A 51,046-nucleotide genomic window follows, 5' to 3' on the forward strand; every position below is an offset into this window, starting at 1 on the left:
TGTCGAACTCCCTCGCGGAAGCCCGGCCGGTAATGGCGATGGCGCGGCCGCACACCCGGCCGTCCCATCAAAACCTCTGAACACTCTGGATAGAGGTGATCACCCCGTTGCTCTCGGCGGCGATCCTATCGAGTGGCGCAAGGTCTACCTAGTGTGATCGTCGGCTCTTGCACGATTCGCTGTCACATTCTGCTAAATCCGGCCGTTCGCCCCAAAGGGCGGACTCTCACCTGGTGGGCAACCCGGTGCCCGGCGGCGTACGTCCATCGGGTGGCGGGTGAAAATTCCGGAGGGAGCAGAGGATGAAATTTCGTGCGGCCGCGGCGTGCGTCGCGGGGGTGGCGATCTTGTCCACCTTGGCCGGTGCTGGGCAGGCGAACGCGACCAGACCGTCGAGCCTCGTCTTGAGCCCGAACTCCGTCGTCGCAGGTGGGACGGTCACCGCGGATATCTATTGCCTGCGCCCGTCGGGGGCGGGCGGGCTCGCGACGACCCTCGTCGCGGACGGTCTCGCCGCGCCGATCCCCTTGCGGGTGGTGGGGGACGGCGGCACCGGCGGCATCGGTGTCGCGTTGCGCGGCGACGGTCCGGCCGGGACGGTGCCGGGGCGGTACACGGCGTCGTACGACTGCTGGGGCTGGATCGTCCGGGCGGAGTTCACTGTCACGAACTGACAGCGCGACGGCCGGTTTCGGAGGCGAATTGCCACCCGGAGCCGGCCTTCGCCGGCACATCTCACGGAGATGTTCCGGGCGGTAATTTCTGTCAATCGACAGAATTGGCCGGGAGGGGCGCGGGTGCCGCTGTGAAAACCGGAAGAATTGTTCGCGGAGTTCCGAAATATCGACGAAACAAAAGCGGAAAGGATGGCCGTAAATTCCTTGCCGACCCGGTCTGTCCAGGCGCTTTCCGTATTTTGTGAAGCCGGGCGCGATTCCGCGGGCGACCGGAAAGGGCCGGAACAAAGCGCCGGGCGGACCGACCTTCGGCCTTGATCGATCAGGTCCCGCCAGGTGACGAGCAGGTGACGGCTTGCGGTCCAGCGGCTACACACAGATGATCGGGCAGGGGTGGCGGGTGTCACCGTTCAGTGGGTTTCGCCGCCGCCGTCTAGGCAATACCGTCGGCGGCAAAGCCGAAGTCATGGGCCCCGATCGGGTACGGAGGTTTGGCGGATGATGCCGGAGATCAAAGAGGGCGCTGCCGAGAACGGCGACGCCGTCGTTCGCCTGCCCGGGATGAGGGTGGCCTACGAAGGGGCCGCCTTCGAAGAGTCCGCACTGGCGGAGACATGGACCGCCCAGCTGCAGGACTGGCTGAACCAGGCCGTCTCCGCCGGGATCCCCGAGCCGAACGCGATGGTGCTCGCCACCGCCGACCCGGAGGGCAGGCCGTCCTCCCGGACCGTGCTGTGCAAGGGCCTCGACGAGCGCGGTGTCGTCTTCTACACGAACTACACCTCGACCAAGAGCCACGACCTCACCGCGACGCGCTACGCGTCGATCACCTTCCCGTGGTACGCCCTGCAGCGTCAGGTCCACGTGCGCGGCGAGGTGGAGAAGGTCAACGTCGCCGAGACCGCCGAGTACTGGGCGTCCCGCCCGCGGGGTTCGCAGCTCGGGGCCTGGGCGTCGCCGCAGTCCCGCGTCGTCGACGGCCGCCGCGCCCTCGAGAACGCGCTCCACGGCATCGAGCGCCGGTTCGCCGACGTCGAGAACATCCCGTTCCCGCCGCACTGGGGCGGGTGGCGAATCCGGCCCGACGTCGTCGAGTTCTGGCAGGGCCGCGAGGACCGCATGCACGACCGGCTCCGCTACGTCCGCACGGACGACGGCTGGCAGATCGAGCGCGTCGCGCCCTGATCCCACGCGCGTGAAGGCCCCCTTCCCTCGGCCCAGCCGAGGGAAGGGGGCCTTCACGCGCGGCCGGTGACATAAATCGCGCGCGGTTGGTTAGTTAGCGCGGCTAAGCTGTCTGGTTGTGAGTGACGACGTGGGCGGCCGGTGACATAAATCGCGCGCGGTTGGTTAGTTAGCGCGGCTAAGCTGTCTGGTTGTGAGTGACGACGTGGGGGTTGACCAGCGCAAAGGTGTCCGCAAGCTGTTCGGCTCGATCGTCGTCGACACCCGGCCGCTCAAGATCCCCGCGTTCCGCCGTCTCTGGCTGTCGACCGCCGTCACCGCCGTCGGCAGCCAGCTCACCGCCGTCGCGGTCCCCAAACAGGTCTTCGACCTCACCGGCTCGTCGGCGTACGTCGGCCTGACCGGCCTGGTCGCGCTGGTCCCGTTGCTCGTCTTCGGTCTCTGGGGCGGCGCCATCGCGGACGCCGTCGATCGCCGCAAGCTCCTGCTCGTCACCAACGTCGGGGTCACCGTCACCTCGGCGGTCCTGTGGCTCCAGGCGTTCCTGAACATCGGCTCGGTCTGGCTCGTACTGGGCCTGCTCGCGGTCAACCAGGCGTTCTTCGCGATCAACATGCCGACCCGCGGCGCCGTCGTCGCCCGGCTGGTCCCCGACAACCTGATCGCGCCCGCGACCGCGCTGAGCAGCACGATGTCCACCTTCGGCGCGGTCTTCGGCCCGCTGCTCGCCGGTTCGCTGATCCCGATCCTCGGCCTCTCGACGCTCTATCTGATCGACGTCATCGCACTGACCTTGACCCTCATCGCGGTCTACAAACTCCCTCCGATCCCGCCGCTCGGCGAGATCGCGCGGCGGGCCGGCCTCCGCGACATCATCGACGGCTTCAAATACCTGGCGACACAGAAGATCCTGCTGGCGTCGTTCCTCGTCGACATCATCGCGATGGTCGCGGGCATGCCGCGCGCGCTGATCCCGGAGATGGCCGAACGCACCTTCGGCGACCCGCCCGGCGGCGGCCCGGCGCTGGGCTGGCTGTACGCCGCGCTCCCCGCCGGCGCGATGCTGATCGGCCTCTTTTCCGGCTGGCTGACCAGGATCCGCAAACAAGGTGTGGGCGTGATCGTCTCGATCTGCGTCTGGGGCGCCGCCGTCGCCGGTTTCGGGCTCGCGAACTCGCTGTGGCTCGCGGTGTTCTTCATGGCGCTCGCCGGGGCCGCCGACATGGTCAGCGCGATCTACCGCATGTCCATCCTGCAGCTCGCCACCACCGACGAGATGCGCGGACGGCTGCAGGGCGTGTTCACCGTCGTCGTCGCGGGCGGCCCGCGGATCGCCGACCTCACCCACGGCTGGGCCGCCGCCGGCGTCGGCACGGCCGCCGCGGCCTCCGGCGGTGGAGTGCTGGTCATCGTGCTCGTCATCGGCGCGGCGCTGCTCATCCCGTCGTTCTGGCGGTACCGGGCCCCGGCAGGCTAGGCCGTTCGGTCTATCGTCGGACCCATGCGTATTTCACGGGCGATCATCCTGTTCGCCGCTGTCATCGCGACCCTTTCCGCCTGTTCGTCCGGGGACGAGAAGACGGACAACGCGGCCAAGCCGTCGAGCCAGGCCCCCGCTCCTTCCGCCGCGCCGAGTTCCTCGCCCGCGCCCGCCGGTGGCGCCGGTTCGAAGGAGCCGTGCGCGCTGCTGCCCGCCGAGGCCGTGGGCAAGGCGGTCTCGATCCAGGGCGTGACGTCGGCGCCGGGTCCGGTGCAGGACAACGCCGCCAACGGAGGCAAAGCGAAGAGCTGCGTCTACTCGGCCGCCGGCAAGCAGATCGGCGCGCTCGCGGTGACCCGCTTCGAGGGCAAGAAACTCAAGCCCGCCGAGATGGTCGCGTCGCTGAAGAAGGCCAAGGCGAACGCGAAGGACGTCACCGGTGTCGGCGAAGGCGCCATCTACTACAACACCGACGAGAACAAGACCGCGACGCTGGCGGCGGCCGAACTCGTGGACGGCGTGCCGGTCCTGGTCAACTACACCGGGCCGGTCAAGATGACGCAGGAGATGATGCTCCCGCTGGTGAAGACCGCGGTCGACGCCGACTGAGCGGATTACCCAACGGCGGGCTTCGTCAACCCGTGACGAAGAACTGACCAAACCGGACTGTCGGCCCCAGACGTGATACGGCACACTCTTGCCGCATGGCGGACACGACGACAACAGAACAGACCGGTCCGGCCGGTCAACCGAGCCTCAAGCGGGTGATGGGTTCCAAACTCCTGCTGTTCTTCGTGGTGGGGGACATCATCGGGACGGGCGTCTACGCGCTCACCGGGCAGGTGGCGGGCCGGGTGGGCGGCGCGCTGTGGCTTCCGTTCCTGATCGCGTTCGTGGTCGCGATCATGACCGCGTTCAGCTACCTGGAACTGGTCGGCAAGTACCCGCAGGCGGCGGGGGCGGCGCTCTACACGCACAAGGCGTTCAAGCTCCGCTTCCTCACCTTCATGGTGGCGTTCGCGGTGATGTGCTCGGGGATCACGTCGGCCTCGTCGGCGGCGAAGGCCTTCGGTGACACCTACCTCAAGGAATTCATCACGGCGCCGATGCCGCTGGTGGCGATCCTGTTCGTGATCGGGCTCGCGCTGATCAACTTCCGCGGGGTCTCCGAATCGGTGAAGACCAACGTGGTGCTGACCTGCATCGAGATCGGCGGTCTGCTGATCATCATCGGGGTCGGCGTGTGGGCGGTGCTCAACGGCAACGGGGACGCGTCGCGGCTGGTCGAGTTCGACACCGAGAACCAGACGATGCTGGTGGCGATCACCTCGGCGACGTCGCTGGCGTTCTTCGCGATGGTCGGTTTCGAGGACTCGGTGAACATGGCCGAGGAGTGCAAGGACCCGATCCGGATCTTCCCGAAGGCGATGCTGTGGGGCATGGTCATCGCCGCGACCATCTACATCCTGGTCTCCGTGACCTCATCGCTGCTGGTGCCCGCCGATGAACTGGAGGCCGCAAAGAGCAGCGCGCTGCTGAAGGTGCTCGACGTCGGGGCCCCCGGGTTCCCGCGCGAGATCTTCTCCGCGATCGGTCTCTTCGCGGTCGTCAACTCGGCGCTGATCAACATGCTGATGGCCAGCCGGCTGCTCTACGGCATGGCGAACCAGCGGATCATCCCGAAGCAGCTGGGCACCGTGCACCCGTTCCGCCGCAGCCCGTGGGTGGCGATCGTGTTCACCAGCCTGATCGCGATCGGCCTCGTGTCCTTTGTGGACATCAGCGTGCTCGGCGGTACGACGGCGTTGCTGCTGCTGGCGGTGTTCGCCATCGTCAACGTCGCGGTCCTGGTGCTGCGCAAGGAGAAGGCGGCGCACAAGCATTTCCGGGCACCGACGATCATCCCGGTGCTGGCCGCGATCTTCTGCCTCTACCTGGTGACGCCGCTGTCCGGACGGCCCGCGCGCGACTACAAGGTCGCCGCGATCCTGCTCGGCGTCGGCATCGTGCTCTGGGGGATCAACTGGCTCGTCATGCGGGCCACGCACAAGGAAGAGGACCGGCAGCCCGTCGAGCCGCCGGTCGGCTGACCCCGATCGGGCGGTTTCGTTTGTCGTGAAGGGGACTTTCGCCGCATCGGATGCGGGGAAAGTCCCCTTCACACTTGGCGCCGCCGCCTCACCGGACTAGAGCGCCGGTGTCGCGAAAGCCACTTTCGGGACATCAGACGTCGCGAAAGTGGCTTTCGCGACATGCTCACCAGGCCTCGTGAGTGGCTAGGACGATTCCAACTGTCCTGACCACTCACGAGGGCTTGGTGCGGCGGCTGCTCCGCACCAGAGTCATGTCCTTCNTTCGGGACATCAGACGTCGCGAAAGTGGCTTTCGCGACACGTCACCGAACTCGATCAGCCCCGGCTGAGCGCCTGGTACTCCACCGGGCTGTGGGCCGAGAACACGGTGACCTCGTCGGTGTGTTCCCGGCTCAGCTCCCGCAGCCGCTCGACGTTCTCCAGCCGCGGTTTGCGCAGGGTCTGCACCATGTTCTGGAACGCGGTCATCCCCGGCGGGCAGTGCGGCTTCACCGGATCCATCTGGCCGTGGAAGAAGTACGCGTCGCCGGCGTGCAGCAGCCAGCCGTCGCCGGTGTCGACGGCCACCCCGGTGTGCCCCTTGGTGTGCCCCGCGAGCGGCACCAGCAGGATCTCCGGCGGCAGGCCCTTCAGCTCGCGGACGGCCTGGAAGCCGAACCAGTCGTCCCCGGCCTCGTCGTACATGCTCCACAGTGGACGGTGGGCGAACTGGTTGGCGCGGAACCGCAGCTTCTCGCTCTGGTTGGCCGGTGATGTCGCCGCGTCGTGCTCCGCGGTGCGGACGTGCACGACGGCGTTCGGGAAGTCGGCGAGCCCGCCCGCGTGGTCGACGTCGAGGTGGGTGCAGATGATGTGCCGGACGTCTTCGAGCTGGTGGCCCAGCGCCTCGACGTGGTGCGCCGCGGTCTCCGTCTCGACCGGCTTGGCGCCGACCATGAGCGTGAACGGCGTGCCGAGCCAGGCGCCGGGATTCTCGACGCCCTTGCGGCCGAAGCCGGTGTCCACCAGCACGAGCCCGTCGCCGGTCTCGATGAGCAGGCAGTGCGCCACCAGTTCCGAGCGGCGTAGCAGGCCGGGCTGGCCGTCGAGCAGCTTCCCGCCCGGTGCGCGCATCGTGCCGCAGTTCAGGTGGTGCACCTTCATAGCCTGCTCCTCTGGCTGAGCCGTTCGAATGCGGTGGCGTCGTGCGCGGCGAAGACCGTCACCTCGGCACCGTTGTCACTGACAAGTTCGCGCAGCCGGCGCTGGTTGTCCAGTCGTGCGGTCTTCTCCGTCTGCATGTACGACTCGAAGAAGCCCAAGGCCAGAGGGATGTGCGGCTTTCGCTCCAGCTCGCCGCCGTGGAAGACGGCGTCACCGGCGTTGAGGAGCCAGCCGTCGCCGGTGTCGACCGCGACGCCGGCGTGCCCGCGGGTGTGCCCGGCGAGCGGGATGATCAGCACGTCCGGGACCCCTTCGAGCTCGCGGACGGCGTCGAAACCGAACCACGGCTCGCCGTCGGCGCGGTACGACCTCCACAGTGGACCGTGGCTGAACTGGACCTTCCGGTAGCGGCTCGCCTCCTTGCGGTCGATCGGCTTCTCCAGTGCCTGGAGTTCGCGATCGTGGACGTGGACCCGCGCCTGGGGGAAGTCGACGAGCCCGCCCGCGTGGTCGAGGTCGAGGTGGGTGAGCACGATGTCGCGCACGTCGGCCGGGTCGAAGCCGAGCTTGCGGATCTGGGTGGTGGCGCTCAGGTCGTCGTCGCTGTCGGGGTGCACCAGCCGGACGAAACCGGCGCCGAGCCATTCGGCCGGGCGGGTGACCGTCGGCGTTCCGACACCGGTCTCGACGAGCACGAGCCCGGTGTCGGTCTCCAGCAGGAGGCAGTGGCAGATCAGCTCGGCGCGGCGGAACAGGCCGGGCCTGCCGTCGACGAGCTTGCCGCCGACCGGACGCATGGTTCCGCAGTTCAGGTGATGGACGCGCATCAGGACAGCTCCCGTTCGAGGGTGGTACGGAGGTGAGGGGCGATCGCGCGCAGCGGCGCGGTGTCGTGCAACGTCTTGGCCAGCAGCAGACCGCCCTCGATGGCGGCGAGGACGACCGTGGCCAGGTGATCCGCCTTGTCGGTGTCGAGCGCTTCGGCGATGACGGTGTGCCAGGAGGTGTAGCCGTCGGCGCAGGCCTGGCGGATCACCTCGCTGTCACCCGACGCGTCGAGCGCGACCGTCGCGAGCGGGCAGCCGCGCTGGAAATCCGACTCCTCCAGCGAAGTCGCCAGCGCGTCGACCACGTTCTCGATACCGGTGACGATGTCGGGCGCGTTCGCGGCGATCGTGCGCAGCTGGTCGCAGAGCCGGTCGGCGGACTGGCGGATGGCCTCGGCGGCCAGCTGCTCCTTGCCGCCGGGGAAGTGGAAGTAGAGCGAGCCCTTGGGCGCGCCGACGGCGGTGACGAGCTGGTTGAGCCCGGTGGCGTGATAACCCTGCTGGTGGAAGAGCTCGGCGGCGGAATCGAGCATGCGCTGCCGGGTGTCGGTGCGACGGACCATGCGGCCGACTGTAGCCCAAACTATGACGACCGGTCTAGTAAGCTCGGGTGCGCCAACTCGGATCTCGCGTGATCAGGCACGTAACTCGCGTGATCAGACGCGGCACTCATGAGTTCGCCGTCCGAACACGCGAGTTACGCCTCCAATCACGTGAGTTACGTGCCTGATCACGCGAGTCGCGCCTTGCGCTCACGAAGCCAGGTAACGTCCGGCCCGTGTACACGCCCTACGCCGAACTCGACCAAGTCCTCACCGACCTGGTCGCGTCAGCCCGCGAGATCCTCGGTGACACGTACGTCGGCGCGTACGTCCAAGGCTCCTTCGCGCTCGGCGCCGGCGACCTCCACAGCGACTGCGACTTCATCATCGCGACCACAGAACCGCCCAGCGGCACGATCGAAGCGGGTCTCCGCGTGCTCCACGACGAACTCCCCGCCAGAGAAGGCTTCTGGTGCAAGGAAATCGAGGGCTCGTACGCGGACACAGCGTCGCTGAAAACCAGCCAGGGCCTCGGCACGCCGTGGCTGTACTGCGACCACGGAAATCGCGTCCTGATCTGGGACACCCACTGCAACAGCCTCCACACGCGCTGGATCCTGCGTCACAAAGGCATCGTGCTCGACGGTCCGCCGATCGCGAGCCTGGTCGACGAACCGCCTCCGGAGCTGATGCGTGCGGCGATGCGCGAAGAGTTGCACGGCCTGGTCGACGGCGTCCGCGTGTGGGCGCCCTTCGACATCGCGTGGACCCAGCGCTACATCGTGTCGACTTGTTGCCGCGTGCTCTACACGCTGCGCACGGCCGAGGTCGAGTCGAAGCGCGGCGCGCTCCTTTGGGCGCGTGAGAACCTCGATCCGCGCTGGCGGCCGTTGCTCACGCAGGTGCTTCAGGACCGCGAACTCGGCTGGGATCCGGAGGATCCGCCGCGTCCGGGCAGCCTCGAAGCGGCCTGCGAGTTCGCCGCGTACGCCGAAACCCTAGACACCGATCGCGGACGCTGAACCGCCGAACTGTTGCCGCAGCTCGCGTTTGAGCAGTTTCCCGGACGCGTTCTTCGGCAGTTCGCCGACGAAATGCACCGACTTCGGCACCTTGTGCGCCGCCAGCGACTTCTTGGCGAACTCGATCAGTTCCGCTTCCTCGACGGGTTCCTTCACCACGACCATCGCGGCGATCGCTTCGATCCAGCGCTCGTGCGGCAGGCCGACGACGGCGACCTCGGCGACGGCGGGATGCGCGTACAGCGCGTCCTCCACCTCGCGTGAAGCGACCAGGACGCCACCGGTGTTGACGACGTCCTTGATCCGGTCGACGACGAACAGATAACCCTCTTCGTCCTGCCGCACCAGGTCGCCGGAGTGGAACCAGCCGCCCGCGAAAGCCTCCACCGACTCCTCGGGCTTGCCCCAGTAACCGGTGCACAGCTGGGGAGAGCGGTACACGACCTCGCCGAGTTCGCCCGGCGGGAGGTCGTTCATCTCGGCGTCCACCACCCGCGTCTCGACGAAGAGGACCGGCCGCCCGACGGAATCCGGCCGCGCGTCGTGCTCTTCCGGCCGCAGCACTGTCGCGAGTGGACCGATCTCCGACTGGCCGAAGCAGTTGTAGAAACCGACTCCTTCGAGCCGCGCGCGCAGCGCGTTCAACACCGGCACGGGCATGATCGACGCGCCGTAGTAGGCCTTGGTGAGACAGCTCAGATCCGCGTCCGCGAGACCGGGATGGTTCGCGAGCCCGACCCAGACGGTCGGCGGGAAGAACAGCGAAGTGATGCCCTGACGCGGAATCCGCGCGAGGATGTCGCCGAGATCGGGCGCCTCGACGAGGTGGTTCGTCGCGCCGACGGCCAGCCCGGGCATGAGGAACACGTGCATCTGCGCCGAGTGGTACAGCGGCAGCGCGTGCAGCGGTACGTCACGATCGCTCAGGTCGAGCGCCGCGATACAGGACGAGTACTCGTGCACCAGCGCGCGGTGGGTGAGCATCGCGCCCTTCGGCCGCGAGGTCGTGCCGGACGTGTAGAGCAGCTGGACGAGGTCGTCGTCGGCGACCCCGGACTCGTCGTGCGGGGCGACGGCCTCGTCCAGCGCCCACTCCAGAACGTCCAGTGTGGACACCTGATCGACATCGACGTACCCGGCCAGCGAGGGGTCGACGAAGGCGACGGCCGGTTCGGACTGCGTGAGCAGGTACTCGAGTTCTTCACCGCGCGCGTTGAAGTTCACCGGCACGTGCACCAGCCCGGCGCGGGCGCAACCGAGGTACAGCAACAGGTACGCGTCGGAGTTCTTGCCGAAGGCCGCGACGCGGTCACCGTGGGCGAGCCCGCGGCCGAGCAGTTTCGCCGCCACCCGGCCCGCGGCGCGGTCCAGCTCCGCGTACGTCCACACGCGATCGGCGAACGTGAGGGCGACCCGGTCCGGGACGCGGCGCGCGCTGCGTTCCAGGACGCGGCCGACGGTGCTGGGGTAGCCGGGAACGGTCATCGCGGCGGTCTCCTTCGTCCGGGCGTGGCGCTCCCACACTACTTCGGACAAGGCCGCCGGTAACCTCGTCGGCATGGCCAATCCCACCGGAGAGCAGTTCGAGATCACCCGCGGCAACGCGCGCGCCGTCGTCACCGAGATCGGTGCCGGGCTGCGCGCGTTCGAGGTCGGCGGAGTGCCCTACGTCGAGGCGTTCGCCGAGGACGAGAAGCCGCCGAAGGGCGCCGGGCAGGTGCTGCTGCCCTGGCCGAACCGCACCAAGGGCGGCCAGTGGGTGTACCAGGGTGAGAAGCAGCAGCTCCCGATCACCGAGGAGGCGCGCGGCAACGCGATCCACGGCCTGACCCGGCACGAGGAGTGGGAGCTCCTCGAACACGCGGAGTCGTCGATCACGCTGGCCATCGACGTCCCGGCGCAGGAGGGCTGGCCGGTGCCGCTGCGCGCGACCATCACCTACGAGATCTCGCCGCGCGAGCTGGTCGTGACGCACGAGATCCGCAACGAGGGCGAGAGCCCGATCGGCGTCGGGCTCGGCACGCACCCCTACTTCCGCATCGGCGACGTGCCCACCGACGAGCTGACGCTGACGCTGCCCGCGAGCCGGGTCCGCCCGTATCTCGGCGACGAGCAGATGCCGTACGCCGACGAGCAGGACGTCGAGGGGACCGAATACGACTTCCGGTCCGGCAAGGTGCTCGAAGGCGTCGACCTCGACACGGCGTTCGGGGGGCTGAGCGTCGCCGAGGACGGCAACCACCACCACGTCCTCTCGCACGGGGAGCAGGAGCTGCTGGTCTGGGCCGGGCCGGACTTCCGCTGGGCGCAGGTGTTCACGCCGGGCGACCTGGTCGGCCGCGGACGGGCGGTGGCGATCGAGCCGATGACCTGCCCCGCCGACGCGCTCAACACCGGCACCGACCTGATCGACCTGGAGCCCGCGTCGTCGTGGACCGGGAGCTGGGGAATCCGGGTGCGCTGATGGAGGCACCTCTCCGGCTGGGCCCCGCCGACGCGGGTGAGGTGCTCACGCTGCAGCGCGCGGCGTACGTCCCGGAGGCAAGGGAGCACGAGAACCTCGACCTCCCGCCGCTGCTGGAGACCTTCGAGCAGGCCAAGGAGGCCCTGGGCGATCCCGCGTGTTTCGCCTGGGGCATCAGGGAATCCGGACGGCTGGTGGCAAGCGTCCGGATCGTCGTGGACGGCGAGGCCGGTCTCGTCGGCAGACTCATCGTGGCCCCGGACAGGCAGGGACACGGCCTCGGCAGCTCGTTGCTGCTCGCCGCCGAGGCGGCCGCGCCGCCCTCGGTGACCGTGTTCCGCCTGTTCACCGGGGAGCGGAGCGCGGGCCCGCTGCGGATGTACCGGAAGCTCGGCTACGTCGAAACGCACCGCACGCCCGAGGCGCACTACGAACTGGTCCATTTCGAAAAGCCCCGCGTGCGGACCGGTGGCCCAGTTCGTTAGCGTGTCAAAGTATGTCTGACAAAGCACAGGTCAAGGCCATCGTCGGTGGTTACGTCGTCCCGGTCGACGGTGATCCCATCGACGGCGGCACGGTCCTCATCGAGAACGGGAAGATCGCCGCGGTCGGCACGGACGCCGACGTCGACGTCCCCGACGACGCCGAACTGATCGACGCCGCGGGCAGCTGGGTGCTGCCCGGGTTCATCGACGCGCACGCCCACCTCGGCGTTCACGAGGACGGCGAAGGCTGGTCCGGGAACGACACCAACGAGATGACCGACCCCAACGGCGCGCGGTTCCGCGCGATCGACGGGATCGACCCGTACGAGCCCGGCTTCGACGACGCGCTCGCGGGCGGCGTCACCAGCGTCGTCATCAAACCCGGCTCCGGGAACCCCATCGGCGGGCAGACGATCGGCGTCAAGACCTGGGGCCGGACCGTGCTCGACATGATCTTCGCCGAGGGCGTCAGCGTGAAGAGCGCGCTCGGCGAAAACCCGAAGCGGGTCTATGGCGAGAAGAAGCAGACGCCGTCGACCAGGCTCGGCGTCGCGTCGACCATCCGCGACGCGTTCACCGCCGCGCGCAACTACGCCGCCCAGCGCGAGCACGCCGCCGGTGAGGGCAAGCCGTTCGACGTCGACCTGACCAAGGAGACGCTGGCCAAGGTCCTCGACGGCGAGCTGTACTGGGACCAGCACGTCCACCGCGCCGACGACATGGTGACCGCGATCCGGCTGGCCGACGAGTTCGGCTACAAGCTGGTGATCAACCACGGCACCGAAGGGCACCTGATCGCGGACCTGCTCGCCGAGCGGGACGTGCCGGTGATCCTCGGCCCGCTGTTCACCACGAAGTCCAAAGTGGAGCTGCGCAACCGCACCCTGCGCGCGCCCGGCATCCTCGCCAGGGCGGGCGTGCGGATCGCGATCACCACGGACCACCCCGTCGTGCCGATCAACTTCCTGGTGTACCAGGCCGCGCTGTCGGTGAAGGACGGTCTCGACCCGGAGACGGCGCTGAAGGCGCTGACCGTCAACCCCGCCGCGATGCTGGACCTCGACGACCAGGTCGGCTCGCTGAAGCCCGGCCTCGACGCCGACGTGGTCATCTGGTCGGGTGACCCGCTGGACGTGATGAACCGGGCCATGCGCGTGTTCGTACGCGGGCGCGAGGTCTACCACTTCGACGAGGCGACCGGCGTCGGCGTCACCGAGGAGCGGCGCTACCGCGAAGGCTGACCCCGGCCTTGTCAGCGTGACCGGCCTGTGCTCTCATGTGTTACACACTGGGGAGGATGTGTAACACATGAAGCGCTGGGTCTTCGTTCTCGTCGTCGGTCTCGGTTTCCTGGTCGTCACCTTGCTGTTCGCCCGCGAGGACCCGGACGTCATCAAATGCGGTGGCCGGATCATGGGCCCCGGCGACGTCTGCGAAAGCACCAAGGGTGGCCGCACCGTCGACGAGGACACCTACGACCAGATGAAGGCCGCCGCCGAGTCCAGGGCCGAGACGTTCCGCGACCACGGGCTCTGGATGGCCGGGGTCGGGGTGGCGCTGACCGGCTTGGGGGCGACGATGCTGATCCGCGGGAAGCGGCGCAAGGCCCGGCAGGGCGGACAGTGGGCGGCGCAGCCGGGCTTGCCGCAGCAGCAGGGTTTCCCGCAATCGCCGGGGTTCCCGCAGCAGGGTCACGGCGCTCAGTTCCCGCCACCGCAGCCCCAGTGGCAGCCGCCTCATCAGCCGCACGCTGGATGGCAGCAGCAGGCCGGTCCGCCGCCACAGCAGTTCGGCCCGCCGGGGCACGGAGGCTCGTGAGGTACCTGCTGGCTTCGGGCCGCTGTTGACCCCGGGGCCGGTCGGGGAAGGCCGGGAGCGTCGCGAAAGCCACTTTCGGGACATCAGACGTCTCGAAAGTGGCTTTCGCGGCATGACCACCAGGACGACGCCGCGCCCAGCGCCCAGCGGAATCCCGGTACCGAGTGGGTCTGGTCTAGCCGTCGCGCGGCTCAGTCCAGGNTCGCGAAAGCCACTTTCGGGACATCAGACGTCTCGAAAGTGGCTTTCGCGACATGCTCGCCAGGACGGTGCCGTGCCCGGCCACGACCGATGTTGCGAAAGCCACTTTCGCAACGTTGAAGGTTGCGAAAGTGGCTTTCGCAACCCCCTGCCAAGCCCGGCACCCAACAGCACAGGCGAGCTCCGGAAACGCAACCCGTCCCCCGCGGTAGGTGCACAAGACACCCTTCGCCCTAACCGTCCTTGCCACTCACGAGAGCAGCCCTGCCGAGATCCAGCTGCGCCGGAAACGGCTCGTCGGCACGGAATTCGCCGGTCATGGCAGCGTCCAACGATCACTACTGGTGATCGTATCGGCGCGGAGTGTCAGCCTTTCCGTAGTTCCCGCGCGATCACCATGCGCTGGATCTGGTTGGTGCCCTCGAAGATCTGCGGCACCTTCGCCTCCCGCATGTACCGCTCCACCGGGAAGTCCTTCGTGTACCCGGCGCCGCCGAGCACCTGCACGGCGTCGGTGGTCACCTTCATCGCGCCGTCGGTCGCGACGAGTTTCGCGATCGACGCCTGCCGCTGGAACGGCAGCCCGCGGTCGCGGCGGCGGGCGGCGTCGAGGTACATCGCGCGCGAGGTCTCGACGGTCGCGGCCATGTCGGCCAGCAGGAATTCCAGGCCCTGGAACTCGATGATCGGCCGCCCGAACTGCGTGCGGCCCTTCGCGTACTCGAGTGCCTCGTCCAGCGCGGCCTGCGCGAGCCCGACGGCGCAAGCGGCGATGCCCAGCCGTCCGGAGCTGAGCGACGAGAGCGCGATCTTCAGCCCCTGGCCCTCTTCGCCGATCCGCCGGTCGGCGTCGACGGCGGCGTCCTCGAACATCAGCTGCGCCGTGGTCGACCCGGTGAGGCCCATCTTCCGCTCGGGCGGCGCGGCCGACAGGCCCGGCGTCGCCGCGTCGACGAGCAGGCAGGAGATGCCCTGCCCGCCGTCGTCGCTGGTGCGCACCATGGTCGTGTAGAAGTCGGCCTCACCCGCGTGGGTGATCCACGCCTTCGTACCGTTCACGACGTACTGGTCGCCGTCGAGCCGCGCGCGGGTCGAGAGGGCGGCCGCGTCGGAGCCCGCGTGGGTCTCCGAAAGCGCGTACGCGCCCAGCAGGCCGCCTTCCAGCATCGCGGGCAACCAGCGGTCACGCTGCTCGTCGGTGCCGTGGTGCGCCAGCGCGAAGCAGGACATCGTGTGCACGGAGAGCCCGACGCCGACCGACATCCACGCGGCCGCGATCTCCTCCAGAACCTGCAGATACACCTCGTACGGCAGCTCGCCGCCGCCCCAGCGTTCCGAGTACGGCAGGCCGAGCAGCCCGGCCTGCCCGAGCAGCCGGAACTGCTCACGCGGGAAGTGCGCGGTCTCCTCGTACTTGCTGGCGATCGGGGCGAGTTCCTCGCGCGCGATCTCCTTGGCCAGGTCGATCAGATCCTGGGCCTCGGTGCTGGGCAGCAGACGGTCCGCCGGCATGGCTCCTCCGAGCTGAGCTGTACTAAAAACAGTACTGTGGGTTGATTCAGCGTACAGTAGACGGCGCTGGGGGTACATCGTTCGCGTAGGGGATAGTGATCCGATGACCTCGCGCCGCCAGCCCACCGCGCGTCAGAGAGCGCTGCTCTCGGAGCTTGAATCGCTCTTCCTCGCCGAAGGGTTTTCCCAGTTCACGCTGGACGACCTGGCCGCAAGGCTCCGCTGCTCGAAGTCGACCCTCTACGCGCTCGCGCCCAGCAAGGAGCAGCTCGCGGTCAAGGTCGTCACCCACTTTTTCAAGGGCGCCGCCGAGCTGCTGGAGGAGCGGATCGCCGGGATCGACGACGCCCGCAAGATCCTCGGGGAGTACCTCGCCGGGATCTCCGAGTACCTGAATCGCGCTTCGGCCGCTTTCATGACCGACATCGCCGAATTCGCGCCGGCGCGGGACGCGTATCAGCTCAACAGCCGCGCCGCGGCCGGGCGGATCCGGTCGTTCATCGATCGCGGCGTCACCGACGGTGTTTTCCGCGAGGTGCACGCGCGGCTGATCGCGGAAATGGCGGGACTGATCATCGAGGGAATCCAGACCGGCGTGATCGGTCAGCGCACCGGGGTGACCGACGCCGAAGCGTTCACCGCGCTTTCGGAACTCCTCCTTGGGGGGATAGCGACAAAAAATGTCCTGAACTGACAATTCTGGTGATCCGGCCACCGCCTCGGCTAGCATCGCGCCCGTGATCGTCGTAGGTGGAGAGGCGCTGGTCGACCTCGTTCCCGGTGAACCATTGGATTCCACTGTGGACGGTGGGTTGCGCGCGCTCCTGCCACGGATGGGTGGTGGTCCCTACAACGTCGCGCTCGCCGCCGGGCGGCTCGGCGTCCCGACGGGCTTCCTCTCACGCGTCTCCGAAGACCGCTTCGGCGTCGCGCTGGTGGACCGGCTGCACGCCTCCGGTGTCGATACCACCTTGCTGCAGCGGGGAAACGAGCCGACAACGCTCGCCGTGGTCGCGCTCGACGAGAAGGGTTCCGCGCGGTACACGTTCTACACCGAGGGCACCGCGGACCGGCTGGTCGCCGACCCCGGACCGCTGCCGGAGGATGTGACGGCGCTCTCGCTCGGCACCCTCGGCATGGTCCTGGAGCCGGGTGCGAGCACGTACGAAACCGTGTTGCGCCGCGAATCCGCCCGCGGCGTCCTGACCGTGCTCGACCCGAACATCCGTGCGGCGCTGATCACCGATCCGGCGGCCTACCGTGCGCGATTCGAGTCCTGGCTGCCGCATGTCCGCCTGCTCAAGATCTCCGACGACGACACGGAATGGCTCGCCGAGGGCGCCGACCCGGTCGACGCGGCAAAGGTCTGGACCTCTTGCGGAGTCGATGCCGTCGTGCTCACCCGGGGCGCGCGGGGACTGTCCGTCATCACACGAGCGGGCGAAATCGCGCAGGTCCCGTCACGCCGGGTCGACGTCGTCGACACGATCGGCGCCGGTGACACCGTGCAGGGCGCCCTGCTGGCGTGGCTGTACTCGAACGGCGTGCGCGACTTGTCCACTCTCGACGCCGGCGGCTGGCGGACGGCGCTCGAATTCGCGGCGAAAGCGGCGTCGATCACCGTCTCGCGGAGCGGGGCGGAACCGCCGACGGCGGGCGATATGGCATCCGCCGTGTGAACCTGGTCCCAAAGGGGCTGTTGTGAGCAACTCACCCGCTGCGCGTTGACCCCATTCTCGACTAGCGTAGAGGGGAATTCATACCCCAGCGGGGCGGTGTGCAGCGAGGCCGTGGGTCACGCGCGTGAAAGAGGGCGTACCTGTGGAACCTACAGGCGCCGCCGGCCCGTGCTGAACGTGAGAGGGACTTACATGTCCGACGCGACGACGGCTGCGGGGCAGTCCGGCGAGACCGCGACGCTGCGCCTGCCCAACGGCGAGCACGAGTTCAAGGTGATCCACCCGGTCGAGGGCGCGCCTGGGATCGAGCTGGGGAAGCTGCTGGCGACGACCGGGTACATCACCCACGACCCGGGGTTCGTGAACACCGGTGCCGCGTCGTCGGCCATCACCTACATCGACGGTGACGCCGGCATCCTGCGCTACCGCGGGTACCCGATCGAGCAGCTGGCCGAGAAGTCGACCTTCATCGAGGTCTCGTACCTGCTCATCTACGGCGAGCTGCCCACCCAGGCTCAGCTGGAGGAGTTCACCGGGAAGATCCAGCGGCACACCCTGCTGCACGAGGACCTCAAGGCCTTCTTCAGCGGCTTCCCGCGCGACGCGCACCCGATGCCGGTGCTCTCCAGCGCCGTATCCGCGCTGTCGACCTTCTACCAGGACTCGCTCAACCCGTTCGACGAAGCGAACGTGGAGCTGTCCACCATCCGCCTGCTGGCCAAGGTCCCGACCCTGGCCGCGTACGCGTACAAGAAGTCCGTCGGCCAGCCGCTGCTGTACCCGGACAACTCGCTCGGCCTGGTCGAGAACTTCCTGCGGATGACCTTCGGCTTCCCTGCCGAGCCCTACGAGGTCGACCCGGACGTCGCCAAGGCGCTCGACCTGCTGTTCATCCTGCACGCCGACCACGAGCAGAACTGCTCGACCTCGACCGTGCGTCTCGTCGGCTCCTCCGAGGCGAACCTGTTCGCCTCGATCTCGGCCGGTATCAACGCGCTCTTCGGCCCGCTGCACGGTGGCGCCAACAGCGCGGTCCTGGACATGCTCGAGGGCATCCAGGCCGAGGGCGGCGACGTCGCGAACTTCGTCACCCGCGTGAAGAACAAGGAAAAGGGTGTCCGCCTGATGGGCTTCGGGCACCGGGTCTACAAGAACTACGACCCGCGCGCGAAGATCATCAAGAACACCGCGGACGAGATCCTCTCCAAGCTCAAGGGCGGCGACCAGCTGCTCGACATCGCGAAGAAGCTGGAAGAGACCGCGCTCTCGGACGACTACTTCATCGAGCGGAAGCTGTACCCCAACGTCGACTTCTACACCGGTCTGATCTACCGGGCGCTCGGCTTCCCGACGAAGTACTTCACCGTGCTGTTCGCGCTCGGCCGCCTGCCGGGCTGGATCGCGCACTGGCGCGAGATGATCCAGGACCCGGCCACCAAGATCGGCCGCCCGCGGCAGATCTACACCGGCTACGCGTCGCGGGACTACGCGCCCATCTCGGAGCGCTGATCCCCCTCCCGCAAGCGTCATGAAAGGTCCTTTCCTCGCGAAATCCGCGAGGAAAGGACCTTTGGCGTGCGGGGCCGGGGGAGCGCGCTTAGGGTTTCGGGCGTGACCAGAGAAGCCCCCGTAGTGCTGTGGTTCCGCCGCGACCTCCGCCTCGGCGACCACGCCGCCCTGCTGGAGGCTTCGAAGCACAGCAAGCACGTCCTCGCGCTGTACGTCCTCGACGACGCGCTCCTCAAACCCTCCGGTGCCCCGCGCGTCGCGTTCCTGCACGGCTGCCTGAAGGCGCTGGACGATCAGCTCGGCGGACGGCTGATGCTCGTCAAGGGCGACCCGGCCACGGAGGTCGTCAAGGCCGCTCGCGAGGTCGGCGCGGCGACGGTGCACGTCAGCGCGGACACCGGCCCGTACGGCCGCCGCCGCGACGACGAGGTCAAGAAGGCGTTGGCGGAGCACGACATCGCCTGGGTCGAGACGGGTTCTCCGTACGCGGTGACGCCCGGCCGGGTCACCAAACCGGACGGCGACCCCTATCGCGTCTTCACGCCGTTCTACCGCGCGTGGGTGCGCCACGGCTGGCCGCGGCCGGCGGACACCGGTAAGTCCATTGTGGACTGGGTGGAGCCGCCGCGCTCCGTCAAGCTCCCGAAGTCCCCGTCGCTCAAGGGAATGGAGCTGCCGGAGCCCGGTGAGAAGGCGGCGCTGGAACGCTGGCACGATTTCCTGGACGACGGGCTCGAAACCTACGACGAAGATCGTGACCGGCCGGATCGCCCCGGCACGACAAGGCTTTCGCCGTATTTGCGCTGGGGTTGCGTCCACCCCCGCACCCTGCTGGCCGACCTCGCCGGGAACGAGGGATCCGGCGCCGAGGCGCTGCGCGGCGAGTTCGCCTGGCGCGAGTTCCACGCCGACGTCCTGTGGCACCGCCCCGAAACCGCGCGGAAGAACTACGATTCCCGGTTCGACGCCATGGAATACGAGAGCGACGACGACGCTTTCCGGCGGTGGTGCGAGGGACGTACCGGGTTCCCCATCGTCGACGCCGGGATGCGGCAGCTGCTCGCCGAGGGCTGGATGCACAACCGCGTCCGCATGATCGTGGCGAGTTTCCTGGTCAAGGACCTGCATCTGCCGTGGTGGCTCGGCGCCCGGCATTTCATGAGGCATCTGGTCGACGGCGATCTCGCGTCGAACCAGCTGAACTGGCAGTGGGTCGCGGGCAGCGGCACCGACGCCGCGCCGTACTTCCGGATCTTCAATCCGACGACGCAGGGGGAGAAGTTCGACCCCGCCGGCGACTACGTCCGCCGTTACGTTCCCGAACTCCGGTCTGTACAAGGAAAAGCCGTGCACAGACCGGAGAACGTCGAGGGCTATCCGGCACCCATGGTCGACCACGCCCACGAACGTCAGGTCGCCTTGGAGCGCTACGGCGCCATCAAAGGTCCGTGAAGGCCTCCTTCCCTACCCTGAGAGTAGGGAAGGAGGCCTTCACGGACCGTGGGGTCAGCCCTTCAGCGCCTCGGTCAGCTTGATCCGGCTGCCGACCCGCAGCACGCTGTTCTGGTAGATCCGCGCGCCCAGCCAGGTGAACAGGGCGATGGCGCCCACGCTCAGGCCCAGCGACAGCACGATCTCCCACGTCTCGACCGTCCCGGCGGCGATCCGCGCGGGCATCAGCACCGGGGAAAGCAGCGGCACCAGGGAGAGCACCTTCGTGCCCGTCCCCTCCGGCGACTGGGCCAGCAGGTTGAACCCGACGACGAAGCCGAGGATCAGCACGATGTTGACCGGGCCGATCACGGACTGGGTGTCCTCCTGCCGGGAGACCAGCGAACCCATCGCGCCGTAGACGGTGGCGTACAACAGGAACCCGAGCAGGTACCACACGACACCCCACAGCAGGGCGCCCGTCGCGACCCCGGACAGCGTCAGCACGTTGGTCGCCGAAGCGACTATCAACCCGGCGCCACCGATGATCACCAGCTGCGTCAGCCCGACCAGGCCGAGCCCGATCACCTTGCCCAGCAACAGATGCCACGGCCGGACCGTGGACAGCAGGATCTCCACCACCCGGCTGGACTTCTCTTCGACCACGCCCTGCGCGACCAGCGTCCCGTAGGTCACGATGCTCATGTACAGCAGCACCGCCACGATCAGCCCGATCACCGTCCGCTGCGCCTTCTCGGGATCCGGCGGCTTGATCGAGTCGACCTCGACCTGGGTCTGGTGGACCGTCCGCATCACCTCTTCCGGGGACTTCTGTGCCTCGGAGAGGATGCCGTTCAGCACTTCCTGCTGGGACACGCCGTTCAGCAGGGAACGCAGCTTCGTGTCCAATTCGGACTTGACGAGCACCTTCAGCTCGGTGGCGTTGCCGGACAGCAGCGCGTCCAGGTCGCCGTTCTCGACCTGCGCCCGGCCCTGCGCCGGATCGGCGACCGTGACGGTCTCGATCTTTTCGCCGATGGCCTCGCCCGCGGTCTTGAGCTGCTGCGCGATCCCGGCGGTCTGGCCGGTGAGGCCGACCTTGCTCTTGTCCTCGTTGCTGATCAGCGTGGACTGCAGAAGGACGTACCCCATCAGCATGACCAGCAGCACGGCGGTGCCGATCACGAAGGACCTGGTGCGCAGCCGGGTGTTCAGCTCGCGTTTGGCGATCAGCCAGACCGCGCGCCACGAAGATACGGTGTTCATGCGGAAACTCCCTGTGCCGCAGGCTTCTCGGCGACCGCGTCGCGGAAGAGCTCGGTCAGCGAACGCCTGCGTTTGGTGAACTCGGTGACCGGGCCGGTGGCCAGCGCCGCGGCGAGCACGGCCTGGTCGTCGGCTCCGGCCTCGAGTTCGAGGATCGTCGTCCGGCCGTTCTGCTCGACCACCCGGACACCGGGAACGGACGAAGCCCAGCCGGGCGACGCGGCTGGCGCGGTGACGACGAGACCGTTGCCCGCACCGGCGGTCAGCTCCGCGACGGTACCGGAGGCGACCATCCGTCCACTTCGGATGATGCCGACGCGGTCGCACAGCCGCTCGACCAGATCCAGCTGGTGACTGGAGAACACCACCGGCACACCGGTCGCGGCCTTCTCACGCAGCACGCCGCTCATCACGTCCACGGCCAGCGGGTCGAGGCCGGAGAACGGCTCGTCGAGCACCAGCACCTTCGGGTCGTGCACCAGCGCCGCGGCGAGCTGCACACGTTGCTGGTTGCCGAGGCTCAGCTTCTGGACCTCGTCCTTGCGCCGTTCGGTCAGCCCGAGGCGGGCGATCCAGTTCTCGGCGCTGCGGTGGGCGTCGTTGGCCGACATCCCGTGCAGTTCGGCCAGGTAGACCAGCTGCTCCAGCACCTTCATCTTCGGGTACAGCCCGCGTTCCTCCGGCATGTACCCGATGTGGGTGCGGGTCTCGTGGGTGATCGGGGCGCCGTCGTAGCGCACCTGGCCGGAGTCGGCCGCGAGCACCCCGAGCACGATCCGCATCGTAGTGGTCTTGCCCGCGCCGTTGCTGCCGACGAATCCGAACAGCTCACCGGGCTGGACCTCGAAGCTCACCTCGTCCAGCGCGACCTTCGCGCCGTAACGCTTGGAGATCCGATCGATCTCCAGCTTCCCCTCGCTCATTTCCACTTCCCCTCTTCGAAATACCGCACCAGCGCCGTGAATCCCCGATGGACGCCGGAAACCGTGCGGTTGCGCTGGATCAGCCCGTCCAGCTTGACGTTGCTCACCACCGAAGTGGCCCGGTACACCAAGGCCGCCCGGCCCGCGCCGGCGAGGACCCCACCCGCCACCAGCACGACGGCGACCACGCCGATGGACAGCCTGTACCGTTTCTTGTCCCCGGTCATACCGGAGGCACCCCCTCGAAGTCTTCAGGGTCGTCGTCCGGCAGCCGCCACGCGAGCCACAGCGCCGGTAGCGACGTCCCGAAGACGAACAACGCCGCTGTCATCGCGGACAGCAGCGAACCGGGATCCGGTTGCCCTGTCGCGTAAAGCCCGTACCCGAGATCCACCAGCATCAGCACGCAGATCCCCTGGAACGCAGCGTAGTGCGCGCGGTCGCGCAGCAGCAGCTCGCGTTCGTCGAGGTCCTTCGCGGCGGAGCCGGGTCTGCCGACGGCCTTGCGCAGTACTGCCGCGGCGCCGACACAGAGACACAGTCCCGGCCCCATCATGCCGACGGCGAACCACAGTGTCGGCTCACGCAGCAGCGCGGCACCGGCGATCACGACCAGATGGCCGATCACGGCCGCGACGGCGAGACGACGGCGATCCGCTCGCGTCCGGGTGGTGGTCATCCGGGGCTCACCCCTTCGAAATCCTCGGGGTCGTCGTCCGGCAGCGACCACCCGAGGATGATGGCGGACACCGTGGTGCCGGTGATCAGCAGCGCGCAGGCCATCATCGCGCCACCGGCCTTGGGACCGGGGACAAGGAGGCCGTACAGCACCGCGAACAGCATCAACGTCACCAGGATCTGATAGCTGACATAGGTGACGCGGTGGCGCATCTCCCGCTCGCGCTCGTCGAGCCACATCGAGAAACCGCCGCTCATCTTGCCGGTGAGGATCCGCAGCAGGTACTGCGCGCCGCCCGCCACGACGCCTCCGCCGAGCCAGCACACGAGGAAGGCTCCCGTCTGGCCTGTCTGGTAGAAGACGGCGCCGCCGATCAGCATCAGGTCGCCCGCCAGCACCAGCACGGTCAACGTCCGCCGCCGTTTCCGCGTGCGCCAGGTCGGCAACTTCAGCGCTCGCTTGCGTTCCACCTCGTCCAGCCGCTCCTGCTGGCGGTCCCAGTACGCCGCGAGACGGCCTCGCTCCTCGCTCATGTTCCCCCCTCCCGGTAGACCTGAGTGGACAGCGGCGTGAACGGTTCGCGGCTGAACACGGCTTCGACCGGGAGGTCGAACACCGCGCAGATGCGGAACGCCAGGTCCAGGCTCGGGTAGTGGTCTCCCCGTTCGAGCGCACCGATGGTCTGCGGATTGACCTCGACGGCCGCCGCGAGGGCGGCCCTGCTCAGTCCGCGCTCGGCCCGGAGCACGGGAAGCCGGTTGTAGATCGGCAGCTCCTTGCCGCGTCTTACCGGGCTCATGGAACATACTGTTGCAAAAACCCAACGACACGTCAAGCTGAGGGCATGACTCGCCGCATTTAGAGGACTAAATGCGGGAGGTTAGGCGAGGCCGGCGAGCGATTTGCCGACAAGTTCCTGGACGCGGCCGCGGGCGGCCTCGGCGTCCGGGGCGACCAGGCCGAGCCGGGTGCGGCGCTCCAAGACGTCCTCGACGTCGAGGGCGCCTTCGTGCCGCACGGCCCAGACGACTTCCGCCGCGCTGATCTCGGCGCCGTCGAACAGGGGGAGGCCCAGTTCCGGATCGACCTCGCCGAGCGCCGCGACTCGCGGCGCCTCGGTGCCGTACTTCGCGACCAGCCGTGGCGGGGCGTCCACAGTGGACAAACGGTGGCGTGGTGCCGCGCCGAGCAGCGGGAGCCGGGACGTGGTCGACGGCCCGGCGAGGAGCCCGGATCGTTTCAGTGCCGCGTCGACGGCGTCCTCGGCCATCTTCCGGTACGTCGTCAGCTTGCCGCCCACGACGGTGAGCACGCCGTCGGCGCCGGTCACCACCGCGTGTTTACGCGAGAGATCCGCGCTGCGTCCGCCGCCCTCGACCAGCGGCCGCAGCCCGGCGAACGAACCCGCGACGTCGTCCCGGGTCAGCGGGCGGGTGAACGCCGTCGACGCCACTTCGAGCAGGAAGTCCACATCGGACTCCGGCACGGCCGGCACGCGCGGGACCGGGCCGTCGGTCGGCTCGTCGGTGACGCCGACGAACACCCGCCCGTCCGATTGCGGCAGCAGGAAGACGAAGCGGTTGTTCTCGCCGGGCACGGGCACGTTGACCGACGTCGCGCCGATCGGCGCCGCCCCGGCGGCCAGGATGAGATGCGAACCGCGGGAAGGTCGCAGCCGCACCGATTCCGCCAGTTCGCCCGCCCAGACGCCGGTCGCGTTGATCACCTGCCGGGCGTGGATCTCGATCTCCTGCCCGGTGAGCCTGTCCCTGGCCAGCACCGATTCCGCGTCGAGCCGGAGTGCCTCGACCTTCGTCAGGATCTTCGCGCCGCGCGCCGCCGCCGTGCGTGCCAGGTTCACGACCAGGCGCGCGTCGTCGGTCAGCGCGCCGTCGTAGGCCAGCAGCGCTCCGCGCAGGCCTTGCGGGGACAGACCGGGTGCGAGCGCCAGCGCCTCCGCGGCCGGGATCGACCTCGGCCGCGGCAGCACCGACGCCGGGGTGCCCGCCGCGCGGCGGAGGCCGTCACCGGCGAGGAGTCCGGTCATGATGAACGCCTGCTGGCCACGGGAGGTCTTGCGGTACAAGGGGAACAGCTGCGGGAGCGCCCGGGTGAGATGCGGGGCCGTGCGGGTCATCAGGATGCCGCGTTCGACGGCGCTTTCGTGCGCCAGCGCCAGATCGCCCTTGGCCAGGTACCGGAGGCCGCCGTGGACGAGCTTGCTGGACCAGCGTGACGTCCCGTACGCCAGGTCGTACGCCTCGATCAGGGCCACCGAGAGCCCGCGTGCGGCCGCGTCCAGCGCGATCCCCGCGCCGGTGACACCGCCGCCGACCACCACCAGGTCGGCCCGCTCGCCGCCGGCCAGCGCCGTGAGTTCCCGGTCGCGCCGCAGGGCGTTGAGCGAGCCCGGCGTCACGGCCGCAACGCCGCGTCGAGCACGTGGGCGAATTCCGCCATCAGCTCCTTCTCGTTCACGTCCGCGGTGGCGGGGCGGTAGGAGAACGCGAAGGACTGGATGAGCAGCAGCAGGGTGCGCGCCTGCGAAGGCAGGTCGCCCTCGCGGATCGAGCCGTCTTCGTGGCCGGACTTCAGCAGGTGCAGGATCACGCCTTCGGCGAACCGCTGCGTCTTCCCGAACCGCTCGACGATGTAGGGCAGGACGAGTTCGGAGTCGAGGTCCAGCAGGGTGCGGAACAACGGGTCGCCCGAAAGCGCGGCGACGGCGGCGGACGAACTCTGGACGAGCTTCTCGCGGAAGTTGGCGGGCTCGACGTCCGGCTCGGCGGCACCCTGCAGCAGGCCGCCGAACTCGCGGGTCATGAGGGTCGCGAGCACGCTGCGCACATCCGGGAACCGGCGGTAGACGGTCATCCGGCTGACCTTCGCGGTGCGGGCGATCTCGGCGAGGGTGGTCCGCCTCACGCCGACCGCGAGCACGCACTTCTTCGCGGCGTCGAGCAGAACGTCGTCGGACACGCGCGTCGAGGCCTGGCGGGATCGGGTGTCCGCCAGCGCCGAAACGCCTGTTTCCGCAGGTGAGTGACGTTTTACGTCCATGTGTAACACTGTAGTCGTGACGGAGCTTATTGACCACCGGTTAAGACGATCCTGGACGCCCGAAGGCGGTGACGCGGCCCACCTTCCGGCGAAGGCCTTGAGGTGGCTCGTCCAGCGTATCGGTCCGCTGGGCTCCGCGGCGCCCCTCGCGCCCGATTCGGCCCTGTCCGTTCCCGATTCGGCGCTGAGCGAACAGCCGAAACGAGACCTCCAGGAACTCGTCGGCGCCGAGCATGTCCTGCTGGCGCCGGGGGAGCGGCTCGCCAGGGCGGGCGGTCTGTCCTATCTGGACCTGGTACGGCGGCGCGGGTTCGGTGATTTTCCGGTACCGGACGCCGTCGTCCTGCCGGAGAATCCCGCCGAAGTCCAGTCGCTGTTGGAGATCTGTGCCCGGCACGACGTCGGTGTCGTCCCGTTCGGCGGCGGGACGTCGGTGGTCGGCGGGGTCGCGGCGCTGCGCGGGGACAAGAGCGCGGTGATCGCGCTCGACCTCACCCGGCTCGGTGACCTCGTCTCCGTCGACCCGGTGTCCAGGATCGCGGTCCTGCAGGCGGGCCTCACCGGTCCGGAGGCGGACCGGCTGCTCGCCGAGCACGGCTTCACCCTCGGTCACGTGCCCCAGTCCTACGAACGGGCCACCATCGGCGGTTTCGCCGCGACCCGGTCCGCGGGTCAGGCGTCGTCGGGCTACGGCCGCTTCGAGGACATGGTCAAGGGTGTCCGGCTCGCGACCCCGCGCGGGGAATGGAAACTCGGCGTCGCGCCGGCGTCCGCCGCGGGACCCGACCTGAGGCAGCTGGCCATCGGCGGCGAAGGCGCGCTCGGGGTGATCACCGAGGTCGCCCTCCGCGTCCGCCCGGTGCCGGAAGTGCGCCGTTACGAAGGTTATGTCCTGGATGGCTGGGAGAAGGGCACCGACGCGGTCCGCGAACTCGCCCAGCGGCAGGTGCTGGCGGACGTCACGCGACTGTCCGATGTGGACGAGAGCGAGGTTTCGCTCGCGCTCAACGACAGTTTGAAGACGAAGGCGTTGCGCCGGTATCTCAAGGCGCGCGGTGTCCACGCGCCTTGCCTGCTGATCGTCGGCTGGGAAGGCGCGTCGAAGCGCGAGGTCGCCCGGCGCCGCCGAGAGACCACCGGCGTATTGAAGGAGTTCGGTGCCGTCCGCATCGGGGCCGCGCTCGGTGAATCCTGGCGCCGTGGCCGGTTCTCCGGCCCTCGGCAGCGGGATGCCCTGATGGACAACGGTGTCTGCGTCGAGACCCTCGAAACCGCCACGTACTGGGCGGAACTGAGCGACCTGCGCGACGCGGTCCGCGCCGCGCTCACCGCGACGCTCGGCAACGCCATCATCATGTGTCACGTCTCGCACGCGTACGAAACGGGCGCGTCGCTGTACTTCACCGTGCTCACCGCACGCGACGAGGCCGACCCGGTCGGCCAATGGCAGCGGGCGAAGGCGGCGGCCTCGGAGGCGATCACCGGGATCGGCACGATCTCGCATCACCACGCCGTCGGCGTCGACCACGCGCGCTATCTGGCGGCGGAGATCGGCGAGATCGGCGTCGAAGTGTTGCGAGCGGCGAAGAAGGCCGTCGACCCGGCCGGGATCCTCAATCCCGGGAAGCTTCTCTGACCAGGGTGCCGGCCTCGACCAGCGTGCAGTCGAGGCCGTGCGTTTCGGCGGGGATCCCTTCCAGCGCCGCGGCCCGGCGCTGTTCGAGGTCGGCGACGCGGATATGCCTGCCGTCCACCAGGATCGGCAGGCGGATGTCCGCGGCGCCGACGTACGCCACGACGTCGTCGAGCACGGTGCCGTCGTCGAGGGTGATGGCCGGGGCGGTCAGCCGCACCAGGTTGTAACGCTGTCCTGTGCCCTCGCAGCGATCGAGGACGGCGAGCTGCTCCGGCGTCGCGAACCAGACGGAGTGCTCTTCGACGACGCCGGGCGCGGCAGCGAGCGTGGCGGGCCGTTGCCCGTCCCGGAACCGCAGACCGGACGCCCAGACCGCGGCGAGGTCGGCGCAGCGCGCGTGACAGACGACGACCGGGCCGGTCAGGCCCATGTGCTCCCGCAGCCAGGTGATCTTGGACGGGCACGCGTTCGAGCCGTAGGCCAGCACGGCCTGGCGTTCGCGCCAGCCCTCCGGCGCGGTGTCGAGGCTGTGCCCGGCACCGTCGAAGTGGACGAACGAATGCCCCGGCCGCGCTCCCGGATACGGATCGGCCGGGAAATCGGCGTCGGTGAAGAGCTTCACCAGGTCACCACGCTGCGGAGCACGTCGCCGTGGTGCATGCGCTCGAAGGCCTGCTCGACGCCGTCGAGGGCGATCCGCTCGGTGACGAACTTGTCGAGCGGGAGCCTGCCCTGGAGATAGAGGTCGATCAGCATCGGGAAATCGCGCGAGGGCAGGCAATCGCCGTACCACGACGACTTGAGCGAGCCGCCGCGCGAGAAGAAGTCGATCAGCGGCAGGTCCAGCCGCATGTCCGGGGTCGGGACGCCGACGAGCACGACCGTGCCCGCCAGGTCCCGTCCGTAGAACGCCTGCCGCCACGTCTCGGGCCTGCCGACCGCGTCGATCACGACGTCCGCGCCGAACGAATCGGTGAACTCCCGGATCGCGTCGACGACCTGGTCTTCGCTCAAGCCCTTGCTGTTCAGCGTGTGCGTGGCGCCGAAGTCCTTAGCCCAGGCGAGCTTCCGGTCGTCGGTGTCGACGGCGACGATGGTCTTCGCGCCGGCCAGGTTCGCCCCGGCGATCGCGGCGTCGCCGACACCACCGCAGCCGATGACCGCCACGGAATCGCCGCGGCTCACGGCGCCGGTGTTCAGCGCCGCGCCGAGGCCGGCCATCACCCCGCAGCCGAGCAGCCCGGCGACGGCCGGTTCGGCGGCGGGGTCGACCTTCGTGCATTGTCCACTGTGGACGAGCGTCTTCTCGAGGAACGCCCCGACGCCCAGCGCCGGTGACAGGGCGGTGCCGTCGGCCAGGGTCATCGGCCGCGCGGCGTTGAACGTCGAGAAGCAGTACCAGGGCTTGCCCCGGCGGCAGGCCCGGCAGGTGCCGCAGACCGCGCGCCAGTTCAGGATCACGTAGTCGCCCGGGTCGAGGCCGGTGACGCCGTCGCCGACGGCCTCCACGAACCCCGCGGCCTCGTGGCCGAGCAGGAACGGGAACTCGTCGTTGATCCCGCCCTCGCGGTAGTGCAGGTCGGTATGGCAGACGCCGCACGCCTTGACCGAGACGACGGCCTCGCCGGGCCCGGGGTCGGGCACCGTCACGGGCTCCAGCGAGACCGGTTCACCCTTGGCGCGGGAAACGACGCCCTGGACCTCGTACGGCATGCGCACCTCCGAGTCGACGAACTCCGAGCTTGCCACGGGGGCGGCCCGGATCGCGACATCCGCTCGGGTGCGGTACCGATTCAGTGCCCAGGCGTGATGATGTACGCGATTCCGCCGGGACCACTGGAAACGCCGCCATTCGTGTTGTACCGCTTGGTGCGCTGCCAGATCGTTTCGAACTGGTGTCGTTTGTAGACGTTCCGGACCCGGTCGTTGCTGTTGGCGGCCGGGTCGTTCGCGATCACGTCACCGTCCTTCGTGAAGCCGACGACGACCATGATGTGCCCGGCGGTGCCGTAGCCCGCGCCGTCGAGTTCTTCGGCCTTGAACGACTGCGACGTGATCACCGGGATACCGCGCGCGATGTAGTTCTCGAGTTCGTTCAAGGAGTGCAAACGGGTGATGTGCCCACGCAGTCCGAGTGAAGCTGCGTACGCGGTGTTGAACGGCCAGTTGCCTGTCCCGTCGTAGGCGTAGTCGAACGTGTGGCGGGCGGCGTACGCGACGGTCGGGTCGACGTAACCCTCCGGGATCCACTTCATGTCCTCGGCCTTGGGCCGTTTGCCCCAGTACTCGACGACCATTTCGGTGGAGGTGGGGCTGCACCAGTTCTCGCCGCCCCCGCCGTACTCCGGGAACTGTCCTTTGTGGAGGTTCTGCGCGTAGGCGGGCACCTTGAGCTCGATGCCGGTGGCACGGCCCGGTTTCGTCGCCTTGACCTCGAAGCGGTCCGGGACCAGCGACGTCATCGCGCCGACCGACGTCACCGACGGCGTGGCGCGGGAGCCTGCCTCGCGGTACAGGCTGACGCGCAGCCGGTACGAGCGCAGCGCGACGCCCGCCTTCATGACCAGCGTGTCGACGTCGACCGCGGCGTTGGCGTCGCTCTGGCCGTCGACGCTGGTGCGCTTGATGTCGGCGTCCCCGCTCGCCCACCGGCCCATGACGTACCAGGACGTCTCCGTGCCCGTGGCGGTGCGGCCCTTCGCCTCGATCTTGATCCACGTCTTGGCCGGCGTCTTCGCGTTCCACGAGGCGACCAGCTGGGAGGCGTCGAAGCCCTGCGTGTGGCTCCCCGACGTCCATTGGCCGTATTCGTAGGTCTTCGTGGTGCCGAGTGCGGGTTCGGTGTGCTCGACCGTGCCGATCGGGCGGTCGATGCGCAGCGCGCCGTGGTCGAGGCCGAGCCCTTCGAGCCTGCCGTCGCGGAAACCGTGGTGACCGGACCAGTCGTGGAAGTCGATCGACTCGTCGTCAGGGCGGCCGAGACCGGCCTCCGCCGTCTGTGCCGTCACCGCGGTCATCGTCGCGATCGTCAGCAGCGTGACCAGCCCTCGTATCCGCATCCGGCGCTCCATCCCTCGTGTCCACCCAGTAGGGAAGGGATTTTCGCCGGTCGCGCGAGGTATGTAAACAGTTCGCCGTTCAATCACGCGAGTTACGCCCCCGATCACGCGAGTTACGCCCCCGATCACGCGAGTTACGCCCCCGATCACGCGAGTTACGCCCCCGATCACGCGAGTTACGCCTCTGGTCCCTGAGCCGACGGCCGGCTCGTGTGATCAGACGGCGAACTCGCGTGTTTGAAGGCGTAACTCGCGTGTGTGAAGGCGTAACTCGCGTGATTGGAGGCGTAACTCAGGCCAGCGGGTTCGGGAGGAGGAGTTCCGTGTTCTGGTCCTGGGCGGTGCCGACGGCGGAGAGCGAGGCGTGGATGTCGTTGTACGAGAACTCCCGGTACAGCGACGCAAGCGCTTGCGTCGAGGTGTCCGTGTACGACGCCTCGTACGGGGCTTCCGCCTCGATCAGGGTCGTGAACAGCGACAACGTGCCGTCGGCGTTGTCCGCGACCTCGATGATCCGCGCGTGCTGCGGGAAGTCGATGTGCGAAGCGGTGTTGATCTCCCAGAAGCTCTGCTTCGCCGTCTTGCCGGCGTGCGGGGTGATCTTGTTGTGGTGCGTGTGCCCGTTGACCCACGCCAGCACGTTCGGGAACCGGTGCAGCAGCGAGACGAACGTGTCGCCGTTGAGCCGGATCTCCAGCGGATGCCGCGCGTCCGGAAGCACGTTGCCCATGGTGTCGCTGGTGTGGTGGCTGAACAGGATGAACAGCTCGTCCGTCACGTTCTGCGTGACCTTGCGCCCGAAGAAGTCGTAGTACGTCGAGCTGTTGCGCTTGAGCGTGTTCTCCACCCAGGTGAACTGCCCGAGCCCGATCGATCCGTCGGCCAGCCCGGCCATCGTCGTGGTGTCGAGGCTGATGCCGGTGATCCCCGGCGCGATGCGGAAGGTGTAGTACACGTTCCGCCCGTCGGCGTTGTTCTCGCTGAACCCGTGGCCGACCGGGCCGGGCCCGGTGTTGGCGGAGTCGAGGTGGTGCCGCACGAACTCCGCGGTGCTGAACGGCCGCCGTCGTTCGTCCGGGGTGATCTCGCGGATCGTGCCCGAACCGCCGAACAGCTCCGTGACCGGGACGCCGGAGCCGGACCCGATCGCCTTGGCGAGCTTCCGCGACGTCGTCTCGTCCTTGCCGATCACCTTGAAGCGGCCGGTGTACCAGCCGTCCATCCCCGGGAAGTCCGGCACGGTGCCGACGATGCTGTCGTCGTGGTTGCCGAAGGTGCAGAACCACGGGACGTCGAGGCCTGGCGAGGTGAAGGTGTTCGAGGCCGCGTCGAGCAGGCCGGGCAGCTGCGGGAAGCCCTTCTTCGTGTACGCGTCGTCCAGCGTCTTGCCGGGGTTCCAGTAGTGCGAGGACCCGGACGTCTGGACGCCTTCGTGCGCGTTCGGGTCGCCCGAGGTCGGGTTCACCGTGCCGCCGTTGAGCACCTTGAGGAACCATTCGAGCTCGATCAGCTCGTGGTTGTCGGTGTTGTCGCCGGTGGTGACCATGAAGTCGATCGGCCGTCCGGTGAACGGGCCCGCCTTCAGGCTGTTCACCCGCTCCACCAGCGCCGTCGTCGCGACGGGGCCGAGGGTTTCCTGTGGCCGGTGCGCCGAGCCGACGAACGGGTGCAGGTACTCGAACCGCGCCGGGCTTTCGGCGTCGGTGAAATGCAGGTCGGTGAACTGCGCGAAGGAGGCCATCGCGCGGCGCCGGTCGTCGCGGCCGGACTTCGGCGCGGCCAGATCGCCGCGGACGACGAGCGGCCAGCCGGGGCCCGCGGTCAGCCGCGTATAGCCGGGGCCGCTGGTCCGCGGGGCAGCCGCGGCTTCGAGCGTGGTCCCCGCCGTGCGCACCGCTCGGGTCGTGGTGCGCGCCAATGCCCGGTCGAGCGCGTTGGCGGTCGGCGTGCACAGCAGCAGGCCGACGCCGGCGGCGCCTGCCGCGGTGAAGGTGCGCCTCGAGATGACGGACATGGCGGTGCCCCCAGTCGTCGCGGATGGATGTCGCGGAAGGACGATGCCGGAAGACGTTAGCCGCGAGGTGAACGCCAGAAAAGGGTAATGCGAAAATTTGTCACGTTTGGCGGAATACCAAAGAAGGCCAAGCGGGCTGGTTACGCTGGCCGCTTGGCGAGCGTGGGAGGTGGCCAGGTGGGTGCTTCGGCTTGGTCGGTCCGCGGCCGGTTCGACGGCGATCCGGAAGCGGCGCTGGACGCGATGAAGGCGCGTGTCTTCGAGGAGGGCGACTACCTCTGGGAGGAGGACGAACTCGGCCGGCCGGACTCGATCGACGAGCTGTACGAGGTGGAGAGCGTCCAGGAGTCCGGGACGCATTCCGTGCTCGACGTCCATGAGTTCATCAGCGCCACGGGCGAGGACGACTTCGGCACGATCCGGCCCTTGACCGACGCCGAGCTCGTGGCCGCCTTCGGTACCGAGGAGCCGTCCGTCGCCGCCTTCGACGAACTCGACAAGGCGGGGCGGCTGCCGTACGAGCGCCGCCCGCGCTGGAGCGCGAACTGCGCGCTGCTGTACGAGAACGACGTCGCCGTCGAGCTGGCGATCTGGGGCGTGTCCGGCGACTAGGCCGCCGGGTCACCCGACGTGCTGGCGAGCCCTGTGGTGTCACTGAGGGTGAGGGGTGTGTGGAAATAGGGACGTTGAATGTCCCTGTTTCCACACACCCTGTCGTGACCGGACGGGTCACGCGGATAGGCGACCCAGCTCGGCCTTGACGGCCTCGACGGCGGCCTTGGTCTCGGCCGCCGGGTCGGCCCCGTCGCGGGCGATCCGGCCCAGCGCGTCGACGAGCGCCGTGTTCGCCGTCGATGTCCACAGTGGACCGGCGGCGCGGCCGTTCTCTTTGACCAGCTTCGCGGCGTCGGCCGCCGCGGCGACCTTGCCGAGCACGCTCAGCCGCGCGGGCAGGTGGAACCCGAACCTGGTGGCGAACTCCTGCTGGAAGTCGACGCGCTCCAGCCACAGCCATTTGACGAAGTCCTTGGCGGCGTTGGGGTTCAGGCTCTTGGCATGCACCATCGCGCTCAGCCCGCTGACCGGGACGGACGGCGTGCCCGCCGCGTCGAGCCGGGGGAACGGCAGGATACCGAAGTCGTCCTTCACCGTGTCCTGGATCTTCGGCAGGTTCCACAGCCAGGTCCACTGCATGGCGGTGAGCCCGTCGATGAACGGGAGCGGATCCGCCCAGTCCGTCGAAGCGCCGAGCAGCAGCGAACCGTTGAGCTCGTGGAGTTTCGCGAACGCGGTGGCGGCACGCGGATCGTCGAAGCCGGCGGATTTGCCGTCCTTGACGTAGTCGAGCCCGGCCGACCACAGCAGCGGCCCGGCGAGCGCCGCCGCGCCCGCGTCGTTGCCGGCGAACAGTCCTTTGACGCCGTCCTTGGACAGTTTCTTCGCCGCGTCGACGAGTTCGTCCAGCGTCTGCGGCGGCTGGACACCGGCCTCCTGGAGAAAACTCTTGCGGTAGAAGAGGACCTGGGTGTCGAGTGCCTGCGGGATCCCGTAGATCTTGCCGTCGACCGTCTGTGCCGCCAGCACCGAGGGGTTGAAATCACCGCGTACGGGTCCGACGACGTCGTCCAGCGGGACGAGGAGGTTCTGCCGGACGCGGTCGACGGTGACCTGGCCTTCGAAGACGTCCGGGACCGGGCCTGCCTGCAGTGCGGCGTTCAGCTTCGTCTCGTAGTCGTCCGGATTCCACTGCACGGCGACCTTGGACTTCTGGTACGCCGCCGCATAGCGCGTGACGGCTTCTTGGACACCGGCTTCGGGATACGGGTGGTACCACTGCGCGAGGTCGACCGGTTTCGGTTTCGGCCTGGTCACCCCGGCGGAGTAGGCCGTCGAGGGTGGCGGGTTTCCCGTTTGGACGGTGTTCGACCCGCAGGCGGAGAGCAGGGTCGTCCCCGCGAGCGCCAGGAACGTTCGCCTGTTTGTCTTACGCACCAACAAAACCCTTCGCCGAACGCAGTGAAGGCCATCTTCAGGGACCAGCGTCCCTCAAGATGGCCTTCACGGAAGGGCAGGCGCGCGGGAGATTAACCCGTTAGAGCTGACTGATGTCGAGTTTGCCTTCGGAGTGGAACGCGCGCAGCCGCTTCTTGTCGAACTTGCCGACACTGGTCTTCGGGACTTCGTCCACAAAGGTCCAATTCTCCGGCAGCTGCCACTTCGCGACCTTGTCCGACAAGAACTCGCGCAGTTCCTCGGCCGTGGCGCTCTGGCCCTCCTTGAGTACGACGGCGACCAGCGGGCGCTCGTCCCACTTCTCGTCGGGGATGCCGACCACGGCCGCCTCGGCCACCGCGGGATGCGCCATCACCTGGTTCTCCAGATCCACCGAGGAGATCCACTCGCCGCCGGACTTGATGACGTCCTTCGCGCGGTCGGTCAGCGTGAGATAGCCGTCCGGGCTGATCTTGCCGACGTCGCCGGTGCGCAGCCAGCCGTCGTGGAACTTCTCCGGGTCGGGCTCGTCACCGGTCGTGCCGCCGTAGTACGACGCCGCGATCCACGGGCCCTGCACCTCGAGCTCGCCGACGCTTTCGTTGTCCCACGGCAGTTCCTCGCCGTTGTCGCCGATCAGCCTGGCGCTGACGGACGCCGGGAAACGGCCCTGGGTGTAGCGGTACTCCCACGCCTTCTCACCGGTCGCGGCCGCGGGCGGACGAGCGACGCTGCCCAGCGGCGAAGTCTCGGTCATGCCCCAGGCGTGCAGGATCGGCACGTCGTAGCGGTCCTCGAAGGCGTGCATCAGCGACGGCGGCGCCGCGGATCCGCCGACGACGACCTCGCGCAGATGCGAGATGTCCTGCGGGTTCGCGTCGAGGTGGGAGAGCAGGCCCTGCCAGATCGTCGGGACGGCGCCGGCGAAGGTCGGCTTCTCGGCCTCGAGCATCTGGGCGATGGGCGCGGGCTGGAGGAAGCGGTCCGGCATGAGCAGCGAGGCGCCGACCATCATCGCCGCGTACGGCATGCCCCACGCCATCGCGTGGAACATCGGGACGATCGCGAGGGCCTTGTCGTGCTGGGCCAGCCGCATGCTGTCGGACATCGTGACCTGCATGGAGTGCAGCCAGATCGACCGGTGGGAGTACGCCACGCCCTTCGGGTCACCCGTGGTGCCCGAGGTGTAGCACATCGCGGCGGCCGAGCGCTCGTCCACCTCGGGCCAGTCGAAGGTGTCCGGCTGGCCGGACAGCAGCTCGGCGTAGGAGTGCACCTGGACGCCGTCCGGAGCGGGAAGGGAGGACGCGTCGCCGTTGGCCACGATGACGTGCCGCACGGTCTTCAGCTCGGGCAGCTGCTTGGCCAGCAGCGGGACCAGCGTGCCGTCGACGATGACGACCTGGTCCTCGGCGTGGTTGGCGACGAACACGAGCTGCTCCGGGAAGAGCCGGATGTTCAGCGTGTGCAGCACCGCGCCCATGGCCGGGATGGCCAGGTACGCGGCCATGTGCTCGGCGTTGTTCCACATGAAGGTGCCGACGCGCTGGTCGCCGGTGATACCGAGGCTGCGGAGGGCGTTGGCCAGGCGAGCGGCGTGCTTGCCGAGTTCGCCGAAGGTCTCGCGGCGGGCTTCTGAACCGGTCCAGGTGATGACTTCGCTCTCGGAGTGCACCTTGGTGCCGTGGCGGAGGAGCCTGCCCAGTGACAGCTGCCCGTCCTGCATCGTGCTCAACATCGCGTACTCCCGTGGTGCTCGTTCTCCGGTGAACTGGGGTTGCGCCGACTCTAATCCGGGAGGGGTGAACCGGTCAGTAACATCGCAGGCAACCGTTCGGTCACAGTGTCGCGCTAACGGGTGGCCGCCGGTTCACGGCAAGATCATCAATAATTCGTATTTTTCGCGCCATGAAACGAAAAATGGCTGACTGAGCGAAGTGATGACATCGCTCATAAGGGTGATGAACGCCGGCAAAACGCGCCCCCGACGGGGTGTTTCCGCAGGCTGGGGCGGGTTGCCCGCGGCGTGGTCGAGGGGTAATAAGTGCGTGTCGGTTTCACGGCCGAGGAACGGGTGGCGTTTACTGGAGCCGTGGTACAGAGACGGCTGGCCAGCGCTTGCTCTCGCAAGCATGGTTTAAAGGCCGTCGGCCGCGAAAGCGGAGACCTGAGATGAAAGGACTACTACGTTGGCTCTGCCCACGTTGACTCCGGAGCAGCGCGCCGATGCCCTCGCCAAGGCGGCTGAGGCTCGCAAAGCGCGCTCCGAGCTGCTTGCGTCGATCAAGTCCGGCAAGGAGAGCATCGACAAGGTGCTCAAGCAGGCCAAGGAGAACAAGACCATCGGCAAGACGAAGGTCACGCAGCTGCTGAAGGCCGTGCCCGGCCTGGGCGCGGTCAAGGTCGCCGCCCTGCTGGAGCAGGCCGGGATCGACCCGGACCGGCGTGCCGCCGGCCTGGGCGAGCGGCAGCGCGAGGCCCTTCTCGAGGCGCTGAAGTAACGCCGGGCGCGTCTCTCTTGGCCGGAGGCCTCGGATTTGCGGAGGCGGGCCGCCGACATGGCTGGGTGAGTGACAGCCGTTGCCGCGGCCCGGCTACGGAAATCCGGCAGCGCGCTTTTGAGAGACACCGCCCAGGTCACGGGCTGTCCGGGGGAAGGTGTTGCCTGAGAGGCTGTTGCCCGGGCAACACTTTCCCCTGGTCTCAGCCGGAGCCTGGGACGCTGGTGGGGTGACGACCAGTACCGCACCGGCGACCCCGGCAGACCTGGCCGCCCGCTACGAGCGGGGCGACTTCCTCCTGGCCACGGCACGGCACGCGCTCCTCGCGAGCGGCGTCGTGGCCACCGCGACCGACACCGAGCCGTCGCGGCTGTCCGGGATGCTCCCCGGGCTGTTCACCGACTCGGGTGCCTCGATCGCGGTCGGCGCGCTGCCCTTCGACACCAGCGGCACCACGTCGACACCGGGGCATCTGGTGCTCCCGCGCGCGGTCCACCGCGCGTCGTCCGATCACGCGGCCGTCCCGCCGCGGACCGCGCTCCCGCAGCCGGTCAAGGTCACCCCCGTGCCCGAACCGGAGGCGCATCTGGCCGCCGTCCGCGCGGCCGTTTCGGCGCTGAGCGACCGTGACCTGCGCAAGGTCGTCCTGGCCCGCGCGCTCGATCTCGACTTCGACGAGGCCGTCCCGGCCGCCGCGGTGGTCCGGAACCTGGCGAACGGCAACCCCCGGCACACCACGTACGCCGCGCAGCTGCCCGGCGGGCGCACGCTCGTCGGCGCCACTCCCGAACTCCTGCTCTCCCGCACCGGCGGCGCCGTCGTTTCCCGGCCGCATGCCGGGTCGATGCCCCGGTCGGCGGACCCGGTGATCGACAAGGCGAATGGTGAGGCGCTGCTGGCGTCCGAAAAGGACCACGTCGAGCACGCCGTCGTGGTCGAGTCCGTCGTCGAGATCCTGCGGCCGTTCTGCCGCACGCTCGACGTCCGCGGCCCGGAGCTCGTCTCCACGCCGGCGATCTGGCACCTCTCGACCACCGTCACGGGTGAACTGATCGACCAGGACGTCACCGCGCTGGACCTCGCCGCCGCCCTGCATCCCACGCCGGCGATCTGCGGCACGCCGACCGACGCCGCGCGGTCGCTGGTCCAGGAGCTGGAGCCGTTCGATCGCGAGTACTACGCGGGCGCCGTCGGCTGGGTCGACGCGGTCGGGGACGGCGAATGGGCCGTCGGGATCCGGTGCGCGGAGATCGCCGGCACCTCGATGCGGCTGTACGCCGGCGGCGGCATCGTGCCCGCCTCCGACCCCCGGACCGAACTCGACGAGACCTCGGCGAAGTTCCGCACCCTGCTCGCCGCGATGGGCCTGGAGATCTGACGCGTTTCGTCCTCTGGATGCGGTACTTGCGCGTGCAACTACCGCATCCAGAGGACGAAACGCGGGAGGGTCAGAGGGGCGTGAAGTCTTCGGTGACCGAGATGTCGTCCGAGGTGATCAGCGCGACGGCGGCCCGGTAGCCCTCGGCCGCCTTCAGGTNTCCTCTGGATGCGGTACTTGCGCGTGCAACTACCGCATCCAGAGGACGAAACGCGGGAGGGTCAGAGGGGCGTGAAGTCTTCGGTGACCGAGATGTCGTCCGAGGTGATCAGCGCGACGGCGGCCCGGTAGCCCTCGGCCGCCTTCAGGTCCGCGAGGCGGGTCCGGGCCGGGTCGAGGGCGTCGTGGGTCGACCGCACCAGCCGCGCCTGCTCGTCGTAGCCGGAGAACGTGATGCTCTGCAGCGGGATCTTGAGGCCCTTCCCGGTGGCCTTCATGACCGCTTCCTTGCGTGTCCAGTAGGTGAAGAACGCCGTCGTGCGCTCGTCGTCGGACAGCCCGGCGATCGCGGCCAGCTCGGCGGGGGTCAGCGCGTACTCCATCAGCGAGTCCTCGGCGCGCCTGGTGGCCGTCTCGACGTCGAGGCCGACCGGCGTCCCCGCGGTGGCCGCGACGCCGATGAGGTCGCCGGAATGGGAGATCGACAGCATCAGCGGCGCGCCGGGGACCCTGGGCCGTCCGTGCGGTTTGCCGCAGTCGTCACAGGTCGCGTCGAAGCCCACGTCCTCGACGGCCATGCCGAGCCGCTCGGCGGCGACCGTCTTCGCCAGCACGCGGCCGGTCAGGAACCGGCGTTTGTCGATGTCCTGGCGGTAGTTCCCGTACCGGCCCTGCTCCAGCTCATCGAGCAGGGCCAGGAACCGGGGTTCGGCGGGAAGGGGCTCCGACCAGCGGACCGCGCATTCGATCACGTCTCCTTTCTACCTGATCCCGCACTGGCATCACTCCCGTTTTCGTCGAGCAGCGTCGCCTCGTCGAACGGCGATCGGCCGTCCAGCGTCCGGTCCAGCTGCTCGCGGTCGATCTCGTTGGTCCAGGTGCCGATCAGCACGGTCGCGACGGCGTTGCCCGCGAAGTTCGTCAGCGCCCGGGCCTCGGACATGAACCGGTCGATTCCGACGATGAACCCGACGCCGTCCACCAGCTCCGGCCGGTGCGAGGACAGCCCGCCCGCCAGCGTCGCCAGTCCCGCGCCGGTGACCCCGGCCGCGCCCTTCGACGCGATGATCATGAACACCAGCAAGGAGATCTGCTCGCCGATGCTCAGCGGTTTGTCGAGCGCGTCCGCGATGAAGATGGAGGCCATCGTCAGGTAGATCGCCGTGCCGTCGAGGTTGAACGAGTACCCCGTCGGCACGGTGATGCCGACGACCGGTTTCGAGACCCCCGCGTGCTCCATCTTCGCGATCAGCCGCGGCAGCGCCGACTCCGAAGACGACGTCGACAGGATCAGCAGGAACTCGCGGCCGAGGTAGCGCAGCAGCTTGAAGATGTTGACCCTGGCGAGCAGGCCCAGGATCAGCCCGAGCACCACGAACACGAACAACGCGCAGGTGATGTAGAAGCCGAGCATGATCACCGCGAGACTCTGCAGCGCCTTCCAGCCGGTCTCGCCGACGACGGCGGCGATCGCGCCGAACGCGCCGACCGGGGCCGCCCACATGATCATCGCCAGGATCCGGAACACGAGCCGCTGGATGTGCTCGATACCGCGGCGGATCGGCTCGCCCTTCGTGCCCAGTTTCTGCAGCGCGAACCCGGCGAGCAGCGCGACCAGGAGTGTCTGCAGCACCTCGCCTTCGGTGAACGCCGAGACCAGCGTCTCCGGGATGATCCCGAGGAGGAAGTCGACGGTGCCCTCGCTCTTGGCGATCTGGTCCTGTCCCTTTTCGGCGATCTCGGGCGTCAGGTGCAGCCCGGTGCCGGGCTGGAGGATGTTGCCGACCACCAGGCCGATGACCAGCGCGACCGTCGACATGATCAGGAAGTAGCCGAGCGCGAGCCCGCCCACGCGGCCGACCTTCGCGGCCTTCGCCACCGAGCCGACACCGAGCGCGATCGTGCAGAAGATGATCGGCGAGATCATCATCTTGATCAGGTTCACGAACCCGGTCCCGAGCGGCTTCAGTTCCTTGCCGAGGGCCGGGAACAGGATGCCGACCGCGATGCCGAGCGCCACCGCCACGATGACGGCGATGTACAGGTAATGGGTGCGATCCCGCTTCGCCGCGGGTGCTTCCGTGCTCATGGGTGCCCTTCGACGGGATGGGGACAGGTTGCGAAAACTTATGACAACTCCTCGGCGAACGACAACCGAAGCGGTACCCTGGACTAAGCGAGCGCTTAGTCAGCGCTAGGTCACTGTCGAACAGGAGCGGGCTGACCATGGATTTCTCTCTGAGCGTCGAGGAACGCGAGGTGCGCGACTGGGTCCGCACGTTCGTCCAGCGCGACCTCATGCCGCGTGAGCAGGAGGTGCTGCGCCGCGAACGTGCCGGTCAGCCCGGCCTGACCGCCGACGAGCTGCGCGAACTGCAGCTGAAGGCCAAGGAATCCGGCTTCTGGGGGGTCCAGACGCCCGAGGAGTACGGCGGCATGGGTCTGTCCGCGGTGATGACCGCGCTGCTGGAGGCCGAGCTCGGCCGCACCTTCGTGCCGTTCCGCTTCGGCGGCAGCGCGGACAACATCCTGTACTACGCCAACGACGAGCAGAAGGAGCGCTACCTGCTCCCGACGATCTCGGGCGAACGCAAGTCGTGCTTCGCGATCACCGAACCCGGCGCGGGTTCGGACGCGAAGGCCATCCGGACCTCCGCCCGCAAGGACGGCACCGACTGGGTCATCAACGGCGAGAAGACCTTCATCACCGGCGGCAACGAGGCCGACTTCGTGATGGTCTTCGCGATCACCGACCCGGAGAAGGGCGCGAACGGCGGCGTCACCTGTTTCCTCGTCGACCGCGACGCCGGCTGGAAGTCCGAATACATCGATACCATGGGCGAATGGGGCCCGGCGTCGCTGGTCTTCGAGGACGTCCGCGTGCCGGAGACGCAGATCCTCGGTGAGCTCGGCCACGGTTTCGACCTGGCGATGCAGTGGATCGGCGCCGGCCGCTACCTGCTGCCCGCGCGCGCCATCGGCTCCTGTGAACGGCTGATCTCCATGGCCATCGAGCACGCGAACACGCGGGAGACGTTCGGGCAGAAGATCGCCGAGCGCCAGGCCATCCAGTGGATGATCGCGGATTCCGGCACCGAACTGGAGGCCCTGCGCTGGCTGGTGCTGCACGCCGCCTGGCAGGTCGACCAGAAGCTGGACTCGCGGCACGCGCAGTCGATGGCGAAGCTGTACGGCGGCGTGAAGGCGAACGAGATCGTCGACCGGGTCCTGCAGATCCACGGCGGGATGGGCTACACGCGGGAACTGCCGGTCGAGCGGTGGTACCGCGAACTGCGGCTGCTGCGGATCTACGAGGGCACCGACGAGATCCAGCGCCGGACCATCGCGCGCAACCTGCTCAAGGGGCACGTCAAGGTCGGCGGCACCTTGGGCTGAGCCTGCCGGACATGCCGTGAAGGCCTCCTTCCCTACGCTCAAGGTAGGGAAGGAGGCCTTCACGGACTTTCTCTAGTCTTCCTTCTGGTTCCGCATCGCGATCGGGACCCCGGCCAGGTCCTCCTCGTTGCAGAGAAGTTTCACGTCGTAGTACGGCGAACCCTTGCGGTCGTCGTAGTCGAGATGGACGGCCAGCACGTCGACCGGTTCCCCGAGCCACTCCTGAGCCTGGCGTAGCCATGTCGCGCACCGTTCGAGGGCCGTCGGCAGGTCGTCGTCCCGGAATCCCACCGGGCGGTAGGGGACGTCCTGCACCTGATCACGGGGGTTCGAAGGTACCGGCAACGCCGGCGAGAGACCCGAGTCGTCCAGTTCGAGTTGGATCGTTTGCTCCTCAGTCACCCTTTGAGCGTCCCCCAGAGAAGCCGTCTGAGCAAGGCGTACGGGGTATGAGTCGCCGCTAAACGGGCACTCGCCACACTCCCGAGACCACTTCACGGCAGTTTTGCAGCGCGTCGACCTCCAGCCTGCCTTCACAAGCGAGCGCCCGCAGCGCCAGTTCCGCGTAATGCGCGGCCAGCTGATCCAGCGTGAGCGGGCCCGCGGGCGAATACCAGCGCGCGACACCGCTGCACATCTCCACCAGTGCCAGCCGGGTGACCGAAGGCTGGTCGGTGTGGAAGACGCCCGCCTTCACACCGTCCTCGATGGCGTCCGCCCACAGCCTTTCGTAGGCGTCGCGCAGCCCCACCACCTCGGCCCTGGCGCCGGGGGTGAGCGCGTGGACCTCGTTGTCCACCACGCGGGTGTCATCCGGTTGGATGGCGTGCGCGAGTACGTGCAGCGCCACCAGGGAGCCGAGCCGTGACACGGGATCGGCGAGCCCGGCGGTCGCCCGTTCGGCCGCGTCGAGCAGGCGCCGCAGCGACTCGTTCATGATGGCGACCAGCAGATCCTCTTTGGTGCCCATGTAGTGGTACAGGCTGGCGGACGACAGCTCCGCCTCCTGCGCCAGATCCCGGATGCCGGTGCCGTGGAACCCCTTGGCGGCGAACAGTTTCACCGCCGCCTGGCGGACCCGGTCGCGGGTGTTCACAACCATTCCTCGGTGGTCCTGTCCCAGGAACCGGCGCGCAGGCCGCCCGCCTTCTTGAGCTCGCCCTTCGCGACCCGTTCCGACGGTGTCATCGGCAGTTCCGTCACGATGACCCAGAAGCGGGGAACCTTGAAGTAGGCCAGTTTCGCCGAGCAGAACTCCGCCAGTTCGGCCGGTTCGCACCGGTGTCCCTCGTTTTCGTCGAGGACGATGTACGCCTTGACCTCCTCACCGCGGATGTCGTCCGGCACCGCGATGACAGCGGCGAGCTTGACCGCGGGATGCAGTTGCAGTGCCCGTTCGACCTCGTCCGCGGAGATGTTCTCGCCGCTGCGGCGGATCATGTCCTTCGTGCGGCCCACGTAGTACACACGGCCTTCGCCGTCCATTGTGGCCAGGTCGCCGGTGTGGAACCAGCCGCCGTCGAACGCGCGCCTGGTCGCTTCGGGATCGTCGTGGTAGCCGTGCATCAGGCCGACGCCGCGGATCAGCAGCTCACCGGTTTCCCCGCGCGGCAGGGGTTTCCCGTCCTCGCCGGCGATCATCACCTCGCGGGCGGGCGTCGGCCTGCCGAGGCAGCCGGTGCCGACGGTCTCCTCGTGATCCGCCGGGTGCATCCGGATGTCGCCGCCGGTCTCGGTCATGCCGAAGGCCTCGTACCACGGCGTGCCCCAGCGTGCTTCGAGCGCGGCGTGCAGGTCGCGCGGGATCGCCGAAGCGCAGATCGCGCGGACCTGGTGTGCCTTGTCCAGCTCGCTTTCCGGCTGGCGCAGCAGGAGGGTGGGCATCAGGCCGAGGCAGTAGAACCAGGTGACGCCGTGTTCGCGGATCTTGGCCCAGAACGTCGACGGGTGGAAGCGGTCGAGCACCACCAGGGTCGCGCCGCCGGCGAGCCCCAGCGCGACGTTCCACTGTGGATCGATGTAATGGAACGGTTGCGCGGTCAGGATGACGTCGTCCGCGCCGACCGACGGGTAGTCCGTGGCCAGGCCGATCGCGAGGGTCGTCCAATACCGGTTCGGCAGTACGCAACCCTTGGGCGCGCCCGTCGTTCCCGAGGTGTACTGGATGTTGACCGGGCGCTCGGCTTCACTCGCGAAGACCGGTATGGCACCGGAGCCGGTGAGTTCGCCGGGCGTGAGCACGCGTTCCAGCGAGGTCTCCGGCGCGATCGTGTGCAGCAGCTCCAGGAATTCCTCGGCGGCGACGGCGAACCTGGCACCGGAATGCCGCAGCACATGGGCGCCGTCGAACTCGCGGTATCCGGTGTTGACCGGGACGAGGACCCCGCCGATCTTGGCCAGGGCCAGCCACAGCAACGGGAACTCGGGCTGGTTGCGCAGCATCACCGCGACCCGGTCACCCGGTTCCACGCCGAGTTCCAGCAGCGCGCGGGCGAACTCGGTGCTGCGCGCGTCGACGTCGGCGAACGTGAAGCTCTCCCCGGTGGAGTCGAAGATCCACGCCGTCCTGTCCGGCCAGAGCGCGGCGGCCCTGGTGGTCAGGCCGAGGAGGGTGTCGATTCCGGCGAGCGAGGTCATGACCGGCTCCGGAACGCCTCGGCCGAGGCGGCGACCTCGGCGGAGTGCTCGGTGATCAGCGCGTGGCTGACTTCCAGTTCGAGCGCGGCGTCGAGGGAGCTGTCGATACCGGAATCGAGGGCGCGTTTGGCCATCGTGGCCGCCGCCGCCGGATGCGCGGCGATCTTGGCCGCCCAGTCGAGGGCGGTGTCCATCAGGTCGTCGACGGGCAGGGCGGCGTTGACCAGACCGAGCCCGGCCGCCTCGGTGCCGCTCACGCGTTCGCCCAGCAGCAGGAGCTCCTTGGCCTTCAGCGGGCCGACCAGCAGCGGCAGCAACCGCGACGCCGCGCCCGTGACGCTCAGGCCGAGGGAGACCTCGGGGAAGGCGAACACCGCGTCTTCGGCGGCGAGGATCAGGTCGCAGCCCATCGCGAACTCGGCGCCCGCGCCGATCGCGTAGCCGTGGACCGCGGCGATGACGGGCTGGCGCAGCCCGCGAAGGCGGCGCGTCACGTCCTGTAGCCGGTCGAGCCGCGGGCGTGAATCCCCCGGCGGGGTGGGTTCCTTGAGGTCGTGACCGGCACAGAACGCACGTCCCCGGCCGGCCAGCACGACGGCGCGCGCGTCCGACTTGGCGGCCGCGTCGATCGCCTCCAGCAGGTCGTCGACCAGTTCGGCGACCACCGCGTTGAGCCGTTCGGGGCGGTTCAGCCAGATGACCGCGATTCCGTCGTCGAGTGCGTAGTCCACGGTGCTCATGCCGTCGAGCCTAGACGACCGATCGATCGATCGATAGAGTCGAATCCATGCGGGTCGACACGGTCTACGAGAACGCCCAGTTCCTCACCGGGACGGAGGAATCCGTAGCGCTTGCGGTACTGAACGGACGAATCGTCGCGTTGGGCGACGATGCGGCCGCACTTTCCGCGAAGCGACGCGTGGATCTCGGCGGGTCGGTGGTGGTGCCCGGATTCCACGACGCGCACAACCACATGGCCTGGTTCGGCATGGCGCTCGACGACGTGGCCCTCTCGGATTGCCGCAGCGTCGACGAGGTGTACGACGCCGTCGCGCGGCGTGCGGCCGAAACCCCTCCGGGTGGCTGGATCATCGGCAGCGGCTACGACCAGAACAAGCTGGACGGCGGTCATCCGACGCGGCAGGGGCTCGATCGCGCCGCTCCGGGGCATCTCGTGCGGCTCAAGCACACTTCCGGCCATATGACCGTGGTCAACTCCGCGGTCCTGGAGCGGCTGGACCTGGCGAACGTGCCGGTCGGCGGCGACGTCGTCCGCGACGAGGACGGTTCGCCGACCGGGTTGCTGCGCGAGCAGGCCCAGCTCCTGCTGCGGCCGCTGACCTACCCGACGCCGGTGGAACGGGTCGTCCGCGGGCTGGACAGGGCGAGCGAACGGTACCTGGCCGAGGGCATCACGAGTGTCCAGGAGGCCGGGATCGGCGGGGGCCTCGTGGGGGAGACCCCCGCCGAACTCGCCGCGTACCAGCTGGCGCGCGAACGCGGGGTGCTGCGCGTACGGAGCACGGTGATGGTCGCCGCGAGCGTGCTCCACGACCTCGACGCTGGGGCGGGCTTCGGTCTCGACCTGGGGATGCGCACCGGATTCGGCGACGAATGGCTGCGGATCGGCGCGATGAAGCTGTTCGCCGACGGATCGCTGATCGGCCGGACCTGCGCGATGCACGAGCCGTTCGCGGGCGAGCCGGACAACGTCGGCTACTTCCAGGTGCCCGAGGAGGAGATCGCCAGGACGATCGCCGCCGCGCACAAGGCCGGCTGGCAGATCGCGACGCACGCCATCGGCGACCGCGCGATCACCGTCGTCCTCGACGCCTACGAGGCCGCGCTCAAGGCCGACCCGCGGCCCGATCATCGGCACCGCATCGAGCACTGCGCGGTGCTGCGGCCCGAGGAGCTGCGGAGGCTGGCGTCGCTGGGGCTCATCGCCTCGCCACAGGGCCGGTTCGTCAACGAGATCGGCGACGGCATGCGGGCCGCGCTGGGCCCCGAGCGCGAGCCGTGGTGCTATCGGCTCAAGAGCCTGCTCGACGCGGGATGCGTGCTCCCGGCCAGCTCGGACCGCCCGGTCGTCGAGGGCGCGCCGCTGCTCGCGCTGGCCGACATGGTGCGGCGGAAGACCGCGTCCGGGGTCGTGCTGGGTCCCGACGAGCGGCTCACACCCACCGAAGCCCTGCGCGCGTACACGTACGGATCCGCGTACGCCGCTTTCGCCGAGAAGGACCTGGGCACGCTGGAGATCGGCAAGCTCGCCGACTTCGCCGTCCTCTCGGCCGACCCGGCCGACGAGTCCACTTTGGATTCGATCCACGTCGTCGCCACCGCCGTCGGCGGCGACATCGTCTACGAACGGAGCTGAGACCCATGCCGGTGCGGGACGCGGTCGCGGACGACATCGAGGAGATCTGCGCGCTCATCGAGGAGCACGCGGTCTACGAGGACAAACACGATCTGAAGCTCGACAGGCAGGAGATGGCCGGGTTCCTCTTCGGACCAGACCCGAAGGCCTGGGTGCTGCTGGCCACCCCTCCGGGTGAACCGGGCAAGATCGCGGGGTTCGCCTTCTGCAGCTGGAACTTCTCCACCTGGGAGGCCCGGCCGGGGATCTGGCTCGACGACCTCTTCGTCCGCCCGGAACACCGCCGTTTCGGCCTCGGGCGGGAGCTGCTCGACGAACTGGCCGCGCGGTCGCCCGGCCGGGTCGAATGGGACATGCAGGAGGGCAACGAGAAGGGCGAGGCGTTCTACGCCCAGCTCGGCGCCGACCCCGTCCCCGGCTGGATCCGGTACCGCTGGCGACCGCACGCTGGGTGAGTCGCAGCGGAGCGGCAAGCCGTAAACTCGCACGCATGGGTGAAGGGGCAAGCCGCAGGTCGTCGTCCGTGGAGGACTACGTCCGGGTGATCTACGGGCTGGTGGAACGCGGTGAGGCCGTCACCAACACGTCGCTGGCCGGACGGCTGGAGGTCAGCCCGTCGTCGGCGTCCGGCATGGTCACCAAGCTGTCCCAGCTCGGGCTGGTCGCGCACGTCCCGTACCGGGGGATCGAGCTGACCACCGACGGCAGGCTGCTCGCCCGCTCCGTGCTCCGCCGCCACCGGCTGATCGAGACCTACCTGGTGTCCGAACTCGGCTACACCTGGGACGAGGTCCACGCCGAGGCCGACGCGCTCGAACACGCCGTGTCGGACAGGCTCGTCGAACGGATCGCCGCGAAACTCGGCAACCCGGTACGAGACCCGCACGGCGACCCCATCCCCGCGCCCGACGGCAGCGTGGAGGAGATGCCGATGCGCATCCTCGACGACCTCCCGCCCGGCGCGGTCGGCGAGATCGTCCGCGTCTGGGACACCGATCCGGAGCTCCTGCGCTACCTCACCGAGCACTCCATCGGCCTCGGCGAGCGGATCGAGGTGGTCGAGCGCCAGCCGTTCGGCGGCCCGATGGTGGTCAAGGTCGGCTCGCCGCCGGACGCGGCGACCCACGCGATCGGCAAGGAGATCGCGCAGGCGCTGTCGGTCGCGCTGCGCTGAACCATGTCCACTGTGGACCGGTATCGGCTGGGGTGGGAATTTTCCCTACGTCTCTGCATAATTACGTCACCCGCCTGCCGCGCCGATAGGTGATCGAAGACCCTTCCGATCATGTGATCGCGCGCCTAGGCTGCGCTATTCCGGGTGGCTAGCGAGCGTACGAAGGCGATGAAGATGACCGGTCAGCGGACACACACCATCGACCGGGGGGTGGCGGAAGGACGTGAACTCAGGCGGCTGCTGGAGACGGGGCCGTTCGCGGACGCCCTCAGGGCGGCGATCAGGGCGCGGGGCCTCGGTCTCGATCGGATCCGGTACCGGCTCAGGGGGCGGGGGTGCTCGGTCAGTCTCGCGACGCTGAGCCACTGGCAGTCCGGCCGGTGCCGTCCGGAACGGCCGGAATCCCTGCTGGTGCTGAAGAATCTCGAGGAGGTGCTCGGGGTTCCGCCGGAGTCCCTGTCGCGGCTTCTGGGACCGCCGCGAGGGCGGGCGGCCCGGTGTACGGTGCCCGGCGAGGGCATGGTCATGCCGAGAAACCGGGACACTTAAGGAGCGCGAGTGCGGGCGGTCGTCTTCGAGGAGTTCGGGGTGCTGCCCGAGGTACGCGAGGTGCCGGATCCGGTCGCGCCGCCGGGCGGGGTGGTGATCGCCGTCGAGGCGACCGGGGTGTGCCGCAGCGACTGGCACTCCTGGCAGGGGCACGACACGTCGGTGAAGCTGCCGCACGTCGCCGGGCACGAACTCGCCGGCCGGATCGCGTCGCTCGGCGAGGGCGTGCGCGGCTGGTCGGCGGGCGACCGGGTGACGGTGCCGTTCGTCTGCGCCTGCGGCGCCTGCGCCCAGTGCGCGGCCGGTGACCAGCAGATCTGCGACCGCGAGTTCCAGCCGGGCGCGACCCACTGGGGTTCGTTCGCCGAATACGTCGCCATCGAAAACGCCGAGGTCAACCTCGTGGCCCTGCCGGACTCGCTCTCGGCGGCCGAAGCGGCGGCGCTGGGCTGCCGCTTCGGGACGGCGTTCCGGGCCGTGCTGCGCCAGGGCGGGGTCCGGCCGGGCCAGCACGTCGCGGTCTACGGCTGCGGTGGTGTCGGTGTCTCGGCGATCCTGCTGGCCGTCGCGGCCGGCGCGTCGGTCGTCGCCGTCGACCCGTCCCCGCAGGCCAGGGCGCTGGCCGTGCGGATGGGGGCTTCTTCGGCCGTCGACCCGTCCGTGTTCGAAGGTCATGAAGCCGTCGCGGCGCACGTCCGCGATCTGACCGGCGGCGGCGCGCACGTGTCACTCGACTGCCTCGGCTCGCCGACCACCTGCGCCGCCTCGATCGGCAGCCTTCGGAAGCGGGGACGGCACGTCCAAGCCGGGCTGATGCCGCCCGCGCAGGGCGTCGCGCCGATCCCGATGCACCGGGTGATCGGCGGGGAGCTGGAGATCGTCGGCATCCACGGGCTGCAAGCGCACGAGTACCCCGAGATGCTGCGGGTGGTGGAGACGGCCGGGATCGACCTCGAAAACATGATCGGCGACCGGGTCGGCCTCGACGACGTCCCCGCCGTACTCGCGGCCATGAACGACCCGGTACCCGCGCGGGCCGGGGTGACGGTGGTCGAATTCGCACGGTGACCGGGTGAACGCACTGCGGTCAACCGGCCGATCGGAGTAGTCCGAAAGGTGGCTACTTCCGGCGGTTTGTGGCAGCTTGCTTGACCGTGACAGTCATGGATGCTCCGTCCCGGCCTCGGTTCGGCCGATCCGTGCTGCTCTGGTTCGCCGCGGCGGGTGTCCTCGTGCGGGGCCACCGGATCATCGGCGCGCGTCCTGGCACACTCGACGCGTGGACGCGCTGATCCCTCGCCCGCGAACCGAAGTCGCGCCCGGTGCGGTGCATGTTCCCGACTGGCTCGGCCTCGACGAACAACGCCGTCTGGTCGAGGCGTGCCGAGGTTGGCGTGGTTACCGGCAGACGCGGTTGCCCAACGGCGGTGTCATGTCGGTGCGGACGGTCTGCCTCGGCTGGCACTGGCATCCGTACCGGTATTCGAAGGTGACCGCGGACGGCTCGCCGGTACTGCCGTTTCCTTCGTGGCTGGGCGATCTCGGGCGCCGGGCCGTCGCTGCCGCCTACGGTCCGTCGACGTACGAGCCGGACATCGCGCTGGTGAACTTCTACGACTCCGCCGCCAAAATGGGGCTGCATCAGGACAAGGACGAGGCGTCGCTGGAGCCCGTCGTGTCGTTGAGCCTGGGGGACGCTTGCGTCTTCCGGTTCGGGAACACGGTCGATCGCGGGCGGCCGTATACGGATGTGGATCTGCGGTCGGGGGATCTGTTCGTGTTCGGTGGCGAGTCGCGGCTGGCCTTCCACGGGGTGCCCCGGATCTTGCCTGGGACGGCCGATCCGGAGCTGGGGTTGGTAGGGCGGTTGAACATCACTTTGCGGGTTTCGGGACTTGAGAGTGATTGAGCGTTCTTCGCGCGCTTGAATGCGCTTCGCTGCTTTAAGACTCCTTCGCGGTTGCCATTATTCGGCAATTTCTCCGTTGGGCTGTTCGAGCTAGCGCAGGTGTTCGATTCGGAGTAATGTAGGTGTCGTGGCCAGCAACGATGCACCCCAGGGGACGTCCACCGAGTGGTGGCGCGTCGACACCGCGACGCTGCACGCCCGCAAACAAGAACTCGAAATCCTGAAGCGCCGGGCGGATGCCGAACAGAACGCGATCCTGGCGGAAATCA

Annotated in this window: 51 protein-coding genes and 1 pseudogene (1 of these 52 running past the window's edge); 27 read left to right on the plus strand and 25 right to left on the minus strand. The window is 68.7% G+C overall.

What is annotated here, in order from left to right; all coding sequences use genetic code 11:
• The first annotated feature begins 302 nt into the window (after nucleotides 1-302).
• The 5 genes from ACXIZN_RS38050 (at nucleotide 303) to ACXIZN_RS38070 (ending at nucleotide 5,432) form a co-directional block, all read left to right on the plus strand.
• Nucleotides 303-674, plus strand: a complete 372-nt coding sequence (locus tag ACXIZN_RS38050; RefSeq protein WP_457959648.1) for a hypothetical protein — start codon at nucleotides 303-305, stop codon at nucleotides 672-674.
• Nucleotides 675-1,175: 501 nt separating this feature from the next.
• Entirely contained in the window at nucleotides 1,176-1,862 is a 687-nt protein-coding gene (gene pdxH, locus ACXIZN_RS38055; RefSeq protein WP_457959649.1) for a pyridoxamine 5'-phosphate oxidase, read from the plus strand.
• A gap of 193 nt (nucleotides 1,863-2,055) precedes the next feature.
• Nucleotides 2,056-3,339: an MFS transporter gene (locus ACXIZN_RS38060; protein ID WP_457959650.1), complete on the plus strand. Its 1,284-nt coding sequence runs from the start codon at nucleotides 2,056-2,058 to the stop codon at nucleotides 3,337-3,339.
• Between the two features lie 24 nt (nucleotides 3,340-3,363).
• The gene (locus ACXIZN_RS38065; RefSeq protein WP_457959651.1) at nucleotides 3,364-3,951 is read left to right on the plus strand and encodes a DUF3558 family protein; all 588 of its coding nucleotides are present in this window, start codon (nucleotides 3,364-3,366) and stop codon (nucleotides 3,949-3,951) included.
• 95 nt (nucleotides 3,952-4,046) lie between these two features.
• Nucleotides 4,047-5,432, plus strand: a complete 1,386-nt coding sequence (locus ACXIZN_RS38070) for an APC family permease (RefSeq protein ID WP_457959652.1) — start codon at nucleotides 4,047-4,049, stop codon at nucleotides 5,430-5,432.
• A 318-nt stretch (nucleotides 5,433-5,750) separates the two neighbouring features.
• Here ACXIZN_RS38070 and ACXIZN_RS38075 read toward each other — a convergent pair whose 3' ends face one another.
• The 3 genes from ACXIZN_RS38075 to ACXIZN_RS38085 are packed head-to-tail and all read right to left on the minus strand — an operon-like array spanning nucleotide 5,751 to nucleotide 7,968.
• Nucleotides 5,751-6,578, minus strand: coding sequence for an MBL fold metallo-hydrolase (locus ACXIZN_RS38075; RefSeq protein WP_457959653.1), 828 nt, complete (start codon nucleotides 6,576-6,578; stop codon nucleotides 5,751-5,753).
• On the minus strand, nucleotides 6,575-7,405 hold the full coding sequence (locus ACXIZN_RS38080) for an MBL fold metallo-hydrolase (RefSeq protein ID WP_457959654.1): 831 nt from the start codon (nucleotides 7,403-7,405) through the stop codon (nucleotides 6,575-6,577). The genes ACXIZN_RS38075 and ACXIZN_RS38080 overlap by 4 nt, the downstream gene beginning before the upstream one ends.
• Nucleotides 7,405-7,968 (minus strand): TetR/AcrR family transcriptional regulator, encoded by a 564-nt coding sequence (locus ACXIZN_RS38085; RefSeq protein WP_457959655.1) that lies wholly within the window; start codon nucleotides 7,966-7,968, stop codon nucleotides 7,405-7,407. Before ACXIZN_RS38085 ends, ACXIZN_RS38080 begins: the two co-directional genes overlap by 1 nt.
• 215 nt (nucleotides 7,969-8,183) lie before the next feature.
• Here ACXIZN_RS38085 and ACXIZN_RS38090 point away from each other — a divergent pair, with 215 nt between their 5' ends.
• Nucleotides 8,184-8,969 (plus strand): aminoglycoside adenylyltransferase domain-containing protein, encoded by a 786-nt coding sequence (locus ACXIZN_RS38090; protein WP_457959656.1) that lies wholly within the window; start codon nucleotides 8,184-8,186, stop codon nucleotides 8,967-8,969.
• Here the strand turns inward: ACXIZN_RS38090 and ACXIZN_RS38095 are convergent.
• On the minus strand, nucleotides 8,946-10,454 hold the full coding sequence (locus ACXIZN_RS38095) for a fatty acyl-CoA synthetase (protein WP_457960699.1): 1,509 nt from the start codon (nucleotides 10,452-10,454) through the stop codon (nucleotides 8,946-8,948). The genes ACXIZN_RS38090 and ACXIZN_RS38095 overlap by 24 nt on opposite strands.
• A 73-nt stretch (nucleotides 10,455-10,527) precedes the next feature.
• Here ACXIZN_RS38095 and ACXIZN_RS38100 point away from each other — a divergent pair, with 73 nt between their 5' ends.
• The 4 genes from ACXIZN_RS38100 to ACXIZN_RS38115 all read left to right on the plus strand — a co-directional run bounded on the left by ACXIZN_RS38100 (nucleotide 10,528) and on the right by ACXIZN_RS38115 (nucleotide 13,736).
• A complete protein-coding gene (locus tag ACXIZN_RS38100; protein WP_457959657.1) occupies nucleotides 10,528-11,433 on the plus strand; it encodes an aldose 1-epimerase family protein in 906 nt (301 codons plus the stop codon).
• A complete protein-coding gene (locus ACXIZN_RS38105) occupies nucleotides 11,433-11,918 on the plus strand; it encodes a GNAT family N-acetyltransferase (protein WP_457959658.1) in 486 nt (161 codons plus the stop codon). Before ACXIZN_RS38100 ends, ACXIZN_RS38105 begins: the two co-directional genes overlap by 1 nt.
• An 11-nt stretch (nucleotides 11,919-11,929) precedes the next feature.
• The gene (locus ACXIZN_RS38110; RefSeq protein ID WP_126730531.1) at nucleotides 11,930-13,159 is read left to right on the plus strand and encodes an amidohydrolase; all 1,230 of its coding nucleotides are present in this window, start codon (nucleotides 11,930-11,932) and stop codon (nucleotides 13,157-13,159) included.
• 67 nt (nucleotides 13,160-13,226) lie between these two features.
• The gene (locus ACXIZN_RS38115; protein ID WP_457959659.1) at nucleotides 13,227-13,736 is read left to right on the plus strand and encodes a hypothetical protein; all 510 of its coding nucleotides are present in this window, start codon (nucleotides 13,227-13,229) and stop codon (nucleotides 13,734-13,736) included.
• A 567-nt stretch (nucleotides 13,737-14,303) separates the two neighbouring features.
• Here ACXIZN_RS38115 and ACXIZN_RS38120 read toward each other — a convergent pair.
• The gene (locus ACXIZN_RS38120; protein WP_457959660.1) at nucleotides 14,304-15,449 is read right to left on the minus strand and encodes an acyl-CoA dehydrogenase family protein; all 1,146 of its coding nucleotides are present in this window, start codon (nucleotides 15,447-15,449) and stop codon (nucleotides 14,304-14,306) included.
• Between the two features lie 103 nt (nucleotides 15,450-15,552).
• On the opposite strand from ACXIZN_RS38120, the gene ACXIZN_RS38125 reads away from it, so the two are divergent.
• The 4 genes from ACXIZN_RS38125 (at nucleotide 15,553) to ACXIZN_RS38140 (ending at nucleotide 20,089) form a co-directional block, all read left to right on the plus strand.
• Complete coding sequence (locus ACXIZN_RS38125) at nucleotides 15,553-16,143, plus strand: TetR/AcrR family transcriptional regulator (protein WP_457959661.1); 591 nt, start codon at nucleotides 15,553-15,555, stop codon at nucleotides 16,141-16,143.
• Nucleotides 16,144-16,186: 43 nt separating this feature from the next.
• Nucleotides 16,187-17,128, plus strand: coding sequence for a carbohydrate kinase family protein (locus ACXIZN_RS38130; RefSeq protein WP_457959662.1), 942 nt, complete (start codon nucleotides 16,187-16,189; stop codon nucleotides 17,126-17,128).
• A 192-nt stretch (nucleotides 17,129-17,320) separates the two neighbouring features.
• Nucleotides 17,321-18,637, plus strand: coding sequence for a citrate synthase (locus ACXIZN_RS38135; RefSeq protein WP_091598543.1), 1,317 nt, complete (start codon nucleotides 17,321-17,323; stop codon nucleotides 18,635-18,637).
• Nucleotides 18,638-18,739: 102 nt separating this feature from the next.
• Nucleotides 18,740-20,089, plus strand: coding sequence for a cryptochrome/photolyase family protein (locus ACXIZN_RS38140; RefSeq protein WP_457959663.1), 1,350 nt, complete (start codon nucleotides 18,740-18,742; stop codon nucleotides 20,087-20,089).
• 54 nt (nucleotides 20,090-20,143) lie between these two features.
• On the opposite strand, the gene ACXIZN_RS38145 is transcribed toward ACXIZN_RS38140, so the two are convergent.
• The 8 genes from ACXIZN_RS38145 to ACXIZN_RS38180 form a co-directional block, all read right to left on the minus strand.
• Nucleotides 20,144-21,334 carry an ABC transporter permease gene (locus ACXIZN_RS38145; protein WP_457959664.1) on the minus strand — a complete coding sequence of 397 codons (1,191 nt, stop codon included), beginning with the start codon at nucleotides 21,332-21,334 and terminating at the stop codon, nucleotides 20,144-20,146.
• Nucleotides 21,331-22,257 carry an ABC transporter ATP-binding protein gene (locus tag ACXIZN_RS38150; protein ID WP_457959665.1) on the minus strand — a complete coding sequence of 309 codons (927 nt, stop codon included), beginning with the start codon at nucleotides 22,255-22,257 and terminating at the stop codon, nucleotides 21,331-21,333. The genes ACXIZN_RS38145 and ACXIZN_RS38150 overlap by 4 nt, the downstream gene beginning before the upstream one ends.
• Entirely contained in the window at nucleotides 22,254-22,484 is a 231-nt protein-coding gene (locus tag ACXIZN_RS38155; RefSeq protein WP_126730544.1) for a hypothetical protein, read from the minus strand. Before ACXIZN_RS38155 ends, ACXIZN_RS38150 begins: the two co-directional genes overlap by 4 nt.
• Nucleotides 22,481-22,936, minus strand: a complete 456-nt coding sequence (locus tag ACXIZN_RS38160) for a hypothetical protein (protein ID WP_457959666.1) — start codon at nucleotides 22,934-22,936, stop codon at nucleotides 22,481-22,483. The genes ACXIZN_RS38155 and ACXIZN_RS38160 overlap by 4 nt, the downstream gene beginning before the upstream one ends.
• Entirely contained in the window at nucleotides 22,933-23,469 is a 537-nt protein-coding gene (locus tag ACXIZN_RS38165; RefSeq protein ID WP_457959667.1) for a hypothetical protein, read from the minus strand. Before ACXIZN_RS38165 ends, ACXIZN_RS38160 begins: the two co-directional genes overlap by 4 nt.
• Entirely contained in the window at nucleotides 23,466-23,735 is a 270-nt protein-coding gene (locus ACXIZN_RS38170; RefSeq protein WP_034308595.1) for a helix-turn-helix transcriptional regulator, read from the minus strand. Before ACXIZN_RS38170 ends, ACXIZN_RS38165 begins: the two co-directional genes overlap by 4 nt.
• Nucleotides 23,736-23,816: 81 nt before the next feature.
• Nucleotides 23,817-25,355 carry a glycerol-3-phosphate dehydrogenase/oxidase gene (locus tag ACXIZN_RS38175; RefSeq protein WP_457959668.1) on the minus strand — a complete coding sequence of 513 codons (1,539 nt, stop codon included), beginning with the start codon at nucleotides 25,353-25,355 and terminating at the stop codon, nucleotides 23,817-23,819.
• Nucleotides 25,352-25,915, minus strand: coding sequence for a TetR/AcrR family transcriptional regulator (locus tag ACXIZN_RS38180; protein ID WP_457960700.1), 564 nt, complete (start codon nucleotides 25,913-25,915; stop codon nucleotides 25,352-25,354). Before ACXIZN_RS38180 ends, ACXIZN_RS38175 begins: the two co-directional genes overlap by 4 nt.
• 97 nt (nucleotides 25,916-26,012) lie before the next feature.
• On the opposite strand from ACXIZN_RS38180, the gene ACXIZN_RS38185 reads away from it, so the two are divergent.
• Nucleotides 26,013-27,632, plus strand: a complete 1,620-nt coding sequence (locus tag ACXIZN_RS38185; protein ID WP_457959669.1) for an FAD-binding oxidoreductase — start codon at nucleotides 26,013-26,015, stop codon at nucleotides 27,630-27,632.
• Here the strand turns inward: ACXIZN_RS38185 and ACXIZN_RS38190 are convergent.
• The 4 genes from ACXIZN_RS38190 to ACXIZN_RS38205 all read right to left on the minus strand — a co-directional run bounded on the left by ACXIZN_RS38190 (nucleotide 27,610) and on the right by ACXIZN_RS38205 (nucleotide 32,705).
• The gene (locus ACXIZN_RS38190; RefSeq protein WP_457960701.1) at nucleotides 27,610-28,257 is read right to left on the minus strand and encodes a gamma-glutamylcyclotransferase family protein; all 648 of its coding nucleotides are present in this window, start codon (nucleotides 28,255-28,257) and stop codon (nucleotides 27,610-27,612) included. The genes ACXIZN_RS38185 and ACXIZN_RS38190 overlap by 23 nt on opposite strands.
• Complete coding sequence (locus tag ACXIZN_RS38195; RefSeq protein WP_457959670.1) at nucleotides 28,251-29,345, minus strand: S-(hydroxymethyl)mycothiol dehydrogenase; 1,095 nt, start codon at nucleotides 29,343-29,345, stop codon at nucleotides 28,251-28,253. Before ACXIZN_RS38195 ends, ACXIZN_RS38190 begins: the two co-directional genes overlap by 7 nt.
• An 80-nt stretch (nucleotides 29,346-29,425) precedes the next feature.
• Entirely contained in the window at nucleotides 29,426-30,691 is a 1,266-nt protein-coding gene (locus tag ACXIZN_RS38200; protein ID WP_457959671.1) for a peptidase C39 family protein, read from the minus strand.
• A 292-nt stretch (nucleotides 30,692-30,983) separates the two neighbouring features.
• Nucleotides 30,984-32,705 (minus strand): TIGR03767 family metallophosphoesterase, encoded by a 1,722-nt coding sequence (locus ACXIZN_RS38205; RefSeq protein ID WP_457959672.1) that lies wholly within the window; start codon nucleotides 32,703-32,705, stop codon nucleotides 30,984-30,986.
• Nucleotides 32,706-32,882: 177 nt separating this feature from the next.
• Between ACXIZN_RS38205 and ACXIZN_RS38210 the strand changes: the two genes are divergently transcribed.
• On the plus strand, nucleotides 32,883-33,317 hold the full coding sequence (locus ACXIZN_RS38210; protein ID WP_457959673.1) for a hypothetical protein: 435 nt from the start codon (nucleotides 32,883-32,885) through the stop codon (nucleotides 33,315-33,317).
• A 117-nt stretch (nucleotides 33,318-33,434) separates the two neighbouring features.
• Here the strand turns inward: ACXIZN_RS38210 and ACXIZN_RS38215 are convergent, their stop codons facing one another.
• A complete protein-coding gene (locus ACXIZN_RS38215; protein ID WP_457959674.1) occupies nucleotides 33,435-34,697 on the minus strand; it encodes an ABC transporter substrate-binding protein in 1,263 nt (420 codons plus the stop codon).
• Nucleotides 34,698-34,797: 100 nt separating this feature from the next.
• Nucleotides 34,798-36,435 carry a long-chain fatty acid--CoA ligase gene (locus tag ACXIZN_RS38220; RefSeq protein ID WP_457959675.1) on the minus strand — a complete coding sequence of 546 codons (1,638 nt, stop codon included), beginning with the start codon at nucleotides 36,433-36,435 and terminating at the stop codon, nucleotides 34,798-34,800.
• Between the two features lie 451 nt (nucleotides 36,436-36,886).
• On the opposite strand from ACXIZN_RS38220, the gene mihF reads away from it, so the two are divergent.
• Together mihF and ACXIZN_RS38230 are read left to right on the plus strand one after the other, a co-directional pair.
• Nucleotides 36,887-37,198 carry an integration host factor, actinobacterial type gene (gene mihF, locus ACXIZN_RS38225; RefSeq protein WP_005155963.1) on the plus strand — a complete coding sequence of 104 codons (312 nt, stop codon included), beginning with the start codon at nucleotides 36,887-36,889 and terminating at the stop codon, nucleotides 37,196-37,198.
• A 229-nt stretch (nucleotides 37,199-37,427) separates the two neighbouring features.
• Nucleotides 37,428-38,576 carry an isochorismate synthase gene (locus ACXIZN_RS38230; protein ID WP_457959676.1) on the plus strand — a complete coding sequence of 383 codons (1,149 nt, stop codon included), beginning with the start codon at nucleotides 37,428-37,430 and terminating at the stop codon, nucleotides 38,574-38,576.
• 221 nt (nucleotides 38,577-38,797) lie between these two features.
• Here the strand turns inward: ACXIZN_RS38230 and ACXIZN_RS38235 are convergent, their stop codons facing one another.
• The gene (locus tag ACXIZN_RS38235; RefSeq protein ID WP_457959677.1) at nucleotides 38,798-39,487 is read right to left on the minus strand and encodes a 4'-phosphopantetheinyl transferase family protein; all 690 of its coding nucleotides are present in this window, start codon (nucleotides 39,485-39,487) and stop codon (nucleotides 38,798-38,800) included.
• Nucleotides 39,484-40,824, minus strand: a complete 1,341-nt coding sequence (locus tag ACXIZN_RS38240) for a cation:dicarboxylate symporter family transporter (protein WP_457959678.1) — start codon at nucleotides 40,822-40,824, stop codon at nucleotides 39,484-39,486. Before ACXIZN_RS38240 ends, ACXIZN_RS38235 begins: the two co-directional genes overlap by 4 nt.
• A 137-nt stretch (nucleotides 40,825-40,961) precedes the next feature.
• Between ACXIZN_RS38240 and ACXIZN_RS38245 the strand changes: the two genes are divergently transcribed.
• A complete protein-coding gene (locus ACXIZN_RS38245) occupies nucleotides 40,962-42,131 on the plus strand; it encodes an acyl-CoA dehydrogenase family protein (protein ID WP_126730569.1) in 1,170 nt (389 codons plus the stop codon).
• Nucleotides 42,132-42,203: 72 nt separating this feature from the next.
• Here ACXIZN_RS38245 and ACXIZN_RS38250 read toward each other — a convergent pair whose 3' ends face one another.
• The 4 genes from ACXIZN_RS38250 to ACXIZN_RS38265 are packed head-to-tail and all read right to left on the minus strand — an operon-like array spanning nucleotide 42,204 to nucleotide 45,508.
• Nucleotides 42,204-42,533, minus strand: a complete 330-nt coding sequence (locus ACXIZN_RS38250; protein ID WP_126730571.1) for a hypothetical protein — start codon at nucleotides 42,531-42,533, stop codon at nucleotides 42,204-42,206.
• Nucleotides 42,534-42,591: 58 nt separating this feature from the next.
• On the minus strand, nucleotides 42,592-43,233 hold the full coding sequence (locus ACXIZN_RS38255; RefSeq protein ID WP_457959679.1) for a TetR/AcrR family transcriptional regulator: 642 nt from the start codon (nucleotides 43,231-43,233) through the stop codon (nucleotides 42,592-42,594).
• A complete protein-coding gene (locus ACXIZN_RS38260) occupies nucleotides 43,224-44,768 on the minus strand; it encodes an ATP-dependent acyl-CoA ligase (RefSeq protein ID WP_457959680.1) in 1,545 nt (514 codons plus the stop codon). Before ACXIZN_RS38260 ends, ACXIZN_RS38255 begins: the two co-directional genes overlap by 10 nt.
• Nucleotides 44,765-45,508 (minus strand): enoyl-CoA hydratase/isomerase family protein, encoded by a 744-nt coding sequence (locus tag ACXIZN_RS38265; protein ID WP_457959681.1) that lies wholly within the window; start codon nucleotides 45,506-45,508, stop codon nucleotides 44,765-44,767. The genes ACXIZN_RS38260 and ACXIZN_RS38265 overlap by 4 nt, the downstream gene beginning before the upstream one ends.
• Nucleotides 45,509-45,555: 47 nt before the next feature.
• On the opposite strand from ACXIZN_RS38265, the gene ACXIZN_RS38270 reads away from it, so the two are divergent.
• From ACXIZN_RS38270 to ACXIZN_RS38305, 8 genes and pseudogenes are all read left to right on the plus strand, one after another.
• Complete coding sequence (locus ACXIZN_RS38270; protein WP_457959682.1) at nucleotides 45,556-47,145, plus strand: amidohydrolase; 1,590 nt, start codon at nucleotides 45,556-45,558, stop codon at nucleotides 47,143-47,145.
• Nucleotides 47,146-47,150: 5 nt separating this feature from the next.
• Nucleotides 47,151-47,600: an N-acetyltransferase family protein gene (locus ACXIZN_RS38275; RefSeq protein ID WP_457959683.1), complete on the plus strand. Its 450-nt coding sequence runs from the start codon at nucleotides 47,151-47,153 to the stop codon at nucleotides 47,598-47,600.
• Between the two features lie 35 nt (nucleotides 47,601-47,635).
• Nucleotides 47,636-48,319 (plus strand): metal-dependent transcriptional regulator, encoded by a 684-nt coding sequence (locus ACXIZN_RS38280; RefSeq protein ID WP_192743702.1) that lies wholly within the window; start codon nucleotides 47,636-47,638, stop codon nucleotides 48,317-48,319.
• A 168-nt stretch (nucleotides 48,320-48,487) separates the two neighbouring features.
• A complete protein-coding gene (locus tag ACXIZN_RS38285) occupies nucleotides 48,488-48,868 on the plus strand; it encodes a transcriptional regulator (protein ID WP_192744139.1) in 381 nt (126 codons plus the stop codon).
• Between the two features lie 9 nt (nucleotides 48,869-48,877).
• Nucleotides 48,878-49,936, plus strand: coding sequence for an alcohol dehydrogenase catalytic domain-containing protein (locus ACXIZN_RS38290; RefSeq protein WP_457959684.1), 1,059 nt, complete (start codon nucleotides 48,878-48,880; stop codon nucleotides 49,934-49,936).
• Between the two features lie 95 nt (nucleotides 49,937-50,031).
• Nucleotides 50,032-50,160 (plus strand): hypothetical protein, encoded by a 129-nt coding sequence (locus ACXIZN_RS38295; protein WP_321183062.1) that lies wholly within the window; start codon nucleotides 50,032-50,034, stop codon nucleotides 50,158-50,160.
• The gene (locus ACXIZN_RS38300; RefSeq protein ID WP_457959685.1) at nucleotides 50,148-50,777 is read left to right on the plus strand and encodes an alpha-ketoglutarate-dependent dioxygenase AlkB family protein; all 630 of its coding nucleotides are present in this window, start codon (nucleotides 50,148-50,150) and stop codon (nucleotides 50,775-50,777) included. The genes ACXIZN_RS38295 and ACXIZN_RS38300 overlap by 13 nt, the downstream gene beginning before the upstream one ends.
• A gap of 262 nt (nucleotides 50,778-51,039) precedes the next feature.
• Nucleotides 51,040-51,046: pseudogene (locus ACXIZN_RS38305) on the plus strand (HNH endonuclease signature motif containing protein); its annotated part runs 158 nt beyond the window's last position; the annotation flags it as partial.

This window comes from Amycolatopsis sp. TRM77291 (assembly GCF_054166285.1).

What these genes read in the sequence shown, in the direction of transcription:
- ACXIZN_RS38050 (WP_457959648.1), top strand. Translation starts at nt 303, where the DNA reads ATGAAATTTCGTGCGGCCGCGGCGTGCGTCGCGGGGGTGGCGATCTTG.
- pdxH (WP_457959649.1), top strand. Translation starts at nt 1,176, where the DNA reads ATGATGCCGGAGATCAAAGAGGGCGCTGCCGAGAACGGCGACGCCGTC.
- ACXIZN_RS38065 (WP_457959651.1), top strand. Translation starts at nt 3,364, where the DNA reads ATGCGTATTTCACGGGCGATCATCCTGTTCGCCGCTGTCATCGCGACC.
- ACXIZN_RS38070 (WP_457959652.1), top strand. Translation starts at nt 4,047, where the DNA reads ATGGCGGACACGACGACAACAGAACAGACCGGTCCGGCCGGTCAACCG.
- ACXIZN_RS38075 (WP_457959653.1), bottom strand. Translation starts at nt 6,578, where the DNA reads ATGAAGGTGCACCACCTGAACTGCGGCACGATGCGCGCACCGGGCGGG.
- ACXIZN_RS38080 (WP_457959654.1), bottom strand. Translation starts at nt 7,405, where the DNA reads ATGCGCGTCCATCACCTGAACTGCGGAACCATGCGTCCGGTCGGCGGC.
- ACXIZN_RS38085 (WP_457959655.1), bottom strand. Translation starts at nt 7,968, where the DNA reads ATGGTCCGTCGCACCGACACCCGGCAGCGCATGCTCGATTCCGCCGCC.
- ACXIZN_RS38095 (WP_457960699.1), bottom strand. Translation starts at nt 10,454, where the DNA reads ATGACCGTTCCCGGCTACCCCAGCACCGTCGGCCGCGTCCTGGAACGC.
- ACXIZN_RS38100 (WP_457959657.1), top strand. Translation starts at nt 10,528, where the DNA reads ATGGCCAATCCCACCGGAGAGCAGTTCGAGATCACCCGCGGCAACGCG.
- ACXIZN_RS38105 (WP_457959658.1), top strand. Translation starts at nt 11,433, where the DNA reads ATGGAGGCACCTCTCCGGCTGGGCCCCGCCGACGCGGGTGAGGTGCTC.
- ACXIZN_RS38110 (WP_126730531.1), top strand. Translation starts at nt 11,930, where the DNA reads ATGTCTGACAAAGCACAGGTCAAGGCCATCGTCGGTGGTTACGTCGTC.
- ACXIZN_RS38115 (WP_457959659.1), top strand. Translation starts at nt 13,227, where the DNA reads ATGAAGCGCTGGGTCTTCGTTCTCGTCGTCGGTCTCGGTTTCCTGGTC.
- ACXIZN_RS38120 (WP_457959660.1), bottom strand. Translation starts at nt 15,449, where the DNA reads ATGCCGGCGGACCGTCTGCTGCCCAGCACCGAGGCCCAGGATCTGATC.
- ACXIZN_RS38125 (WP_457959661.1), top strand. Translation starts at nt 15,553, where the DNA reads ATGACCTCGCGCCGCCAGCCCACCGCGCGTCAGAGAGCGCTGCTCTCG.
- ACXIZN_RS38135 (WP_091598543.1), top strand. Translation starts at nt 17,321, where the DNA reads ATGTCCGACGCGACGACGGCTGCGGGGCAGTCCGGCGAGACCGCGACG.
- ACXIZN_RS38145 (WP_457959664.1), bottom strand. Translation starts at nt 21,334, where the DNA reads ATGAACACCGTATCTTCGTGGCGCGCGGTCTGGCTGATCGCCAAACGC.
- ACXIZN_RS38150 (WP_457959665.1), bottom strand. Translation starts at nt 22,257, where the DNA reads ATGAGCGAGGGGAAGCTGGAGATCGATCGGATCTCCAAGCGTTACGGC.
- ACXIZN_RS38155 (WP_126730544.1), bottom strand. Translation starts at nt 22,484, where the DNA reads ATGACCGGGGACAAGAAACGGTACAGGCTGTCCATCGGCGTGGTCGCC.
- ACXIZN_RS38160 (WP_457959666.1), bottom strand. Translation starts at nt 22,936, where the DNA reads ATGACCACCACCCGGACGCGAGCGGATCGCCGTCGTCTCGCCGTCGCG.
- ACXIZN_RS38165 (WP_457959667.1), bottom strand. Translation starts at nt 23,469, where the DNA reads ATGAGCGAGGAGCGAGGCCGTCTCGCGGCGTACTGGGACCGCCAGCAG.
- ACXIZN_RS38170 (WP_034308595.1), bottom strand. Translation starts at nt 23,735, where the DNA reads ATGAGCCCGGTAAGACGCGGCAAGGAGCTGCCGATCTACAACCGGCTT.
- ACXIZN_RS38195 (WP_457959670.1), bottom strand. Translation starts at nt 29,345, where the DNA reads ATGCCGTACGAGGTCCAGGGCGTCGTTTCCCGCGCCAAGGGTGAACCG.
- ACXIZN_RS38200 (WP_457959671.1), bottom strand. Translation starts at nt 30,691, where the DNA reads ATGCGGATACGAGGGCTGGTCACGCTGCTGACGATCGCGACGATGACC.
- ACXIZN_RS38205 (WP_457959672.1), bottom strand. Translation starts at nt 32,705, where the DNA reads ATGTCCGTCATCTCGAGGCGCACCTTCACCGCGGCAGGCGCCGCCGGC.
- ACXIZN_RS38220 (WP_457959675.1), bottom strand. Translation starts at nt 36,435, where the DNA reads ATGTTGAGCACGATGCAGGACGGGCAGCTGTCACTGGGCAGGCTCCTC.
- ACXIZN_RS38240 (WP_457959678.1), bottom strand. Translation starts at nt 40,824, where the DNA reads ATGAGCACGGAAGCACCCGCGGCGAAGCGGGATCGCACCCATTACCTG.
- ACXIZN_RS38245 (WP_126730569.1), top strand. Translation starts at nt 40,962, where the DNA reads ATGGATTTCTCTCTGAGCGTCGAGGAACGCGAGGTGCGCGACTGGGTC.
- ACXIZN_RS38255 (WP_457959679.1), bottom strand. Translation starts at nt 43,233, where the DNA reads ATGGTTGTGAACACCCGCGACCGGGTCCGCCAGGCGGCGGTGAAACTG.
- ACXIZN_RS38260 (WP_457959680.1), bottom strand. Translation starts at nt 44,768, where the DNA reads ATGACCTCGCTCGCCGGAATCGACACCCTCCTCGGCCTGACCACCAGG.
- ACXIZN_RS38265 (WP_457959681.1), bottom strand. Translation starts at nt 45,508, where the DNA reads ATGAGCACCGTGGACTACGCACTCGACGACGGAATCGCGGTCATCTGG.
- ACXIZN_RS38270 (WP_457959682.1), top strand. Translation starts at nt 45,556, where the DNA reads ATGCGGGTCGACACGGTCTACGAGAACGCCCAGTTCCTCACCGGGACG.
- ACXIZN_RS38275 (WP_457959683.1), top strand. Translation starts at nt 47,151, where the DNA reads ATGCCGGTGCGGGACGCGGTCGCGGACGACATCGAGGAGATCTGCGCG.
- ACXIZN_RS38280 (WP_192743702.1), top strand. Translation starts at nt 47,636, where the DNA reads ATGGGTGAAGGGGCAAGCCGCAGGTCGTCGTCCGTGGAGGACTACGTC.
- ACXIZN_RS38285 (WP_192744139.1), top strand. Translation starts at nt 48,488, where the DNA reads ATGAAGATGACCGGTCAGCGGACACACACCATCGACCGGGGGGTGGCG.
- ACXIZN_RS38295 (WP_321183062.1), top strand. Translation starts at nt 50,032, where the DNA reads ATGGATGCTCCGTCCCGGCCTCGGTTCGGCCGATCCGTGCTGCTCTGG.